This is a genomic window from Marinobacter albus (genome assembly GCF_030238305.1).
Classification (GTDB): domain Bacteria; phylum Pseudomonadota; class Gammaproteobacteria; order Pseudomonadales; family Oleiphilaceae; genus Marinobacter; species Marinobacter albus.
On the sequence record NZ_JASSQD010000001.1, the window covers coordinates 1188123 to 1245793 of the forward strand.

A 57671-nucleotide genomic window follows, 5' to 3' on the forward strand; every position below is an offset into this window, starting at 1 on the left:
TCCACTCGCGGACCTTGAGGATGCTGAGCAGGAAAAAGATCAGGCCCGAGAGGAACACCGCCCCGAGTGCGACCTGCCAGCTGTAGCCCATGCTGCCAACCACGGTGAAGGAGAAGAAGGCATTCAGTCCCATGCCGGGCGCGAGGGCAATGGGGTAGTTGGCCCAGAGGCCCATGATCAGGGTGCCGATGGTGGCCGCCAGGCAGGTGGCGACGAAGACGGCTCCGAAGTCCATGCCCGTGGAGGACAGGATGCTTGGGTTGACCACGATGATGTACGCCATGGTCAGGAAGGTGGTGATGCCCGCCACCAGTTCTTTACGAACGGTGGTGCCGTGGGCCTGGAGTTGGAACAGTCGTTCAAGCATGACGGAAGTCTGCCTCTCAGGATGCCGATAGTTGGGAGTTGGGAATCAGTTTCGAACGGAAAACGTGAATTGCGTGAAAAAACGGCAATCTTACCGGCTGACGGCCCTCAGGCCAAGGGATGATTGACAGTTCACTATTAATTAGGTGTCAAGCTATTGGTGGTTGGCGTCCCGCTGCAGGCGAATGTCGTAGCGTACCGCCAGGATGCGGACTATCGCGATAAACGCGACACCAATGGTAAGCGGCAGGGCCTCGTTCCCGAGCAACGACTGGCAGAAAAAGTAGAGCCAGCAGCCGGCAAACGAAACGGACGCGTAGACCTGGTCCTTTCGGAAAATCTGCGGGACCTCGTTGCACAGCGTGTCGCGCAGGGCGCCGCCGAATGTGCCTGTCATCACGCCCAGGAAGGAGGCGATCAGCCACGAGTGGCCCAGATCCAGTGCCAGTTGGGCGCCCAGAATGGAAAAAACACCAAGTCCCACGGCGTCCGGAATGACAATTTGTGATGTCCGGAGCCGGTCAGCGTGTTTCCAGTAACTGAAAAGAATTGCCATCACGAGGATCAGCACCGGTTGCTCCTGATGTTTGATCCAGTACACCGGGTGGTTGTCCAGAATGAGGTCCCGTAGCGTGCCGCCGCCCAGTGCGGTGATGAAGCCGATGGTAAACACACCCACAGGGTCCATGTTCTTGGCTCGCGCGACGATCATGCCCGAGATGGCGAACGCGATGATCCCGAGCATTTCGAGAAGGTAGACAATGTCGAACATGGCGGGGCCTGACGTGGTGAGAACGAACAACGGAACGTCTTTAAACGGGTGCGCGAAGAATAGCCCAAAAGGACGTTGGCTTCATCCCGGGGGGCACGGCTTGGCCGTCGTGATGATCCGTAGTTGCCTGTCCTTACGTATCATGTGTCGTATTTATATCAATTCTGCAGTTTGGAGTAGCTGATATGTCCCTGATGCGCCTGGCCTACGCCAGTGAAGCCACCTTTGAAGCCAAGTCGGTGGAAAAAGGCGTCGAACCTCACGTCGCCCGGATTCTGATGACCTCCCGCCGAAACAATGGAAAATGTCAGTTAGTGGGTGGTCTCTACTACGGTGACAACCGTTTTTTCCAGTACCTCGAAGGCGAGGAGAAGGATGTTCTTGAAACCTATCAGCGGATTCAGAAGGACAGCCGGCACAAGAACCTCATCACGCTGATCGAAGAACCGCTCGAGGCCCGTACCTTCGAGAACTGGTCGATGAAATACGTACCGCTCTCAAGAGACGTACGCCGGTTTCTGGACGATCATGGTCTTGATCGTTTTGACCCGGCCTCGTTCAGTTCTGGCCAGTGCGAGGAAATGATCGAGCTCATCCGGAATTCCAGCCAAGACCAGAAACTGGTCAATTATGACGAGGCCAAGACAATCGAAAAAAGGCCCAATGCGTTCTCAGTCGGGCAGCGCACGGGCCTGATTGTTGCGGCATTGTGTCTGGTGGGTGCGCTGTTTGCTGCCGGGTCCATGCTCTGAAGCTGGTCGTTGTATAAATCGCACTTATAAATTTAGATAAGAGATCTTTATTTGCTTCATGGAGCGACACTGTTTAGCTTGACGGGTACTGAAAATCAGGCAGATGCTTCGCTGTCCTTTCTCCCAAAACAAGATTGCTACAGGAGTTTCCATGAAAGCCATCCTCTGCAAGGAATACGGTCCGGCCGATTCCCTGGTCATTGAAGATGTTCCCAGCCCGGAAGTTAAAGGCCGCGGAGTCAAAGTACGAGTGAAGGCCGCCGGCCTGAACTTCCCGGATACGCTGATTATCGAGGGCAAGTACCAGCTGAAACCCTCCATGCCGTTTTCTCCGGGTGGTGAGATGGCCGGTGAGGTTATTGAGGTTGGTGAAAAGGTTACCCGCTTCAAACCCGGTGACCGGGTTGCCGGCCTGACCGGTTACGGAGCCTTTGCCGAGGAAGTTGTGGTGCCGGAACAGAACCTCCTGCCGATTCCCGACAGTATGTCCGACGAAAAGGCAGCTGCCTTCACCATGGTTTACGGAACCTCCTATTACGCCCTCAAACAGCGTGCCAACCTCCAGCCCGGCGAGAGCCTGCTGGTGCTGGGCGCCAGCGGCGGCGTCGGTCTGGCGACCGTGGAACTGGGCAAGGCGATGGGCGCTCGTGTGATTGCAGCGGCCAGCTCTGCTGAGAAGTTGGCCATCGCCAAGGATGCCGGTGCGGACGAACTGATCAATTACTCTGAGGAGCCCCTGAAGGAAGCGGTCAAAAATCTGACCAAGGGCAAGGGTGTGGACGTGATTTACGATCCGGTCGGTGGCGATTTCACCGAGCAGGCCCTTCGCGCCATGGGATGGAACGGTCGCCATTTGATTATCGGCTTCGCGGCGGGCGAGATCCCCAAGGTTCCCGCGAACCTGACCCTGCTCAAGGGCTGTTCCGTGGTCGGCGTGTTCTGGGGTAGCTTTACACAGCGTGAGCCGGAGGCCAGCGCCCAGAACATGATGGAGCTGATGAAGCTCTATGCCGAGGGCAAGATTGATCCGAAGATCAGCGAAGTGTTCGAGTTCGACGATTATGCCAAGGCCCTGGGGGCACTGACTGAGCGTCGTGCAACCGGCAAGGTGGTGCTGAAGGTCGGCGCTTAAGGTTCTGGGTTTGCTCCGCACCTAGCCTTTTGGGGCTCGGTGTGGGGCGAGAGGGAGCCTTCGCCCTCTCGCCCAGTCGAGCTTCACAGCGATAGTCAGAAATTAACCTTTCCACCATCAATATCGGCAACCAGCTCAGGCGTCAGCCGGGTATACCCCTCCGTTTTAGGCAACCACGCAAACACCTTTTCTTCGGCCCGGTCCAGCGAATAGCCAGTCTTCTGGATATCTACCTTGCGGTACTTGAAGGTACCGGTCTTCTCGATGGCCTGGGTGACCCGGACGAACACCGGGATGGCGTAGGTGGGCAGGTTCGCCTTGAGGTAGGCAAACAACCTGTTGACGTCGAATTCGCGTCCATTGCTGTGCGGTACCAGAGTGACCATGCCCGCCTTACCATTGGTTTTCGGGATTTCGACGCCATACACGATGGCTTCCTCGACCATGCCGGAGCCATCGATAATGTTCTCCACCTCGTTGGTCGAGACGTTTTCGCCCTTCCAGCGGTAGGTGTCGCCCATGCGGTCCACGAACTGCAGATGTCGACAGCCAATTTCCTTGAGCACGTCGCCGGTGTTGAACCAGGCATCGCCTTTCTTGAAGGCGTCCCGGAGTATGGATTTCTCGGTGGCGTCTTTCTGGGTATAGCCCTCGAAGGACCATTTCTTGGTGATCTCACCAATCAAGAGCCCGGGTTCGCCTTTGGCGACCTCCTCCATATGGCCTTTAGTGTTGCGAATGGGGTCCCGTGTCCCGTCGCGGAATTTCACCAGCTTGTACGGGGCGGTGGAAAAGCCGACGGTATTGTCCATGTTGAAGAAGTTGCTGAAGCCGATGTTGCCCTCGCTGGAAGCATAGAGCTCGGCCACGGTTTCAATACCGAAGCGTTCCTTGAATTCGCGCCAGATCGAGGGGCGCAGGCCGTTCCCGATCATCTTGGTCAGACCGTGAGCCCGGTCCTGGTCACTGGCGGGCTGGTTCAGCAGGTAGCGGCAGAGTTCGCCCACATACCCGAAAGTCGTGGCGCGATAGCGGCGCACGTCGTCCCAGAACGCACGGGCGGAAAACTTCCGGCGCAGGGCGATGGCAGAGCCGCCCGCCAGTACCGAACCCCAGCACACCAGCAGGGCCGTACCGTGGTAGAGCGGCAGGGTGCAGTACAGGACGTCCTCGGGTTCCATCGCCAGGGACATCAGGCCAAAGCCGCCGTACGCTTTTATGAACTTGCGATGGGACCCCGGAGCCGCCTTGGGCAGGCCGGTTGTGCCTGAGGTGAACAGGTAGATGGCGGTGTCCCCCATGCGTGGCGGATCGCAGAGCTCAGGGTTGTCGCTGTTGAAGGTGCTGACTCGCTCCGCCATGTTGAGGTAGCCCTCGGGTGCCTCACCAAAGGCGTTCAGGGTGTTGACGTCGGGCACGAATAGGAAGGGGGTGGGGTGGCTGGTCTTGACCTTGTCCTTTACCCCCTCGAAGGACGGGATAAGCTCCTCGCCGACGACCACCATCTTCGGTTCGATCAGGTTAATGCTGTGTTCGAGTACCTTGCCTTTCTGGGACGTATTGAGCATGGCGCAGGCGACGCCGAGTTTGGCCGCGCCCGCGACCACTGCCAGTAATTCGGGCCGGTTCTCGAGGAAGACCGCAATGGCGTCGCCTTTGGTCAGGCCCTGGGCGCGGAGGAAGCCGGCGATGCGATTGGCCCAGCCATTGAACTCGTTCCAGGTAATGACCCGATCATCGAACAGTACTGCAGGGCGCTGGCCGTGGCGTTCGGCATTGCGTTCGATCAGGGTGCCGAGGGTCAGTTCCCGATTTCCATCCTTGAGCGCGTAATAGTAATACCCGCGGGCAATGGACGGAAAACGCCGCATGATGCCCGGCAGTCGGCGGGCGATGTCCAGTGCAGAAACGCTGTTGTTGCTCATACTGTTCTTCCGTAAGGGGTTCGATTATCTTTTTTGTCGGTTTCGCTCCGCCGCTACGGGGTTTCTGCCCTGGAGCTAGTCCAGGAACAGATCCGGCATAAGAGGCTTATCGCCCGGAGCGTACCGGTAAGGTTCGAAATCCGTAATACCATCCTGCCGCAGCAGGTCTTCGTCTATCAGGTGCTGGCCCGTCAGCTCGTCCGCGGAGCGATTCAGTATGCTTACCGCAGCATCGGCCATGATGTCCGGCTTGCGGCCCTGGGCCATCATCTGTGGACCGCCGACTTCAAACTCGATCGCCGCGGTGGCAATCAGGGTCTTTGGCCAGAGTGTGTTCACGGCTATGCCGTAACGCCTGAACTCCTCGGCCATGCCCATGCTGAGCATGGTCATGGCGTACTTGGTCGTGGTGTAGGGCCCGTACTGGGCAAACCACCTGGTGTCCAGGTTCAGCGGCGGCGACAGGCTCAGTATGTGTGCCCGATCCGAGGCTTTCAGATAGGGCAGAGCCGCCTGGCTGCAGGTGAACACCGCCCGGGCGTTGACCTGATGCATCAGGTCGTACCGGCTGACCTTCAGGTTTTCCACGCCGGTCAGACGGATGGCGCCGGCGTTGTTGATCAACGCGTCGATGCCACCGAAGTGGTCCGCGGCCTCGTCCATGCGCTGGCGAACCTGCCTGTCGTCCCGAACGTCGAGAACCAGAGGCAATGCCTGGCCACCGGCCGCCCGTATTTCCTCGGCCACGGTGTGAATGGTGCCCGGCAGCTTCGGATGTGGCGTGTCCGACTTGGCCGCAATAACCACGTTGGCACCCTGTCGGGCACAGGCCAGTGCGATTGCCCGGCCGATACCGCGGCTTCCCCCGGTGATAAATACCGTACGCTGGTTCAGTGTGTTCATGCTCCGGCCTCCTGTTTGGCGGATTCGTCGGCGGTAATCTCCACCAGCAACTGGCTTCGTTTCACCTGATCACCCTTACTCGCAAGCACCCGACCGACGGTTCCGTCGCGGTCGGCCTTGACCGGGTGTTCCATTTTCATGGCTTCCAGGATGACCAGTGTCTCGCCCTGGCGGACTTCCTGCCCGGGCTCAATGAGAACCTCGATGATGGCGCCGTCCATCGAGGCCTGGATCCGTCCGCTGCCGCCACCACTGGCATCTGCCGCCGGTTGATGCGTGATGTCGCGCACCAGCCAGGACTGTCCGGAGGCCTGGAAATATAGGGAATCTCCATCCCGGTGATATTGGCAATACTGACGGACACCGTTGTCGATGATGCACAGGCGGCCATCCTCGAGGTTTTCGACGATGACCTCATGGTGTTCGCCGTTCCAGTCGAGAGTCAGGTGGCTGCCGGTTCGGCGTACCAGTAGTTCAAGGCTGGCGTCACCGATTTCGAGCTGGATCGGGGTCGTGGTTGCCGGCGCATTGCTCCAGGCGGTCTGGCCCGAAATGCCATGGTCGAGCACGCTGGCGGCCAATGCCAGCTCCCGCGGGCCCGGCCTTTGCGGCTGCAAAGAGGGATCCTGGCTGAACGACTGCTGCAGGAAGGCGGTGGTCGCTTCACCGGCGCCGAAGCTCTCGTCTGCGATGATGCGGCTGAGGAAGTAGCGGTTGGTGGTGACACCGAACACGAGGGTGTCCTCGAGGGCCCGGATCAGCCGGCGGCGGGCGTCGTCCCGGTTCTGGCCCCAGGCGATGACCTTGGCCAGCATGGGGTCGTAGTGTGGCGTGATGGTATCCCCCGAGCGGACGCCGGTGTCGAAGCGCAGGCCCTCGCCCTCGGCGGGTTGAAACACGAGTAACGGGCCGGTTTGCGGTGTAAAGCCGTTGGCCGGGTCTTCGGCGTAGAGCCGGACTTCAATGGCATGGCCATTCAGCTCGATCTCATCCTGTGCCAGGGGCAACGGGCGGCCTTCGGCTACGCTGAGCTGCCAGGCTACCAGGTCCTGGCCGGTGATCAGTTCGGTCACCGGATGCTCGACCTGCAGACGGGTGTTCATCTCCAGAAAGTAGAAGTTACGGTCCTTGTCGACCAGAAACTCCACCGTTCCGGCACCCTCATAACGGCAGGCCAGCGCCGCCTTTACCGCCGCTTCACCCATGGCGGCCCGAAGTTCGGGAGTCACAATCGGCGAGGGCGCTTCCTCCACCACTTTCTGGTGTCGCCGCTGCACTGAACAGTCCCGTTCGCCGAGATACACCGCATTGGCGTGGCGATCGGCGAATACTTGGATTTCCACGTGACGAGGTTCAATAACGGCCTTTTCCAGAATCAGTTCATCGTCACCGAAGGCCTGTTTGGCCTCGGAGCGTGCGCGCTTGAGGTTGTCGGCCAGGCTGGATTCGTCGTTTACCAGGCGCATGCCCCGGCCACCGCCGCCGGCGGACGCCTTGATCATGAGCGGGTAACCGATATCCGCGGCTGCGGCGATCAGTTCCTCGTCGCTGGCGTAGTTGCCTTCGAAACCGGGCACTACCGGAACGCCCGCTTCCTGCATGGCAATCTTGGAGCGGCGCTTGCTGCCCATGAGTTCAATGGCATCTGCAGGTGGGCCCACGAAAACCAGGCCGGCCGACTTGCAGGCGTCGGCGAACCCGGCGTTTTCGGAGAGGAAGCCGTAGCCGGGGTGAATGCAGTCGGCCCCGGTTTTTCGGGCGGCTTCAAGAATGGCGTCGGCATTCAGGTAAGAGGCGGTGACCTGTGCCGGACCGATGCAGACGGCCTCGTCGGCCTCGTGCACGTGAAGGGCGTTGGCGTCCGCCTCGGAATAGACGGCCACCGTTCGATAGCCGAGGGCTTTGGCGGTGTGAATGACTCGAACGGCAATTTCACCGCGGTTGGCGATCAACAGTTTGCTTAACATGTTCTTGATCTCTCGCTTGGGTGCGGGTCTGCAATCATTCGGAGTCGCCGGCCCAGGCAGGCGGGCGCTTCTGCATGAACGCCATGGTGCCTTCGGCGCCTTCGCTGCCGCGTATCGCCTCGGCGAATTTCTCCGCCGCACTGTCGAGCAGGCCGCTCATGGCTTCGTGGCCCACCCGATGTAGCAGCGCCTTGGTTTCGGCGGTGGCAACCGGCGCACACTGACGCACCCGTTCCAGGGCGTGATCGAGCATCTCGTCAAGTTCCTGGTCCGAGCCGGCGGCCTGGTGAACAATCCCGAGGGTGCGGGCTTCTTCAGCGCCAATCCGCAATCCGAGCAGCGCCAGACGCCGGGCCTGGGTCAGGCCGATGCGTTCGACCACGAACGGGGCGATCTGGGCCGGAATGACCCCCAGTGAGGTTTCCGGCATACCGAATTTCGCGGTCGGGCCGGCGATGGCCATGTCGGAAACGCAGGCCAATCCGAACCCGCCGCCCATAACGGCACCCTCGGTCACGGCGATCACGACCTTGGAGGACTCGTTGACCTGCTGGATCATCTGACCGAAGGCGCGGTTCAGGCGGTAGAAGGGATCGGCCTCGCCTTCGGCCGCTTTCTGGCTCCGGGCACCGGCCATGTCCTTGATATCGCCACCGGCGCAGAAATGGCCGTCGGCCCCCCGGATGACAACAGCCCGGATGTGCAGGTCGGATTCGATCTGCGAGAAAATCGTCGCCAGTTCGGCGACCATCTGCAGGCTCATGGCGTTCCGGACGTCTGGCCGGTTGATGGTGATAAACAGGGTCGGCCCCTGCTTCTTCAGGAGCAGTGTTTCGCAATGAGGTAAGGATTCCATCTCAGACGACTCCATACAGTGTTAGTCGCGTTTCTTGCCGGGCAATGTCCCCATCATCTTGCAGATAATTCCCAGCATGATTTCATCAGCGCCTCCGCCGATGGAGACCAGGCGAACATCCCGGAAGGCGCGCGAAAGCGGGTTGTCCCACATGTACCCCATGCCGCCCCAGTACTGCAGGCAGCTGTCGGTAACCTCGCGACCGAGCCGGCCGGCCTTGAGCTTGGCCATGGAGGCCAGTTTGGTCACGTCTTTGCCTTCAATGTGCAATTCACAGGCCTGGTAGGTGAGGGCGCGCAGGGCTTCGACTTCGGTTTGCAGTTCGGCCAGGCGGAAGTGGATGACCTGGTTGTCGAGCAGTGGTTGTCCAAAGGTCTTGCGCTCACGGCAGTAGGCGATGGTCTGGTCGATGCAGTTTTCCAGCGCCTTGATGACGTTGGCGGCGCCCCACATGCGTTCCTCCTGGAACTGCAGCATCTGCATCATGAAGCCGGTACCTTCGGCGCCGATGCGAAAGCGCTGGGGTACGCGCACGTCGTCAAAGAAGATCTGGGCGGTTTCCGAGGAGCGCATGCCGAGTTTGTTCAGGTGCGGGCTGAAGGAGATCCCGGGAGAATCCATGGGCACGACGATCAATGATTTGTTCTTGTGGGGTTTGTCGTCGCTGGTGTTGGCCAGCAGGCAGATAAAGTCGGCTCTAGGGCTGTTGGTGATCCACATCTTGGAGCCGTTGATGACGTAGTCATCACCATCCTGACGTGCGGTGGTTTTCATGCCGGCGACGTCGGAGCCCGCGCCCACTTCACTGACGCCAATGCAGCCGACCATTTCGCCGGCAATGGCGGGCGCCAGGAAGGTGCGTTTCAGCTCGTCGGATCCGAACCGGGCAATGGCGGGTGTACACATGTCGGTCTGAACGCCGATGGCCAGCGGTACTCCGCCGCAGTGGGCCAGCCCCAGTTCTTCGGCGGCAACCAGGTTGTAGCTGTAGTCCAGGCCCATGCCGCCATACTCTTCCGGCTTCTGGATGCCCAGAACGCCGAGCGCCCCCAGCTTCTTGAAGATCTCGTGAATGGGGAATTCGCCCGCTTCCTCCCACTCGTCGCAGTGCGGGTTGATTTCTTTCTCGACGAAATCCCGAACGGTTTTTCTGAGGGCTTCGTGTTCCGCTGTAAATTTCACCTTGTTGTTCTCCTTGTCTGGAATAGGGTGGTCAGTCGCACTGCGTACTGGTGAGGATCAAAGGCGTGCAACGCCAAATGTATTGGGGCGCAGTGGCCGGGCTTCGGCCTCTCGGCATACCGAGAACACCAGCGCCAGAACCCGGCGGGTGTCCCGCGGGTCAATCAGGCCGTCGTCCCACAGTCGCGCCGTCCCGAACAGGGCGGTAGAGCCGTCTTCCAGCTTCTTGGCCGTGGCCTGTTCGAGGAAGTCGAGGGTTTTCGGATCCGGCTCGATGCCGCTGCGGCGCTGTTTGTCCTCCGCCACAATGCGCATGACCTTGCCGGCCTGGGCGGGCCCCATGACGGCGGTCCGGCTGTTGGGCCAGGCGAAAATGAATCTCGGGTCCAGGCCCCGGCCACACATGGCGTAGTTACCTGCACCATAGGAGCCGCCGATCACAATTGCGACTTTGGGTACCCGGCAGTTGGCGACGGCCTGGATCATTTTCGAGCCGTGTTTGATGATGCCGTTTTGTTCCGAGTGAGTGCCGACCATGAAGCCGGTGGTGTTGTGCAGGAACAGCAAGGGCGTACCGGCCTGGTCGCAGAGCTGGATGAACTGGGCCGCTTTGGCGCTGCCGGCCGGGGTGATCGGGCCGTTGTTGCCGATGATACCGACGGAATGGCCTTCGATGCGGATGGTGCCGCACACGGTCTGGTCATCGAATTCGTTCTTGAAGTCCATGAACTTCGAACCGTCGGCGATGCGGGCCAGAATTTCCCGGACGTCATAGGGCTTCTTGGAGTCGGAGGGGATGACACCCAGCAGCTCCTTGGCCGGATACAGCGGTTCGTCCCAGCTCAGTTCCCGTTGCCGGGGCAACTGCTCGTTCCAGGAAAGGGCTTCCATGATGTTGCGGGCCTGGCGGATGCCGTCGGCATCGTCCTCGGCCAGATACTCCGCGGTACCGGCCACCTGGGCGTGCATCTCGGCGCCGCCGAGCTCCTCGTCGGTCGCCACTTCACCGGTGGCGGCTTTCAGCAGCGGCGGGCCGGCCAGGAACATCTTGGCCTTGCCGCGCACGGCCACCACGTAGTCGGACAGGCCCGGCTGGTAGGCACCACCGGCGGTCGCGTTGCCGTGCACAACGGTGATCTGGGGAATACCGGCGGCGGACATGCGTGCCTGGTTGGCAAAGCCCCGGGCACCCTGGACGAAGATGTCCGTGGCGTAGTTGAGGTTGGCACCACCACTTTCCGAGAGCGATACCACCGGCAGTTTGTTCTCCATGGCGATCTGCTGCAGGCGCAGGGTCTTGTCCAGGCCCGCCGGGGTGATGGTGCCACCCTTGATGGCGCTGTTGCTGGCGACTACCAGGCAGCGGATGCCGCTGACCGTGCCGATGCCGGCGATAATGCCACCGCCGGACAGGCTGCCGTCCTTGTCGTCGTGCATCTTGTAGCCGGCCAGTGAACAGAGTTCCAGAAACGGCGTGCCGCGATCGAGTAGGCGGTTGATGCGATCCCGCGGCAGCAGTTTGCCCCGCTTGGTGAATTTCTCCCGGGCGGCTTCGGCCAGATCCAGGACCTTCTGCTCCACCTCGCGAAAGGTCCGGATGTGGGCGTCCATGGCGTCGGTGTTGGCACGGAATTCGTCGGATCGGGGATCGACGCTGGTTTCCAGAACTTGCATGGCGTTCTCCTCAATCCTCGCTGAGCACTTTTGGGGTCGTGGCCCGGTGGAAGCCGTTGAAGGGTTCGTTGTTCTTGGCTTTCGGCAACGGCCAGACCCGGCCACCCTGGGAGGCGCCACCGTCGATACGCAGGCAATCACCACTGATAAAGGCGGCGCCCGGGCTCAGCAGGAAACAGATCGCGGCGCTGACTTCCGATTCGGTACCCATGCGCTTGATGGGCACATTGTCGCCCAGGCTGCGGATCCACTGCTTCATATGCTCGGGGTAATTGTCCATGCCACTTGAGGCGATCCAGCCCGGTGCCACGGCATTGACCCGTACGCCGGACGCGCCCCATTCCACCGCCGCGGTCTGGGTGAAATTCACCATGCCCGCCCGTGCAGCACCGGAGTGGCCCATGCCGGGCATGCCGCCCCACATGTCCGCGACGATGTTGACGATGGCACCGCCGGTCTTGGCCAAGGCCTGTGTGTAAGCTTCCCGTGCCATCAGGAAGCCACCGGTCAGGTTGGTGCGGACCACGGTTTCCCACCCCTTCTGGTTGATTCCTGCGAGCGGGGAGGGGAACTGGCCCCCGGCGTTGTTGACGACGCCATTCAGCCCGCCATGTTCTTCCAGAATGGCCGTCACCGTGGCTTTTACCGATTCCTCTTCCCGGATATCGCAGACATGGGCAGTGGCCACGCCACCGTCTTCGGTGATTTCGGCTTTCACGTTCTCGACTTTCTCCGCCTTGCGGCCCACCAGGGCAACCCGGGCACCGAGGGCGGCCAGCTCGTGGGCGGTGCAGCGGCCAATACCCGAACCGCCGCCGGTCACGATGAAGGTCTGGTCCTTGAACAGGTCCGGATGAAAGATGGATTGGTACCTCATGAACGGTGTCCTTTTTTCAAGACTGCCCGGCTAACGGGCACGGGAAATTCGAGCAGCTGCTGGGCGAACGCCTTGCCCTGGGGGTCGATGCGCAGACTGGCGACTCCGCCGCCGCCCAGGCTGTGCTCCAGCAGGAAGTTGAAGGCATTGAGGCCCGGCATGGCCCAGCGCGTGACCTTGCCGGCTTCCGGGTTCAGGGTGTGATTCATCCACTCTGCGACGGCTTCTTCGGTCAGGGCCGCCGCGATGAAGGGTTCAAACTCCGGGTGACGGGCGATGACCCCGATGTTGCTGTGATCGCCCTTGTCACCACTCCGGGCCCAGGCCAGTTCGATCAATGGGACGGTGGTGTCGGCTTCCGGCGGTGTCGGGCTCTCCGGCGCGGAGGCCAGGGGTCGGGTTTCAAAGCCACCTTCGGTGGCGACGGCTACCGGCTGTTGCTTGCCTTCTAGGTCCACACTGACTGCTACCTCGGTTTTCGGAACCAGGCAGGAGTAGAGGCGGATCTTCGGCCAGACGGTGGGCCGACCGCCAACGATACCGGTGATCCCTGGTGCCATGCCGGTGGCGGCCTGGGCAATTTCCCGGGAGAACAACACCAGGGCTTCCTTCTTGGGGTGGGCGGTGCTGATCTTCACCACGACTTCCCGGCACTCGTCGGCGCGAGCGTGGGCGCCGTAGGTGGCCTCGGTGCCCAGCAGTTCAATGCTCGTTTCCGAGTAATCCGGCAGGTCGCGTTCGCCAAACATCCGCGAGGTCTTGGCCAGAATCGCTTCGGCCACCTTCTGGGCCTTGGCCCGGGCATTGATCCCCGCCAACAGGAACGTGACGGTGCATTTGAAACCATCGGGCCAGGTTCCGGACACCTTGTAGCTGTCCGTCGGGAGCAGCCCACGGGCGCCGCGCACAGTGACCTGATCTGGCCCGGATTCCTCCAGAGTAACCCCGGTAAAATCGCAGGCGACGTCGGGCAACAGGTACGCGCGCGGATCGCCGATTTCATACACCAGCTGTTCGGCCACGGTACCCCGGGTGACCCGGCCGCCGGTGCCGTCTGGCTTGGTAATCAGGAACTCGCCAGTGGGCTGGACCTCGGCAATCGGAAAGCCCATGTCGGCGTAGCCGTCAGCTACCTCTTCCCAGTCGGTGAAATTGCCACCGGTTGCCTGGGCACCGCATTCCAGCAGATGCCCGGCAAGGCTGCCCTGGGCGAGTTTGTCGTAGTCGTTCCAGGTCCAGCCAAACTCGTACACCAGAGGCGCGAGGACCAGTGCGCTGTCGGCCACCCGGCCGGTAATGACGATGTCCGCTCCCTGTTCCAGGGCGGCCACCAGGCCGGGGGCGCCCAGGTACGCGTTCAGGCTGACCATCATCGGCGGCATGGCTTGGCCAGTCGTCATCTCGGCGATACCGGCCTCACTGAGTGCTTTCTTTTTCGGCAGCAGGTCGTCGCCCAGAACCAGCGCAATGTTCATTTCAACGCCGGCCTTTTCGCACAGCGCCTGAAGGGCATCGCGGCAGGCGACCGGGTTCACGCCCCCGGCATTGGCCAGCACCCGAATTCCCTTTTTCCGGATCTCGCCCAGCAACGGTCCCATCACGGTCTGTACGAAATCCCGGGCGTAGCCCTGCGAGGGGTCCTTCATTTTCTGTCCGGCCATGATCGACATGGTGATCTCAGCCAGGTAGTCCGCGACCAGGTAATCAATGTTGCCCTTGCGAACCAGTTGCGCGGCGGCGGTTTCGGTGTCGCCCCAGAACGCGGCGGAACAGCCGATGCGGATTGGCTTCGTGCGCTTTTCAGAATCTGCCATCTTTACATGCCTTGTTTGCCTTTGCCGGCCATGCTGGCGGGAATGGACGGCGGGGTTGACCAACGATGAAATTGACAATACCAAGCAAGCGCTTGGTTTGTAAACAGGGAAATGTCAGGTAGAATTGTTGGCCCGTTCCGACTGCTGGAAATCCGCTGTGAGCCAATCCGAAATTCTCCAGGCCCTGATCGCCGAAAACCTCGTTTCTGACCCGAATGGCGCCCGCGGGCGTTTGCTGAAGGAAGCGGCCCGTCTCTTCCGGGACAAGGGCTACGAGCGCACCACGGTGAGGGACCTTGCGGCCGCGGTCGGGATTCAGTCCGGCAGTCTGTTTCACCATTTCCGCACCAAGGAGGAGATCCTCAAGGCGGTCATGGTGGAAACCATTCGCCTGAACACCGCATTGATGCAGGCGGCTGTCGATGCGGCCGGGTCGAGCCAGGAAAAGTTGCGGGCACTGGTTCGTGCAGAGCTGGAGTCGGTGAATGGCCAGACCGGCGAGGCCATGGCGGTGCTGGTATTCGAATGGCGCAGCCTCTCCGAAGAATCCCGGGCGGAAGTGCTGGAACTGAGGGATATCTACGAGAAGCTCTGGCTCGATGCCCTGTCATCCCTGAAGCAGGAAGGCCGGTTGGAGGCCGATCCGTTCGTCGTGCGCCGCATGCTGACCGGAGCCCTGAGTTGGACGGTCACCTGGTACAAGCCAACCCGGGGCGGATTGACCTTGGATGGTCTCACGGATGAGGTGATGGCGATGATGGCTCTGGGTACCGCCGGAGCCTAGGCCAGCTGTAGAGGGGCCTCGGAAATGGAGGTTTGATTGGCTTGACGTGCAGGAGTGGTACGAGGGTTCCAGAAGTTCGCCTTATCAAAAGTTATTGTTTTTAATGAAAATAATCCCGGGTGTGTCACTTCCTTTGCGGGCCATTGGCCTGATCGGCATGTGCCGGTTGGCAATCCAGCCATTTTTGTCGAACAGTTTTCCACGCATTCTTGCCCCGTCGATAATGAGAAGCGGCGAGTCAGATCGGGTTTCGGGTCACGGTACGCGTCCGTGACTCCGTGGTAAAAAACCGGTTCTGTCATCCCGAACTTATAAAAACAATGTAAACAGGGCGAATTATGATCTCCTCTCTGGTAACCCTCGTTGGTCGCATTCTGGCCGCACGTCTGAAATTGCTCATGTTCATGGCCCTGGCCGTCCTGGCCGGCTGTTCTGCCAATCCGATCTACACCACCACCGGTGTCGTGCTGTCCAGCTACTCCGAAGGCGAGGCCACGCCTTATGTCATGCAGATGTCGGATCCCCAGATGGCCTGTTCGCTTGGTGAGGGCATTGACCCCCTGCTGTACTCGTTCTCCCGCGTGACCGACGCGCCGGACAGTACCGGCTCGCTGCTGATGCTGTTGGCGGGTAACTGCATGGAATATCGCGCCTGGGAAGCCGAACTTGCCTACCTGAGAGCCGATTTCGAGGGCAACGTGCCGGCGGCCAAGGACGCCCGGGAAGAAGCCAAGCGTCTCAATGCCAAGACGGCGGAGCGTCGGTTGAGAGCCTTCAACCGGGCGATGGCCGCCTACGAGTTTGATCCGGCCGCCGAGCCGCTGGAGTGTCCTTTCCTCTTTACCGAGCAGGACGAACTGACCTTCCTGCTGGGTCTGCTGACCGGTATGCAGGCGATCGTGAACGATGCCAATTCCGGTGCCATGGCAGGCATTCCCCGGAACATTGCGCCCCAGGCGGAGCGAGCCGCCACCTGTCTGGACAACGAAAAGTGGGGTGGTTTGCCGAACTCGATCCGCGCCCTGGTCTGGTTGCTCCTGCCCGATACCCGTCCGGCGCTGTCACCCGATCCCTGGCGAGTTCTGGACAACAGTTCCGAGCTGGGCGTGAAGGCAGGCATGCGAGCCTCCATGGCACTCGAAGCGGTAGCGGCAGAGACCTTTGGCCGTCCGGAAGTGCTGGCCGATACGATTGCTGAGTTTGTCGCCGCCGAGGACACCATCGATGTCTGGGAAGACTACCGGCTGGTGGATCATGTCGCGGCGGGCGTGATCCGGTTTTCCTCCGACAAGCATTGGACTGCCAATTACGGCTATCGGACACCGCAGAGTTTCTTCGGGAAGATGAGCCCGGAGCGGAACACCGAGAACGTTGAAACCATGAACCTGGACGATCTGCTCTAGGGCCATCCGGCAGAATCCTACTGAACACCAAGAACCACAAAAATGACCCGGAGGTCGTTATGATCCGCAAATCCCTTACTGCACTGACCCTGGCCGCTGTCGCCCCGCTGGCTTCGGCCCAGACCGTTTCCATGTGTGTGTTCGATGTCATTGGTGCCAATGGCGACTTCTACAACATGGTCAAAGACTATGCGCTGGAAATGAAAGCCCACGGCGTCGACTTCAATCTCAAGCCCTACACCGATGAGGGGGTGGCGGTCGGGGATTTCAATGCCGGTCAATGCGACGCTGTCGCGGCGACCGATATCCGGACCCGACCGTTCAACCGGTTTACCGGCAGCATCAGCGCCGTGGGTGCGCTTCCTACCTACGATGATCTCAAAACCCTGCTGGCCACCCTGGCACAGCCCAAGGCCGCTCCGCTGATGAAAGAGAACGGTTATGAAGTGCTGGGGATTGTTCCCGCTGGCGCTGGCTATCTTTTTGTCAACGATCGCAGCATTGATACCGCAGGCGAGCTGGCCGGCAAGCGCATGGCAACCCTGGATTACCAGAAGGACGCCATCCACATGGTGAACTTCGTGAAGGCCACCGTGGTGCCCTCCGATATCACCAATTTCGCCGGCAAATTCAATAATGGTTCGGTTGATACCGCCTACGCGCCTGCTTTTGCCTATGAGGCACTGGAACTTTACAAGGGCATTGGTGAGAAGGGCGGCATCGTGGACTACCCGCTGGCCCAGCTCACCATTCAGATCATTGCCAAAGACGACGTGCTGGACGACGAAGCCGCTCAGCAGGCCCGTGAAGTAGCCTGGGGCATGTTTCCGCAGGCCATGAATCTTATCTCCGGTCAGGAAGAGGCGATTCCCGAAGAAAAATGGGTCCGCATTCCGGAAAAAGACATTCAGGGTTATCAGGAAATGTTCCGCCAGAACCGCCTGGAAATGCGCGACGGCAAGAACGGCGCGCCTGACGTGTACCACCCCAAGATGCTTGGTCTGCTGAGCAAGATCCGTTGTGCCAGCAACCCCTCCGCGTCCGAGTGCACGGCTGCGAACCGCGAATAAAAAGGTGGAACACTCATGAACTGGCGAGCCTTGACCGCGCCCGCAGCCCGGACACTCTATCCCGTGCATCGATTGCACGGGGTTATCCTGCTGCTGCTTCTGCTTTTCACCTTGTTGCTGGGAATGGGGAACTCGCTGCACTCACGCCTGTTGTGGGTGGGTGAGCAGACCTGGCCTGACTATTACCTGCTGAATCCGGATGCCACGGAGCCCTCATGCCAGCTTGAAATGGACGTGGATGCCGAGGTGAAAAAGCGGGTCGAGGCCTATCAGCCGGACCCGGATGATCTGTTCAGCTCGCCGCCGAATCCCGAAGCGATTCGCCAATCCCTGGAGCGTAACCTAGAGCTTTGTCAGCAGGAGTACGCACTGTATGAACAGAACCTGGAACACGCCACACCAGCTTTGGGACTGTTCAAAACAATCGAGCAGGGTCTCGCGGATTTTCTCCTCGATAACATCGAACTGACGAAGTACCTGTTCATTGCGATGTTTGCCATGGCGGCTGCCATTGCAGCGCTGGACGCGGACCATATTGCCTTGCGCCTGCCCCGGAACCGGGCCGAGTGGCGGTTCAGTCAGGCAACGCAATTTGTGGTGAACGGTATGATGGTGGGGTCGCTGAATGCCTACCTCGGCAAGCTCGCAAGTTCCCCCGGATCCGAGGGCACCGTCGATCTGCAATATGCCTGGGCCACCGTGTTCGGTCTCTTCATGGTGATCAATGCCGTTCGGTTCGTGAATGTGCCGGAGCGCATGAAGAATGGTCGGCTGGCGCTGTCTTCCGGTCTGGTGATGCCCCTGTATTGCGCGATGGGGCTCATTGCCATGAGCTACTTCTTCTTCGTGGACGGTTACGCGTCGGGCCTGGCGATCTACTTCGGCATGATGTCCAACCTGTCCTCGATGTTCATCAACATCGGCTTGTATGTGCTGGTAGGTATGGTGCTGAAGCAGACCCGGCTGCCCGAACTGCTCCTCAATGTGATCAAACCCTTCAACCTGCCGGCACCGATGCTGGCCTCGGTGATCATCTTCGCCACCGCGTTCCCAACGGCCTTTACCGGTGCATCAGGCATCTTCATTCTCGCCGTGGGTGGCGTAGTCTACGACGAGTTGCGTCGTGCCGGCGCCGGTCGGCAACTATCGCTTGCCACCACCGCTATGTCGGGCAGCCTCGGTGTCGTGCTCAATCCCTGCCTGCTGATTGTGGTCGTGGCCGCTCTGAACAAGGAAGTCACCACTACCGAGATGTACAGCTGGGGCTTCTGGGTGTTCATCATGTCCGCCTCCCTGTTCTCGCTGATTGTGTGCAAGACTCAGGGCAACTGGAAGCCACGGCCAGCCCCCGGCGCTTTTCGGGCATCCCTGGTCCAGATGAAACCACTGGTCCCCTACGTTCTTGTCGGTGCGGCCGTAATTCTGGCGATCTGGGCGATTCTTGGGCTGAAGTTTAACGAATACAGCGCTCCAATGATTTTGCCGCTGGTCATGTTGGCGCTGGTTTTTCTGGATGCCGGCAGCGACCGCCGCGAACTGGGCGAGACTCGGCTCCGGGCCTTCTGGAAGCGCAGCTCTTACGCTGCCAGTGATTCGGCCGTTCACATTGGCGCACTGCTGGCCCTCATCGGTTTCTCCATCTGCCTGGGTGGCATCCTGGAGCGGTCTGATATTGTCCATGCGCTGTTCCCGGAGAATCTCACCAGTCCCTGGATCGCCATGCTGGTCATTGTAGTGATGCTGACCTTCATCGGCATGGTGATGGATCCGTTCGGTGCGGTTATTCTGGTATCGGCAACCATCGCACAACCCGCGATTCAGCTGGGAATCGATCCGCTGCATTTCTGGATCGTGTGTCTCGTGGCGTTTGAACTGGGTTACCTGAGCCCGCCGGTGGCGCTCAACCATCTGCTGACTCGCCAGGTGGTGGGGGAGACCGAGGTGCTCGCGGCGGAGCGGACGGGCACATTCTGGCATCGATACGAACGGCTGCTGTTGCCCCTTGCGGTCATGGGGCCCACGTTGCTTCTGGTGGCCTTCGTGCCCATGCTGTTCTACGCTTTATAACCACGGCTGAGAAAACTGAAACCGCCTCCGGAGTATGCCCGCAGGCGGTTTTTTGCCATCTGGTGCGACGGTTTCGACGTATCGGTTAACACTCAGTAAAAAACGCCAGCTCTGCGATGTTGTATGCTGGAAAACTATCGGAGAGTAATCCCTATGCTATTCAAGGCATGCACCAGAACGCTAATCAGAGGCACGGCGACTGCCGGTCTGTTGCTGGCTCTGGCAGGGTGCGGTGGTGGCTCTGGCGGCAGTTCCGACCCGGTAGCCGTGGCGCTCTCCGGTACCATCGACATCGAAACCGGAACCCGGGTCGACGCGGATAATGCGGATGCTTTGGCGTTGAGCAACACCCGTCTCGGATCGCCTCAGAGCCTGCCGGCAGAATACATCCTGGCCGGCTATGTCAGCGCTTCGGCCGGTGCCTATCCGGCCCTGCCGGATTTTCCGGCCACCGGTTATCCCGCCGATCCCGATGACACATTTTCCATGCGGCTCCGGAATGGCCAGACCGTCGAGCTACAGGCGTTCGCCACCCGGGCCGGAGCCTCGGCCCTGAGGCTGACTGTTGATGGTGTTCAATCCAATGTAACCACCAGTACAAACAGTCGTATCAGTGTGACCAATTCCGGGGCAGACGGTAGCTATACCGTCCGGGTAGAGTCTGAGGGGCCAACCCCCATGCTCTATGTCCTGTCCACGGCGGTGAATCCCACCGGAAACGCCGTCTCCCTGCGTTGGCCGGAGCACGAGTTTGTCGAAGGAGAAGCCCTCGTCGCGCTGAATAATCCAGTGGACCAGGCCACGGCCCAGTCCATGCTTTCCCAGAACGACATGGTGCCTGCCCAGGAACTGGCCCCGGGCCTCTGGCGGGTCAAGGCGCCGGTCTCGAAAGCCCTTGGAAGCGGCGAGCCAGCCGCTGCCGCGACCCTGGACTGGATACGGGCCCTGCAGAAGCGGCCGGATATCGCCTCCGCGACACCGAATTACCAGATGCAGGCGATGACGCCGGTCGATGAGCCGCTCTACAGTGCCCAACAGTGGCACTATGGTTTGTTGAACGCCCCCACGGCCTGGCAGCTGGCCCCTGATGGGGGTGAGGGAGTCACCGTCGCGGTAATGGACACGGGGCTGTATCGAGGTTCAGGTGGCTGGCACAGTGATATTGACGCCAACGTCAGTACAAACCTTGCAGGGTCTGATTTCGTTTCAGAGCAGTTTGATAACGACGGCCAGCCGGGTCGGGACAGCAATCCGGCGGATCCGGGCAACAGCGTCGGTGGAAGCGTTTACCATGGCACCCATGTGGCGGGAACCGTTGCTGCTTTGATAAATGAAGAAGGAGGGGGCGGCGTTGCATTCAACTCCACCCTGTTGCCGGTCCGGGTTCTGGGAGAGGGCGGTGCCGGTTCCTCCGCCGACCTTTTGGCGGCGCTGCAATGGGTCGGCGGACCTGAGGGCGGCCAGCCAAGAGCGAACATTGCGAACCTGAGTCTCGGCGGACTGCCGTATATCCAGTCTTTGCAGGATGCCATCAATACTGGGACCGAACGGGGTGTCATATTCGTGGCGGCTGGGGGCAACGCCGGAACAAACGCCGAATCCTATCCCGCCGCCTTTGACAATGTGTTCGCGGTCAGCGCAGTCGACGGCGCCGGTGACCTTGCGTCCTACTCGAATTTCGGCAACTGGATTGATGTCGCCGCGCCCGGCGGTGATGCCAGCCGCGATGGCAATGCCGATGGCCGTGGTGATGTGGTGGTCAGTACCAGCGCCAGTGTAATTAACGGTTCGTTGCAGGAAACCTACATCGGGCTGCAGGGCACCTCGATGGCGGCGCCTCACGTGTCGGCAGTGATGGCGCTGATGAAAAATCAGAATCCCGCTCTGGATTACGGTGCCATCAATGCTTTCCTGATGGCCGGTGAGTTAACCGTGGCAAGCTGCGCCAGTCCGCCCTGTCCGAAGACCAGTGAACTGGGGTGGGGGTTGCTGGACGCCGGTAAGGCAACGTCGGCTGCCCTTTCAGCCCCGATAACAGATCTATTGACGGCGTCCCCTGCCATTGTATCGCTTTCGTCCGAAGGCAGTCTTTCGGCTACCGTGGTACTTGAAGTCTATGGTGACAATGCGCAGGCTGTGACCATTGACACTATTTCGGAACCGCCGCCGTGGCTCAATATTGAGCCTCTGGCACAGAGCGAAGGCACCCGGTTCGAGTTGCCCATGTCATTAAATCTCGACGCTTTGGAACCGGGTATTTCCGAGCGCGCTTCAATAGAGATTACCTACAGGGGCGGTCAGACTCGCACGCTCGAAATCCCCGTGGTCGGCCAGGAGGTCACCGACCAGCAGGCCCGGGACGCCGGCCGGCACTTTGTGCTCCTGGTGGACCCGGAACCGGAAGGCGGGTTCTACACCACTGTCGCCCAGACCAACGTGGTGGCCGAGAATGGCCGCTACCGGTTTGCCTTCGTGCCGGATGACGGTCAGGAACCGAAACAGTTGAATGAGGTGCCGCCGGGGAACTATATCCTGGTGGCGGGCACCGATCTGGATAACGACGCCCTGATCTGTCATGCCGGTGAAGCCTGCGCGGAATACCCGGTGGCCGGTCTGAGGGAAGAAATTACGGTTTCGGCGGGCGAGGCCATTGAGGGCATCCGCATGACCACCAGCTATTCCCGGCCGTCGATTTCGGCGGCCTCGCCTGATCAGCTCCCTCGCCCCGGGTTCCGGGGCTACCAGCTGTTATCACCCAACCCGGACGCCGACGACGTAAAGGCCCTTGCCCAACCATGACACTGATTCCTCGAGTAATTACCGGTGTGGCTGTTCTTGCCGGCGTGTTTGGTGCCGGTTGCGCGGTTAGTCAGACAGAAACGTCCTCCGGCGCACCCTTGGCCCGGCAGATCGTCCAGTCCTCCAACTGCGGGCTGACAGCGCCCGGTCACCTGCACCTGAAAAGCCGTGCCGAGGTGGACCGTCTGGAGGCCCTGCCGGGGCGAAGCCTGCCGCTGGCGCCGCTCCGGGAGATCCGGTTCGACAATGAGCATGTGATCCTGGCAGCGCTCGGGCAGAAACCAACGGGTGGTTACAGCGTCACCCTGGCCGGGTCGGTGATCGAAGATGACGTTCTCGAGCTTCAACTGAGAATCCAGGAACCGGAGCCGGGAACGATGGTTACTCAGGCCCTGACCACACCGTGCGCGGCCATCGCCGTGACAGCCTCAGGTTGGAATGACATCCGGATCACGCCGGTCGAAAACAACCGTTGATCTTTCCCGCCGAATCCCTAAGCTATGACCCAGCTTTTTAGTTCCTACTGCGGAGTTACTTCCTGCCTATGAGTCAGCAACAATATAACGCCGATGCCATTGAAGTACTGAGCGGCCTGGACCCGGTGCGCAAGCGCCCGGGGATGTATACCGATACCAGTCGCCCCAACCATCTGGCGCAGGAAGTCATCGATAACAGCGTCGATGAGGCGCTTGCCGGACACGCCCGTCGCATCGACGTTGTCCTCTACAGTGACGGTTCCCTCAGTGTTGAGGATGACGGCCGGGGTATGCCCGTCGACCTGCATAAGGAAGAGGGACTCCCGGGGGTCGAGCTAATCCTGACCCGGCTGCATGCCGGCGGCAAGTTCTCCCAGGGTAACTACAACTTCTCCGGTGGCTTGCACGGGGTGGGGGTTTCCGTCGTCAACGCATTGTCCACGCACCTTGAGGTGACCATCAAGCGGGACGGTCAGCTGCACCGGATGACGTTTGCCAACGGTGACAAGGCCTCCGAACTGGAAGTGGTGGACACGGTGGGTAAGCGCAACACCGGCACGCGCCTGAAGTTCACCCCGGATGTCAGCTACTTCGACAGCCCGAATTTCTCCGTCAGTCGTCTGCGTCATAACCTGCGTGCCAAGGCGGTACTTTGTCCGGGGCTCACCGTTACGTTCCTGCAGGAAAAGACCGGCGAGAAGGACGAATGGTGCTATGAGGACGGTCTCCGGGATTATCTGCGTTCGGCCCTGGCGGATATTGAGGCGGTCCCCCTGGAGCCGTTTACCGGCAGCTTCTCCGGTAACAAGGAAGCCGCCGATTGGGCCATCCAGTGGTTGCCGGAAGGTGGTGAAACCGTGATGGAAAGTTACGTGAACCTGATCCCGACTGCCCAGGGCGGTACCCACGTTAACGGTTTGCGGACCGGTCTGCTGGAGGCGATGCGGGAATTCTGTGAGTTCCGGAACCTGCTGCCCCGGGGCGTAAAGCTCTCACCCGAGGATATCTGGGAGCGGGCAGCGTATGTGCTCTCATTCAAGATGCAGGAGCCCCAGTTCTCCGGTCAGACCAAGGAACGCCTGTCCTCCCGCGAGGCGGCCGCGTTCATTTCCGGTGTGGTCAAGGACGCCTTCAGTCTGTGGCTGAACCAGCACACCGACGTTGCCGAGGCGTTGGCGGAGCTGTTCATCAGCAATGCCCAGCGCCGTTTGCGGGCCAGCAAGAAGGTAGCCCGGAAGAAGGTCACCTCGGGACCGGCGTTGCCGGGCAAGCTGGCGGATTGTTCCGGCGGTGATACTGCCCGCTCGGAACTCTTCCTGGTGGAGGGCGACTCAGCCGGTGGTTCTGCGAAACAGGCCCGCGATCGGGAATTCCAGGCGGTGATGCCGCTGCGGGGCAAGATCCTGAATACCTGGGAAGTCGATCCGTCAGAAGTGCTGGCATCCCAGGAAGTCCATGACATTGCCGTGGCCATCGGGGTGGATCCGGGCTCCGACAAACTTGACGGTCTGCGGTACAACAAAGTCTGCATCCTTGCCGACGCCGATTCCGATGGTCTCCACATTGCGACCCTGCTGTGCGCGCTGTTCGTGAAGCATTTCCGACCGGTGGTTGCCGCCGGGCACGTATTCGTTGCCATGCCACCGCTGTACCGCGTGGATCTGGGTAAGGAAACCTTCTACGCCCTGGACGAGCATGAGAAACAGGGGATTATCGATCGAATCGCCGCCGAGAAGCGCAAGGGCAAGATTTCCGTCACCCGGTTCAAGGGGCTGGGTGAGATGAACCCGCTGCAGCTCCGGGAGACCACCATGGCCCCCGATACCCGTCGCCTGGTTATGCTCACGATCGAAGATGGTGACGAGACCGACAGCCGGATGGACATGCTGTTGGGTAAAAAGCGGGCATCCGACCGCCGCTCCTGGCTTGAAACCTACGGCAACATTGCCGACGTGGTCGTTTAATATTCCTAAGGATGCTATAAAAAGCATCCTTTATTCTTTCTAAGTATTCCCCAAAGCCGTTATCCTGCCAGTTTTCTTTCCGGGAAGAACCGTAAATGGACTGGCAAGGCTGGTTTGCGCTGGGCCTGGCGGGCACCTCGCTGATACTCATGAGTGTTGGACGAATCGCACCCTACTTGGTGATGATGGGGGTGCTGGTCGTGCTCAGTGCCAGTGGCATTATCTCTGCTGATCAGGCGCTTGCCGGATTCAGCAACAGCGGTCTGATCACCGTGGTGGCCATGTTCGTGGTTGCTGCCGGTATTCACCACTCCGGTGGCGTCGATCTGCTGGTCCACCATTTGCTCCGCAACCCGAAAACCGTTCGCAGTGCCCAGGCCCGGATCGCTCTTCCGGTTTCTCTGCTCAGCGGATTTCTGAATAACACGCCGGTGGTTGCCACCATGATTCCGGCGGTGCATGCCTGGTCCAGAAAGATTGGCATCTCTCCCTCCAAGTTGATGATTCCCCTAAGTTATTCAGCCATTCTCGGGGGCACTCTGACGCTCATCGGTACCAGTACAAACCTTGTGGTGAACGGCCAGTACCAGCAGCTCACCGGAGGGCAGGGGTTCTCGATCTTTTCCATTACGGCCGTCGGGCTCCCTGTTGCCGTAATCGGTGTTGCTGTGATTCTGCTGGTGATGCCCAGAGCATTGCCGGACCGGAAGGACCAGCAGAAGTTCGGCTCCATGCGGGAGTTCACTCTGGAAGTCGCCGTATCCTTTGACGGGCCGCTGGTGGGTAAAACAGTGGGAGAGGCCGGCTTGCGGGAGCTGGAGCGACTCTATCTGGTCGAAATCGAGCGTGATGGGAGCGTGGTTACCGCCGTGCCTTCGGAAGAACGGCTTCGGGGTGGCGACCGTCTCGTGTTTGCCGGTGACACTCAGGCCATCTCCGACCTTTTGCGGATCAACGGTATTGTGCCGTCCGTGCATGAAGACGAACCCAGCCTGAGCCAGGACCGGGCTGAGCGAAGGCTCGTTGAAGCCGCACTGTCCCCGCAATCGGATGTGCTTGGAATGACCATCCGTGATGCCCGTTTCAGGGACCGGTATGGTGCCGTTGTCCTGGCCGTGGCTCGCGGAGGCGAGCGGGTTTCCGGCAACCTCGGCAACATCCGCCTGAAACCGGGGGATGTGTTGCTGCTGGAGGCGCGTCCAGCGTTTGTAAGCCGTCAGCGTTACAACAAGGATTTCCTGCTGATCAACGATCTGGAAACAGAAACCCCGCGCCATGACCGGGCATGGCTATCCTGGGGCATTCTGCTGGTGCTGGTCGGGCTGGCTGCCTGTAGCGTTCTGAGCATGCTGAATGCGGCTCTCCTGGGAGCGGCCATGATGATCATTACCGGGTGCTGCTCCGTCGGCCAGGCTCAGAAATCCGTTGATGTCCCGGTAATTCTGACCATCGCTGCATCCTTTGCGTTGGGCGCGGCCCTGCTGGAGACCGGTGCCGCAAGGTTTGTCGCCGAAGGCATCCTGGGTCTGAGCCAGGGAAATGTTCTTCTGGCGATCCTGCTCGTATACATCACGGTGTCGGTACTGACCGAAGTGATCACCAATAATGCCGCTGCCGTGCTGGTGATTCCGGTTGTCCTGTCCATGACCTCCAGTATGGGGGTTGATGCTGAGCCATTTGTGATTGCGGTCATGATGGCGGCTTCGGCCAGCTTCGCGACCCCGCTGGGCTACCAGACAAATATGATGGTGTTCGGTCCGGGCGGGTACCGTTTTGGTGATTTCGTTCGGGTTGGGCTGCCTATGAACGTGTTCATCGGCGCGATTACGGTGGTTGTTATTGCCCTGGTTTACGGAATCAGTATTGGCTGATGGAGGGTTCTGGCGGATTGGCCAGAATGTCGCAGCATAACACCCGCAGCTCACCCTCCTGGTAGTAGCCCAGCGACAGGGTCACGCACATGTAGGCGCCGGTAACGCAGAGGTAGGGTGCGGTGATGTGAAGGCTTTCCGGCTGAGCCAGTGCCTGACGCAGGTACTGTTGTCGGAACCAGTCGGCGCTGCTGGTGCTTTCCAGGGGCTTAAAGCGAGGGTCCCGGCTGCGGACGCCGAGCTCGGACACCAGGGTATCTTCAATCTGTACGCCCCGGTCGTTCACCAGGTAGCAACGCGAAACCGCCGGATGGTTCAGCAGTTTCACGCAGGCGTGATCCATGCTCGATCCGCTCCCCAGCCTGTCGATGGCATCCTTGAAAAAGCCGCTAAAAAATCCCACCAGTTGCCGCGTCGGATCCAGGGTCACCTGGTTGCGGGTTTTGTATTCGTCCAGTAGCTCATCAAAGTTCGCGGGGGTGCGCGTCAAGGCTTCCAGATCGATACTCGGGCGCCGGAAGAAGAACCCCTGAACAAAGTCGACGCCGGCATCAATGGCGATCATGGCCTGATCCCGGGTTTCCACCCCTTCCAGCAACACCAGGCAGCCTGACTGGTGCAACAGGGAAACAATGCCATTGAGAATCTGCCGGGCTTTGTTGTCTTCCGTGGCTCGGGTGAGCAGGGTGCGGTCCAGCTTCACGATGTCCGGCGACAGGTTCCAGATGCGCTCGAAGTTCGAGTGTCCGGCACCGAAATCATCAATGGCAGTCAAGCACCCGAGTTTCTTGTAATAGGCGACTGTTTCTTTGAGTTTTTCTGCGTCGTCGGTGGGTTGCTCCACAATCTCCATCACAATCCGGTGCGGCGGCAGACCTGTCTGCCTGAGCAGCTGTCCAAAAAACGAGTCGGCCTGGCTGCCGCTGGTGACGGCCTGGGGAGATACGTTCAGGAAAAGCCAGTTGAGCTGGTCCTCTAGGCCACTGTAGTTGCGAATGTGCAGGTAGCGGCACAGTCGGTCCAGGAGCAGGTTCTCTGCATTGGAGGATGGCAGCTGGAACAGGTGAAGCGGCAGGACGGCTGAATTGTCATTGTCGAAGGCCCGGATCAGCGCTTCGTAACCAACAATGCGCTTGTGGGAAATGCTGTAGATCGGTTGCAGGGCTGTCCTGAGGGTAAGTCCCTGAAAGCTGGCGGTCCAGGTGTCGCCTTCCTGGCTGAGCATGGGGGACAGCAAATCCAGTTCCGGGGCTGTCAGCTTTTCGGAGAGGCTTCGCGACATAGACTGTTCTGATTGGTTGCACGAAAACATCAGGTGCCTCAGAAGGGACGGCCTGAACTGTCGATAATCAGTACATATGCGGCGAGCAGGAAGGCAGCACTACTGACGTAAGTGCCGAGATTGCCAAAAAAAAGAATTTATTACCACTCTTTCATACAGAAAGTGGAAGCCAATCGTATCTTTGTCCGACTAATTGCCGGGTTTGTCTGCCGAGCGGCCCAGAGGCCGCCAGGGGATCAGTTGTTGCTTGGAACAACAACACTTTCGTCGAATTCGAGTTCCATGTCTGTATCCTCTCGGTCAATGAGAGCCCTCGATGGGGCTGCGAAATATGTGTTAAGTCTATCTATGCTGTAGTTTTGAGCAATCCGTAAAATCCGTATACGACCAAAGGCATAGATGTATTCTGTTAGTCAGAAATTCTGATGTTGGTCTGCAAAACATTTCGATTTTTTTCATCAAACCCGGCTCGTAGAATCCGGGCAAAGTGAAAAGTAATCAGACAGGTAAGGCTCCGAACCGACAATGCAGCTCAGAAATTCCTCCGAACGATATGGGGTTGTCGCCATTTCCATGCATTGGCTCGTGGCCGCAGTGGTCATCGGCCTGTTTGTGCTGGGTTACTGGATGGTGGATCTGTCGTATTACCACGACTGGTACAATCAAGGCCCCGATATTCATCGCAGCGTCGGCATTCTGTTATTCGGACTCATGATCGCCCGTTTGCTCTGGCGCCTGCTTGATTACGATCCGGGACCTCTGTCGAACCACACGCGCTTGGAAGTCGCCAGCGCACAGGCCGCTCACGCCCTGTTGTACCTCCTGTTATTTGTGGCCATGATCAGTGGCTACCTGATCTCAACGGCCGACGGCTCGGCTATCAGCGTATTCGGGTGGTTTGACGTGCCGTCGCTGACTGGCCAGGTCAAGGGTCTCGAGGACACAGCGGGTGCGGTTCACTACTGGTCGACCTGGGCAATTGTTTTGCTGGCAGCGCTGCACGCCGGCGCCGCCTTCAAGCACCACCTGATTGATCGCGACCGTACTCTCCGGCGTATGTTTGGCAAGTGAGCTGGATGGTGCTCAAACGTTAAAAGTGGCCCTCAGGGTCTGAACCGAGAAAGGGAGAAACCGATGAAGAAAGTTTTGCTCGCATCTGCCATGTCCATGGTGTTGGTTGGCGGTGTCCATGCCGACGAGCACAGCGGCACCTATGCCTTCGATAAAAAAGGTTCACACCAGTTCGTGACCTTCAAGATTTCACACCTGGGCTACAGCTGGCTGTATGGTCGTTTTAACGATTTTGATGGTCAGTTCGTCTACGACGCGGAGAATCCTGAGAACAGTTCCGTGTCCGTCACCATCGACACCTCCAGCGTTGATTCCAACCACGCCGAGCGCGACAAGCACCTGCGTAGCGAGGACTTCCTGTACGTCGACGAATACCCGGAAGCGAGTTTCAAGAGCAAGCGTGTGGTTGTCGATGACGAGGGCGAAGCGGATATCATTGGTGATCTGACCCTTCGCGGCGTGACTCGGGAAGTCACCCTCGAGGCTGAAATGATTGGCCACGGAGACGACCCCTGGGGTGGGTATCGTATGGGATTCGAAGCCGAGACCGAGCTTCGGCTGAAGGATTTCGGCATTCCCATGGATCTGGGCAAGGCATCTGAAACCGTCGACATTATCATTTCCGTCGAAGGTGTCCGCCAGTAATACGCACCGATTCTGGCCGAGGAGGTTCCGGGTGAGGTCGCCCGGAGCCCCTTCCTCACAGTGACTCGGCGGCGAAAGTGTTACAGGCTTCAATGTCGCCGCTTTCGAACCCCCTGCGGAACCAGCGTACCCGTTGTTCGGACGTGCCGTGGGTGAAACTGTCAGGCACGACCTGTCCGCCCGACCGGCGCTGGAGTCGATCATCCCCGATTGCTGAAGCGGCGATTAAGGCTTCGTCCAGATCTCCCGGCTCGAGAATCTGGCGATCGCGATGGGCTATGTGCCCCCACACTCCTGAAAAACAGTCGGCCTGCAGCTCCTGCCGGACAGAAAGTCCGTTGATCTCTTCCTGACTCCGACCCTGTCCCGCCTGACGTACTTCCTGGCTGATGCCCATCAGCGTTTGCACGTGATGTCCCACCTCGTGGGCGATGACATACGCCTGGGCAAAATCACCCGGTGCCCCGAATCGCCTGGCCAGGTCCTCGAAGAACGACAGGTCAAGATAAACTTTCTGGTCTCCCGGACAGTAGAAAGGACCGACTGCGGCGCTGGCGAAGCCGCACGCAGACTGTACCTGGTCCGAAAACAGTACCAGGGTCGGTTCACGATAATTGCCGCCAAGCCCGTTGAAAATGGTTCGCCAGGTATCCTCGGTATCGGCGAGGACGACGGACGTGAAATCAGCAAGCTGCTGCTCAGCCTCGGAGAATTCCCGCGGCGCCTGGGCGGTGGTAGTGCCCCCCGTGAGCATGGGTAGCAGGTCGATACCAAGGAACTTTCCACCCAGTACGACCGCAACGCCGGCGATCAGGATTACCCGGCCGATCTTGCTTCGAAAAAGCAGGGTGAGGAGTCTGAGTAGCAGGATCACGCCGGCGCCGGCTGACGAATAACGCTGCGTTTGCCCGCGTCGATCCTCGATGTTGTCGCTTCGTCTGCCGCTTCGCCAGCGCATTCCAGTATCCTCCGGTCACGCCCTCGGACGGTCAGCGCCTGTAGCCGGCACCGTCGTTGAAATTAACCTGAAGAATAGCAGCGGAAGAGGGGATGTCTTTGTTACTGTCGGGACTTTGTGCGTCAAACAAGACAACCTGACGGTGTCAGGTTGCCCGATGGGAAGGGTCGGTTGCTTTGCTGGCCGACTGGCCAGATTTGCAAAGATGACGCTGTCGCCAGAACTGACCGGCAAAAATGACCAGCCAAATGAGCACGCCAGCCCAAAGGTAGGGCTCGGGGACCTGGAATGTGCCACTGATTGCAAACTCCACCAGGAGCATCAGTGCGACTGCCAGTACCGCATTCACCATGGCGGTAACCATGGCTTGCCCGCAGGCTTTGAGGTCGGGTTTCATAGTGTTCCGCTTGTTTGGAAAGTTAAACGGTCTTCTATCCAGTGACGGTGAGCATACGGCTAGCATTACAGAGTCTCCATTCGGGAATTCCGCTATTGGAAATTGGTGTATCCGTGCCGGCGTCCATATAATGTGGCCTCGCGCTGACGTCCGTGATTAATTCGGACGCAAGCGGTAGCATCATCGGCGTCATTCACATCAGGTAATACAGGCAGAAGAGGCATCCATGCCAGAGTTTCAGACTACGGATGAAGGCTTTGAGCGGGTTTCACTCAGGGACTACACGGAAAAGGCCTATCTCGACTATTCCATGTACGTCATCCTTGATCGGGCCCTCCCCAACGTAGGAGACGGGCTGAAGCCGGTTCAGAGGCGCATTGTGTACGCCATGTCCGAACTGGGTTTGAAGTCCACGTCCAAGTACAAGAAATCCGCACGTACCGTTGGTGATGTCCTGGGTAAGTTCCACCCCCACGGTGACAGCGCCTGCTATGAAGCCATGGTGTTGATGGCCCAGCCGTTTTCTTACCGGTATCCCCTTGTGGACGGTCAGGGCAACTGGGGATCTCCGGACGATCCCAAGTCGTTTGCAGCGATGCGTTACACCGAGTCCCGGCTCGCACCGTTCGCGGAAGTTCTGCTCGGTGAGTTGGGCCAGGGAACCGTAGACTGGGTGCCCAATTTCGACGGCACCATGGATGAGCCCTCGGTTCTGCCCGCCCGACTGCCCCATGTCCTGCTCAATGGCACCACCGGTATTGCGGTCGGCATGGCTACGGACATCCCACCCCACAATGTGCGTGAGGTCACAGCCGCCTGTATCCGGCTGCTGGACAGCCCGGATGCATCGGTGGATGAGCTGTGTGAGCACATCAAGGGCCCGGATTTCCCGACCCAGGCCGAGATCATCACACCGCGCAAGGACATCCGCCAGATGTACGAAACCGGGCGCGGTTCCCTGCGGATGCGAGCCCGCTGGATTCGCGAGAACGGCGAAATCATCATTACTGATCTGCCACACCAGGTGTCAGGTGCCCGGGTGCTGGAGCAGATTGCCCAGCAGATGCAGGCAAAGAAACTGCCCATGGTCGCAGATCTCCGTGACGAGTCCGACCACGAGAATCCCACGCGCCTTGTGATTGTTCCGCGTTCCAACCGGGTGGATCTGGAAGGCCTGATGGCGCACATGTTTGCCAGTACGGACCTTGAGAAAACCTATCGGGTGAATATCAATGTGATTGGCAATGATGGCCGGCCCGGAGTCAAGGGTCTGCACGAAATGCTGACCGAGTGGCTGGCCTTCCGCCGGACCACGGTAACCCGACGCTTGCAGCATCGGCTGGATAAGGTTCTGGCGCGTCTGCATCTCCTCGAGGGTTTGCTGATCGCCTACCTCAATATTGACGAGGTAATCGAGATCATCCGGACCGAAGACAAGCCCAAGGCGGTCCTGATGTCGCGCTTCGGGCTCTCGCCGGATCAGGCCGAAGCCATTCTTGAGCTCAAATTGCGGCACCTGGCCAAGCTCGAGGAAATGAAGATCCGGGGCGAGCAGGATGAGTTGGCCGCTGAGCGCGATGAGCTGCAGTCAATCCTGGGGTCCGAAGACCGTCTCCGGGAACTGATCAAGGCTGAGTTGCAGGCGGACGCTGAAACCTTCGGGGACGACCGCCGTTCCCCAATCGTTGAGCGCGAGGAGGCTCGCGCTTTCAGCGAGGTTGACCTGGTTTCCAATGACCCGGTCACGGTGGTGCTGTCGGAAAAAGGTTGGGTTCGCGCCGCAAAAGGCCACGATATCGAGCCGGAAGGCCTGAGTTACAAGGCGGGTGACCGCTATGCCCTGGCGGCGCATGGGCGTAACAACCAGCAGGCGATATTCCTCGATTCAACCGGTCGGGCGTACTCGCTGATGGCGCACAGCCTACCCTCGGCCAGGGGGCAGGGCGAGCCGCTGACCGGCCGGATCAATCCGCCGTCCGGCGCGAGCTTCTCCGGCCTGCTGATGGGCGACCCGGGCCGAAAAACACTGCTGGTCACCGACGGCGGCTATGGCTTCGTCACCTCTCTGAACGACATGATCAGCAAGAACCGGAACGGCAAGGCGGTGGTCAGTGTGCCCAAAGGGGCCAGGCTCATGCCTCCGGTCACCGTTCCGCAAACGGATAAAACCCTTTACCTCGGTGCGATCTCGAACGAGGGCCGGATGCTGGTGTTCCCGCTCAGTGAATTGCCGGAACTGGCGAAGGGTAAGGGCAACAAGATCATCAGCATCCCGTCGGCCCGGGTTCAGAATCGGGAGGAGTTCGTGGTTGCGGTGGCGGTATTCGCCGAGGATGATCAGCTGGAAATCCGGGCCGGCAAGCGCAAGATGGGGCTGCAGTTCAGCGATCTGGAACACTATCTGGGGGAGCGCGGCCGGCGCGGCCACAAGCTGCCCCGTGGGCTCCAGCGGGTAGACGCCATTGACGTGATTGCCTCAGCAGCGAGAACGGAAGAAGAGGAGAGCGCCGAGAGTGAGTGAACTGGTACTGATTAACGTTTCCGGCCGGGACAAGCCCGGGCTCACCTCGGAGATTACCGGGATCATGGGCCAGTACGCGGTTCGTATCCTCGATATCGGCCAGGCGGTGATTCACGATCATCTGACCTGGGGCATCCTGATTGAGATCCCGGACGAATCTAAGTCGTCACCGGTGATCCGCGATCTGCTGTTCCGGCTCCACGCGCTGGATCTGCAGGTGCGGTTTGCACCGATCTCGGTGGAGGAATATCAGTCCTGGGCCGAAGGGCGCAACCGCGCCTGTTACATCGTCACATTGCTGTCCCGCGACATCAAGGCAGAGCAGATTGCGAGGGTGTCGGCGATCACCGCCAGGCATGGACTCAACATCGACAACATTTCCCGTCTGTCGGCCCGGCCGTCGTTGAACCCGTCGGAAAACCGGATTGCCTGCGTGGAGTTCTCGGTGCGTGGCACGCCATCCGATCCTGAAACGCTCCGGGCGGATTTCCTGCACATCGCCGGCGAGATGAACGTGGACATTGCCTTCCAGGAAGACTCCATATTCCGCCGTAACCGGCGGCTGGTGGTCTTCGATATGGATTCCACCCTGATCGACGCCGAGGTCATCGATGAGTTGGCGCTTGAAGCCGGTGTCGGTGAGCAGGTGGCCGGGATTACCGAGCGGGCCATGCAGGGGGAGCTCGACTTCAGCCAAAGCTTTGCCGAGCGCCTGGCTCTGTTGAAGGGGCTGGACGAGTCCGTGCTTGAAGGCATTGCCGCCCGACTCCGGATGACCGAGGGTGCCGAGCATCTGATCAAGAGCCTGAAGGCGCTGGGCTACCGTACTGCGATCCTGTCCGGTGGCTTCACCTATTTTGCCCGCCATCTCCAGAACAAGCTGGGCATCGATTATGTCTATGCGAACGAGCTGGAGATCGAGGACGGCAAGGTTACCGGCCGTGTCGCCGGACAGATTGTCGACGGCAACCGGAAGGCTGAATTGTTGCTGGAGATTGCCGAGAAGGAGCACATTTCCCGTGAGCAGGTCATCGCCGTGGGTGACGGGGCCAACGACCTTCCAATGCTGAGCCAGGCCGGGCTGGGCGTGGCATTTCGTGCCAAGCCACTGGTCAAGGAGTCCGCGCGCCACTCCATTTCGACGTTGGGGCTGGATGCGATCCTGTATCTGATCGGTTTCCGGGAGAGTGAGACCAATCAAGGGCTTGAGCGGGCGGGTTTCTAAAACGCCTGGAGCACCGCCCCAAAAAAAAGACCGGCGTCCGTGAGGCGCCGGTCTTTTTTTTGGGGCCTAATAGCCCGGAATCACTGATCGCCGAAGTCGTAGTTCATTTCCGGAACCGGTGCCTGCAGGTAGTAACCCTGGATATAGTTCACACCCGCCTGCCAGAGGGTGGCCAGAACACCGGCGTTTTCTACCAGTGGGATGATGGTCAGCTTTCCGCTGCTCTGCAGGGTCTTAACCATCTCCTTGACCTGTTCCTTGGCTTCGTCGTTTTTCTGGATCTCTTCCGTAAAGGATCCGTCAATCTTCACATAGTCCGGATCAATGTGTTTCAGGGTATTGAACGGGTTGAGCGCACACCCGAACTGGGAAATGGACAGTTTGCAGTGAAGTTCATGGATGGCCTTGGTGAATTCCTTGGCCTGCTTCAGGTAGTTGTTGGCATCACCTTCCCGGATCTGGAAGATCAGCGAGTCGCCGGGCAGGCGCGCGGCCTTGAGCGCAACACTGAGCCAGGGCGTAAAGGTCTTGTCCTGAAGGGTTTCTGCCGTCAGGTTCAGGAACAGGCGCGTATCGTGACCCTTCGAGCGGTGGCTGGCCAACTGCTTGATGGTTTGCAGAATCACCCAGCGGTCGATCTTGATGGCGGTGTCTGAGGGGCCCATCGGGGGCAGGAAGTCGTAGGGCGAAACTTCCTCATTGTCCTTGGCGATCATGCGGACGAACGCTTCGTAGTGCTCTTCACCTTCTCCGCGCAGGTTGATGATCGGCTGGAACAACAGTTTGAAGCGGTTGTCCTCCAGCGCTTTCAGAATGGCCTCGACCGAGTTGCTTTCATCCAGGGACTCGTAGTCCGCCGGGTTGTAGATCAGAACCCCGTTGCCCTGCTCATGACCGTCCTGTTTGCGAACGTCAGACGACGCTGTGTGCGCCCGTGCCATGAGTTCTTCGGCCTTGGGCGAGTTCTCGGTAATGGCCGCGACACCAATGCTGACGGAAAACTGGACAGTGCGGCCATTGATATCGAAAAGGTGATCTTCCACCGCCTTGCGAATGCGTTCACTGTGCTCGGCCATTTTCTTGTCATCGCAGGGCTGACTCATGAGGCAGAAAGCGTCATCGCTGAGGCGGGCCAGGATGATGTCCTCACCAACCTCTTCTTTCAGCAGGTTCGCAAGGTCTCCAAGCAACAGGTCTGCGCCGGCAATGCCAACCTGAGCTTTCAGGCTCATGAAGTTGTCGAGAGCGATGTAGGCGAGGGCGCCGGTTTCGTTGTTCTTGCCGGCCTTGGCGATGTTTTCTGCCAGGGCATCCATCAGGTGCTGGCGGTTGAACAAACCAGTCAGAAGGTCCTGGCTACTGATCCGGCGCAGCTTCTCTTCAAGTTCGGCGTCGCTATGTTCTGGCTGCATTACAATCTGTGTGCAGGCCTCGCCGTCGTAAGTGGCTGCGGATACCGACATGGTGACGTTCAATTCGTGGTCGTCACTGCGACGGGCCGTGCAGTTCAGGGTCATGCCGTCTTCGCCCTTTTCGACGAATGACTTCATGAACTCCTTGTACTTGTCCTGGCTGTCTGGGGTCAGGGTGTCCAGGACCGGGATGCAGATCAGCTCATCAATGTCATCGTAGCCCAGGAACTCCATGTAGGACTGGTTGGCATAGATGTGCATGCCATCGTTGATGTAGGCAATGGCGTCCTTGGAGCTTTCGAGCAGGAGCTGGCAGCGCTGCTCGGCTTCCCGGAGGTGGGATTCCAGGACCCGGCGGCGCCGGCGCTCATCGAGTGCTGACAGTTCGCGATTGACAGTCAGCACCAGCTGGTCGGTATGCGCGAAGGGGACGGTGTCCTGAGCACCTGCCTTCATCATCGCCACGGTGCGCTCGCGACTCGGTTCTTCGGTCAGCAGGATGAAGGGAACGTCCTTGTCCATCCGGCGGATCATGGCCAGGGCATCGTCAGCGCTGAATTCCTGCTCCAGATCCCGTGCCAGCAAAAGGTCCCAGTTACCGGCTTTCAGGGTTTCTTCCAGGTCTTCCTCGGATGTGATGCGGTGGGCCCGGGTGGCCTTGCCGGAGTTTCTCAGGAGGCTGACCAGGGATTCGGCATCGTTCTGGTCGGGATCAAGGATCAACAGGTGTACGGTCGCGTTCTTTTTCTGCATTCGTAAGGCGTCTCGTGAAACACGTTTGGCTGAGCCGGCCCGGAATTTTTGCGTCAGTAAGCATTTACATTCTGCTTATGAGCGGCGGAGTGTCTGAGTCCGTGGGCCGGTCGGTCATTTATGCTGAATGATGCAGTGGATAGCGTCCAATAACAACCCTCAGGCCGCCAGGGTTTCGGCTGACTGCCCCTTACAGGGAGGGCCAGAGTGAGTCGAACTCATCTTCGCTGGCCCCGGCGGAGGTTGCCACGGTACTCGGCTGGAGCGCGGTGGCGTTCTGAAGTTTCAGTTCGAACTGGCTAATGCTGCCGGTCGATGACACTTTCTTCGACAGCTGTCCCTGGTCTTCACGGCCGTCATGCAGGAGCGAAATTCTGCTGCCGGACTGGAATGGAAGCCGGGGGGTGATCAGGGTTGCTGACTGGTTCACCACGCTGATCTCGGGCAGGAGCAGGCCCCGCAGGTACTCGCTGCTGTGCCCCATTTTCTGGATCAGTCGCACGCCGCAAGGTGCCGCGCTTGGGGCCAGCAGTTCAATCCCGACCTGGGTGCCCTGGTTCTTGATCTGGCGAATCCAGCGAACAATCGCCAGGCTCCAGGGATGGGAGCTTTGCTCGCGCACGCCGAGGATCTCGCCGGCCTGCAGGGACGCCGGCACGTTGCTTTCCCAGGCCACACAGTAGCCACCCGGACTGGTGTTGATAAGCAGGGCGTGGTGGGATCTTGGTCGATTCTTGTCGGCAAACTGTTTCGATGCGGTGCCGTGGTTGCCCCGGAAGTTGATGGGTGTATCCGACGAGAGAAATGCATCTTCACTTGGGCCCGCATCGTGGGCGCCGGCCCAGGCGTCCTGATTTCTGCGGGCATTGCGGACGAACAGGTTCTCTTCGTCCTGATGGCCAGTGTCGTTACCGTTTACGAATTCAGTAAAGGTCTTCTCTCCGGCAACAAAATAGTGCGCTGCGGTGAGGCCAACGCACACCTCCAGGGTTCCCTGGCTGGCAATGCGGTTGAAGTTGCGTTTGGCGAGAATGCCCAGCGCCTGGCTCAGGTGGGTCAGCAGGGTGTCACTGACCTTTGCCGGCACCTGCAGGTTGCTATCGCCTTTACCGAGGGCGCCGCCGCCCTTGCCTTGGTTGCGCCGGGCGTGCAGGGTGTCCAGAACCATGGCGGACAGGTCCCGGGTATCAAAATCAAAGCTGTCTTCTCCGGGTTGATGATCGAGCAAACTGCGGTAAATGGGAGGGTTGTCCCGCTCCATGTTGATTACGAAGAGGCTGTCCTGCCCGATATCGGGGCCGCAGCGGGTGTGGTCACTCCAGATTTCGCACAGCTCGTACACCTGCAGCAGCTCCGATTGGCGAAGCTGGTTGGGGCGGGCGCATCCCAGCAAGAGAATACGCTTGTAAGCATCAGCCACTGTGCTGGAGCGGCGATGCAGGAGTGTGTCATCGTCAATCTCAATCGATGCCAGCTTGTTACGGTAGCCAAAACGGAACAGCCGGTGGCACTCCAGCCAGCTCTGGGCAGGGCTGGGGCAATACAGCTGATGGGAGCGAACAATGGTTGCTGCCAGCTCGGATATCGCCCGGTGTACCGCCATCGCAACCTGTTTACGGTTGCGGTCTATGCTGCCGCTATCGAGGAATTCCAGCACGCAGAGTTTGTAGCCGGAGGCCAGGTGCAGCTGTAGCGCCTGGGACAGGTTGGCGATCTTGCGTTGCTTCTCCGGCAGGGCCACGGCCATGCCCAGATAGTGACGTGACAGCTCGTTGCAGACAAAGTGGATTTTTTCGCGGATCAGTTCCAGAAACTGGATGCGTTGCTGCGGTGCGATAAACAGATGGTTGAGCTCAATGACTGCATGATAGAGCTGGCGGGATACCTCGCCGATGTTGGCCATGGGCAACTGACTTATCCACCCCCGAAACGCTTTGGGCGTGGTATCGCAGAACGACAGGCTGGCTGTCTTCTGTTCAGGGACTCGAAGATCTGGTTTCAGGATCATGCCTTCCATGAGTTCACGCCACTTTTCAGGGTCACGGTTGGTATCCCGGGTTAGCCCAGTACAGCAAGGCAGGTGGTTCTTGGTACTGCCGGCTTGTTAAGGAAAACACCGCAAATACGTATAATTGTTTGAACATTACCGGACTCTAAAATAGCAAGCCAGTTACAAAAAGCGAACAAATCACGAGTTCACAATCTTTGACATGTGAAGTTAGGCCAAAAATTTGAGAAGCGCGTCACGGGAACAGGTTAATAGGGGACTTGCCCTCCCGGCCGGGCACCTCCCGCACCAGTTTCGGCACCAGGAATCCTGGCAGCCGGGCCAGCAGCACCTGAACGAGGTTCCGCGCCTCTTCGTCGGCGACATCGTAATGATGCGCGCCCTCAACCGGGTCAAAGGCGTGGAGGTAGTAAGGCAGCACGCCAGCGTCAAACAGGGTTTCGCTGAGCGCTTCCAGCACATCGGGGTCATTGTTTACGCCCCGCAGGATTACACTCTGGTTTAAAAGGGTAACCCCCGCCGCCCGCAACTTGCCCAAGGCCCTTCGGGTTGCGTCGTCAATTTCCGCAGGATGGTTGATATGCAGAACCATGATGACCTGGACCGGGGTCGCAGCCAGCCAGTTCAGCAGTGCGTCGCACACACGCTGAGGGATCACTACCGGCAACCGGGTGTGCAGGCGCAGGCGGCGGATGTGGGGAATGGCGCTGAGGTCAGACGCCCACTGAGCCAGCAGGCGGTCGTTGACAGCGAGCGGGTCGCCGCCGCTGAGAATGACTTCATTGATTTCCGGACTTGCCGACAGGGTGTCGATCACGTGTTGCCGGTCTTCCGGACTCAGGCGCTGGTCCTCATAAGGAAAGTGACGACGGAAACAGTAGCGGCAGTTGATCGCGCATTGCCCGGTAACCATCAACAGGGCGCGACTTCGGTACTTGCGGATCAGGCCCGTAGTCTGGATGGCTCCGCCCTCTTCCAGCGGATCGCGCATGAATCCTGGAACGGTCAGGCTTTCCTGATCCAGCGGAAGTACCTGTTTCAGCAGGGGGTCTTCCGGATCGGATTTGTTGATGCGGTTCAGGAAGGGCTCGGGAACCCGCACGGGGAAAAGCTCGTGCCCGGCCCGAGCGCCCGCCAGCCAGCGCTCGGGTGCCAACTCCAGTCTTTCCAGCAACACCTCCGGTGAGGTAATCGACTCCGAGAGCAATTGCTGCCAGCTTCTGTCGTCATCGGCAAGGTGGGCTTCTATACGGGTGGGGGTTCGCTGTATCATAGCGACCTTTGATTTTTAAACTGCATTTTGTCAGGTGAACATTTCATGGCTTCATATTCTACCAACGAATTCCGCAGCGGTCTTAAGGTTTTGCTGGATGGCGACCCCTGTATCATGCTCGATAACGAGTTCGTCAAACCGGGGAAGGGGCAGGCGTTTAACCGTGTAAAACTGCGGAATCTCATGACGAATCGGGTTTGGGAGCGCACCTTCAAGTCCGGCGAGAGCCTCGAAGCCGCTGACGTCATCGATCAGGACATGGAGTACCTGTACACCGATGGCGAATTCTGGCATTTCATGCTCACTGACGGCTCTTTCGAACAGTATCCGGCCGATGCCAAGGCCGTCGGCGATACCGTCAAGTGGCTCAAGGAGCAGGATGTCTACACGGTCACCCTCTACAATGGCGCGCCATTGATCGTGACTCCGCCCAACTTCGTTGAGCTGGAAGTGGTGGATACCGATCCCGGCATGAAGGGCGATACTGCCCAGGGCGGTTCCAAACCAGCGACGCTCTCCACGGGTGCCGTGGTCAACGTCCCGCTGTTCATCACGATCGGTGAAGTGCTTAAGGTCGACACCCGCTCGGGCGAGTATGTCAGCCGCGTAAAAAGCAGCTGACCCCGGGTATGACCGAGAATCCTGTCTGGCAGCCATCTGCCTCCCAGGCAGTCCTGAAAAGCCGTGCACAACAGTTAGCGTTTGTGCGCGGCTTTTTTGCTGAGCGGCGGGTCCTGGAGGTTGAGACGCCGGTATTGGCCCAGCATGGCGTGACTGACGTTAACCTGGACGGTGTGTTTGCCGACGTTTCGGCCATGGGACGTCGCGGCGGCTGGCTGCAGACTTCTCCCGAATACCATATGAAACGACTCCTGGCGGCGGGGTCGGGGTCGATCTATCAGATATCAAAAGTTTTCCGGAACGGGGAGTGTGGGCGTCGCCACAATCCGGAGTTTTCGCTGCTCGAATGGTATCGGGTCGGATTCGATGATAACGCGCTGATGGCCGAGGTATCGGATCTGGTCTGTGGCTGGCTCGGTTGCCCGCCTCCCCGCCTGCGGTCCTATCGTGAGGCCATGAAGGTTTGGGCCCAACTTGACCCGTTCGAGATCACCGATCGCGACCTGGCGCGTCGATGCGAACAATGGCTGGCTCCCGGGCAGATTGCGGGCCTCGGCCGCGATGGCTGCCTGGATCTGGTGATGAGTTTTGCCGTGGAGCCCCATCTGGGCCAGGACGTTCCGGAATTCATTACCGGTTATCCCGCGTCCCAGGCTGCGCTGGCCCGGGTGTCGGAGGTGGACGGGCATGACATGGCCCACCGCTTCGAGCTCTATATCAACGGTCTGGAATTGTGTAATGGTTACTGGGAGCTGGCTGATGCTGGCGAACAGCGCCAACGGTTCGAGGCGGATAACCAGCTTCGCAGGCGGGCGGGCAAGCCTGAGATGCCCGTGGACGACGCGTTCCTGGCGGCGATGGCCGCAGGCCTGCCGGATTGCGCCGGCGTTGCGCTTGGGCTTGACCGGCTATTGATGCTCAAGGTGGGGACGAAGGATATTTCTGACGTCCTCGCCTTTCCCTTCGCGCGGGCGTAGATCTCAGGCCAGTGTGCCGAAGGCCTCGCCCATTCGCACAGTCTTGCCCGCGTCGAGCTCGTCGTTCCAGGTCACGGCACCTTTCGGCATAACCATGACCACCGTTGAGCCCAGCCGGAATCGACCCATTTCCTCGCCTTTGGCAAACGACCGGGCCTGCTCTCCTTCATAGCCTGTACTGGTGATCAGGCCACTCCCGGGCGCGACAACACCAGACCAGACGGTTTCGACACTGCCGACAATCATCGCGCCCACGAGCACCATCGCCATAGGCCCTGCGTCGGTGTCAAAGATGCAGGCAACCCGTTCGTTGCGGGCAAACAGGTTCGGGACATTTTCAGCGGTCACCGGATTCACCGAGAACAGCTTGCCCGGAATGTAAACCATCTCCCGAAGGGTGCCGGCCACAGGCATATGAATGCGGTGATAGTCCTTCGGAGACAGGTAAATCGTGGAGAATTCGCCCTCTTCGAACGGCTCTGCCCGCTGCTGATCCCCGCCGAGCAGTTCGGTCAGACTGAAAGACTGTCCCTTGGCCTGGAACACCCGGTCACCACTTACCTGACCGAGTTGGCTGATGGCGCCATCAACCGGGCTCACCAGGGTTTTCTCGCCTTCGGCCAGGGGGCGAAGTCCGGGTTTCAGGGCACGGGTAAAAAATGCATTGAAGCTGGAATACGCTGTGGGGTCTGGCTCCGCGGCTTCGCTCATGTTTACGCCGTAGCGGCCGATAAACCATTTGATCACGCGATTCTTGAGTGCCGGTGTGCGGTCATTGTCCGCCAGCCGGCCGGCAAGGCGCGAAACGGCCAGTTGTGGCGTAACGTACTGGCTCAGAACAAACAGCTTGTTAAACATTGAAAAAGGACCCTTAGCGCTCAAAGGCGCGAAGTTTAGCAAAGACTGGTCCTTGTATAGAAATTGTTTCACGGCTTAGCGGTCGTTGCAGAGCCTTGCTATGATCGGGGCTCATAATAATGCGGGCGCTCGTGGCGTTCGCTGATAACCAAAAACCAAGGCGTGCATTCTCCCCATGTTACTGATTATTGGAGCGGTGGTTGTAGTTGCGAGCGTGCTAGGCGGGTATACGCTGCACGGTGGCAACCTGTTGGTTCTCTGGCAGCCCACAGAGATCCTGATTATTTTCGGCGCCGCAATCGGCTCGTTCGTGATCGCCAACCCGTTGCACACGGTCAAGGAAGTGTTCCGAGGTATGCTGCGCCAGCTGACCGGATCACCGTTCAATAAATCCTTTTACATGGATCTTCTCAGCCTGCTGTACGAGGTTTTCGACAAGTCCCGCAAGCAGGGTGTGATGGCCATTGAAGAGGACATCGACAATCCCGAGTCCAGCCAGATCTTCAGTCGGTACCCTGCGATCATGAAATCAAAGGAGCTGCTCGCATTTATTACCGATTACCTGCGCATCATCAGCTCCGGCAACATGGCGACCCATGAGCTTGAAGGCATGATGGAGAACGAGATTGACAGTCGCCAGCACGAGCTGGAGGAACCCTCGCACGCGGTCAACAAGGTTGCCGACGCGCTGCCGGGCCTGGGCATTGTCGCTGCGGTGCTCGGGATCGTGATTACCATGAACTTCCTGTCCGAGGGGCCGGAGCGGATCGGTCTCAGTGTCGCCGCAGCACTTGTCGGTACCTTTCTGGGTATTTTCATGGGCTATGGTTTTGTCGGCCCGATGTCCGTTGCCATGGAACATTCTGCGAAATACGAACTGAAAGCCTACGAGTGCACCAAGTCGGCCATTGTCGCCACTGTGTCCGGTCAGGCGCCACAGATGGCTATCGAATTTGGTCGCAAGGCGTTGCCCACCGACAAGCGCCCCGGCTTCCAGGAACTGAACGATCACGTTCGCTCCAAGTAATATCCGTCCAACACTGATCCGGAGCTGATGCGTGGAAGAACAACCGATCATCATCAAACGCAAGAAGGTGGTTGCTGGCGGTCACCACGGTGGCTCGTGGAAAGTGGCCTTCGCCGATTTTGCGACCGCCATGATGGCGTTTTTCCTGGTGCTCTGGTTAACGGCGACGGCCACGCCCGAGCAGAAGCGAGCAGTGGAAGGCTATTTCCGCGACCCCGTCGGTTTTACCGAGGGAGGCTCGCCCAATCCCGTAGACCTCGAGGGCAGCGCGTCGGTGGTCACCGAAGCGAGTCCCGATATTGAATCCAGCCAGATCCAGATAGAAGACGAAGTGGTGGACGAACTCTCCGAAACCCTTGAGCAACGCCGTATGGAAGAGCTGTTTCAGGAACTCAAGGAGCGGATTGAGCAGAATGAAACGCTGCAGGAGTTCAAGGACCAACTGCTGATCGACATCACGGACGAGGGCTTGCGCATCCAGATCGTCGACCGCTCGGGACGCCCGATGTTCGACAGCGGTCGCGCAGAGCTCAAGTACTACTCCCAGGACATCCTGTTCGAGCTGGCCAAAACCCTCGGCTCGGTGGATAACAAGCTCAGCCTGACGGGCCATACCGATGCGACCCCCTTCAGCGGGCGGCCGGGCTACACCAACTGGGAATTGTCCGCCGACCGTGCCAATACCGCCCGAAGGGCATTGGTGGCTGGCGGTGTCCGGCAGGGACAGATTGCCCGGGTTGTCGGACTCAGTGACTCGGTGCTGTTCGATAAGGAAGATCCGCAAGCCCCGATCAACCGGCGAATTTCCATCATCGTGCTGAACAAAAAGACGGTTAAGGGAATTCAGGACAGTGCCGGCCACAATGATGAGCCGCTTATTGATCTGACCCAGCCTTCGGAAGCTGAGAAGCAGAAAGCGATGGACAAGCTGAAGAGCGGTGATTGGGAGGAAGACAAACCCGACCCGGCTCCCGGCGAGCTGACCTGGTAACCCCGAGAGTGTCGGTCAGTCCAGTTTGAGGCCGCGTGCCTGCTGCTCGCTCATGTCCTGAAGAATACGGTGGAAGCTTTTCAGGCGTTCGGGGCTGATCCGGCCTTCTGCAGCGGCAGCATCAATGGCGCATCCAGGGTCGCCCATGTGCCGGCAGTTGCGGAACTTGCAGTGGCCGATCTCATCCCGTATTTCCCGAAACCCGTATTCGATCTCCTGGGGCGTCATGTGCCAGAGGCCGAATTCCCGAATGCCTGGTGAATCGATCAGATCGCCGCCGATGGGCAGGTGGAAGAGTTTGGCGGTGGTTGTGGTGTGCACGCCTTTGCCCGTGCTTTCCGAAACGGCGCCGACCCGAATGGCCTCATCCGGAATCAGCGTCTGGATGATCGATGATTTGCCGACGCCCGACTGACCGACAAAAACGCTGGTCTGGTCTTTCACCAGTGCTTCAACCTCGGGCGAGGGCCGGTTGCCGGATTCGGTCGCGGAGGTGCGGACAACCTCGTAGCCCAGCGATTCGTAGCGACCCAGTAGGGCATCGATCTGATCCCGGTTCCGGTCAGTAATCAGGTCGGTTTTGTTCAGCAGGATGACGGCAGGAATATCGGTGATTTCCGACGCCACCAGGTACCGGTCGATCAGGTTGTCGTGGGGTTCGGGCTCCGAGGCGATGACCAGAATGATGTGATCAATGTTGGCCGCCACCGGTTTGAGGGCGCCGAAATTATCCGGACGTTGCAGCAGGTTCTGGCGGTCACAGCGGGCGACGATGACGCCCGTCTCATTCTTGCCGGGCCGCCAGACCACCGTGTCCCCGGTTACCAGGCTGTCGATATTGGCACGGACAAAGCAGCGGACTACCTCGCCGGCCTTTTCCCCTTCAAGGGGTTCCACGTCCAGTTGCTGCCCGTAGTGAGCAATGATGAGCCCCTCCTGCTCGGGGCCCAATTCTCCGGCGTCGGCCTGTTCCTGAACGGCTTTTTCCTTCCGGGCTACGCGGGCTGCTCGCTCTTCCTGGATTTTTTTGATTCGGAATTGCTGCTGTTTGTTCAGTCGCCGTTTTGCCATTAAGGACCAGCTGCCAGTATTCGGTGGAGTGAGGTGTCACATCATACGTGAATCGGCCACAATACGCAGAGTATTACCCATTTCCACCATCAAGATACCCGAGGTTAGGAGCTGAGAATGGCAGAAGGTGATCGTTTAGTTTGGATAGACCTGGAGATGACCGGCCTCGACCCGGAGAAGGAACGGATTATTGAGATGGCCACCATCATCACTGATTCGGAGCTCAATGTCGTGGCTGAGGGGCCGGTCATTGCCGTGCATCAGCCTGATAGCCTGTTGGACTCGATGGATGAGTGGTGCACCAACACCCATGGTGCCAGTGGCCTGACCAAGCGCGTGAAAGAAAGCAGCATTGATGAAGCCGAGGCGGAAAAGCAGACTCTGGAATTTCTCCAGCAGTATCTGGAGTCGGGCAAGTCGCCGCTGTGTGGAAACAGCATTGGTCAGGACCGTCGATTCCTCGTCAAGTACATGCCGAAGCTGGAGAGTTTCTTTCATTACCGCAACCTGGACGTTTCCACCGTCAAGGAGCTGGCGCGGCGCTGGCGCCCGGACGTGCTGGCAGGCGTGAAGAAGCAGGGGAGTCATCTGGCACTCGATGATATCCGGGACTCCATCAACGAGCTGCGTCACTACCGCGATACCTTCTTCAAGCTATAGACCGTGCTGCCTCAGGGCCCATTGTACGTGCTCGCGGACCATACCGTTGGGGTGGTCCGCCCGCTGTTTCAGGGCTTCGATGACGGGGATGGTTGAGGGCGCATTGCCCAGGCCCACGGCCAGGTTTCGCAGCCATCCGTCATAACCCGTCCGGCGAATCGCCGACCCCTCTGTCCGTTTCAGGAACTGTTCTTCGGTCCAGAGAAACAGCTCCGCCAGGGAAGTGTTGTCCAGGCCGTGACGTGGCTGGAAGTCGTCTTCGCCGGTGGGTTTGCTGAATTTCTGCCAGGGGCAGACCAGTTGGCAGTCGTCGCAGCCAAACACCCGATTGCCCATGAGTGATCTCAGTTCCTCGGGAATACTGCCCTTGAGTTCAATGGTGAGGTAGCTGATGCAGCGTCGGGCGTCGAGTTCGTGCGCTCCGACGAATGCATCAGTCGGGCACAGGTCGAGGCAGGCAGAGCAGCTGCCGCAGTGGTCCGTTTCGAAGGGTTCATCCACCGGCAGCGGGGCACTGGTAAAAATCTCGCCCAGAAAGAAGAACGAGCCGGCCCTGGGGTGGATCAGCATGTTGTTCTTGCCGATCCATCCCAGCCCCGCGCGCTGAGCGAGCGCACGCTCAAGCACCGGCGCGCTGTCCACAAACGCTCGATAGTCATAACCGCTGACAGCTTCGTCAATCCAGTTCGCCAGAGTGGCCAGCCGTTTGCGGATCAGCTTATGGTAGTCCCGTCCCAGCGCGTATCGGGTCACGTACGCGTTTTCCCGGTTAGTAAGCGCTTCTTTCGGGTTGTCCGGAGCAGGCAGGTAATCCATTCGCACGGAGATGACCCTGGCCGTGCCGGGCACCAGAGATGTGGGTGTGTAGCGCTTGTCGCCGTGATAGCCCATGTAATCCATTTCGCCCTGATAGCCTTTTTCCAGCCAGCGCTGCAGATGCCCGGCATGTGGGCCGGTTTCGGGGAGGGTTATGCCGAGATCTGCAAAGCCGAGTTCATAGGCTCGGTCGCGAATGCGATCAACCAGGTCTGCGAAATCCTTTTCGGTATTTGAGGGGTCAGGTGCTGCGCTCATGGGGCCTGCTGTTCTGAGGCAACTTATTGAAAATCAGTATGCCAAACTTTAATTTGATTAAGTTATGACCTTTTTCCCTGTTTTGCTATGCTTTACAGGTATATGGCCATTTTTCTTAAACCGGTTTCTGTAACGGGAGCGAGGGCTCATGCCGCCGTCCGATGTGAGCAGTCTACCAGACGCATTGTTTTCCGCCGATGCCGTGCGGGAGATCGATCGCTATGTGATTGATCAGCAGGGGGTAGACGGTTTCGATCTGATGCAGCGGGCCGCCTATTCGGCGTTCCGTCAGCTGGTCCGGCACTGGCCTGACCAGGGGCCTGTGCTCGTGTTGTGCGGCGCGGGAAATAACGGCGGCGATGGTTACCTGGTGGCGGCCAATGCGGCACGCCACGGAATCGAGGTGCGGTGTATTGCAGTTGCCCCGACCGGAAAGCTGTCCGGTGATGCCCGCAAGGCCTGGCGGAAAGCGAGCAAAGATGGGGTGCCGGTGCTGGAACTGGGTGACCTGGGTGATTTAGAGCTGGATGAGCTGTTCAGCCAGGCCGGAGTGCTGGTGGATGCGATGCTCGGCACTGGTGTATCCGGGGCACCACGGGAGCCCTTCGCCGGGCTGATCGCCCGCTGCAACAGCGTCGCGGCGCCGGTACTGGCGATCGACCTGCCATCGGGGCTCAATGCCACCACGGGGGCGACAGAAGGGGATGCGGTCAAGGCTGATCTGACGGTGACATTCATTGGCCTGAAGGCCGGTTTGTTTACCGGGCAGGGTGCGGCCGCGTGCGGTTCTGTGGTGTTTGAATCGCTCGATACCGGAGATGGTGTCACCCTGAGTGGGCAGCCGCCGCTGGCGCATCGGCTTGACTGGGGAACAACACGATCCTGGCTGCCGGTACGGGCAGTTAACGCGCACAAGGGGCAATTCGGGCACGTGCTGGTGGTGGCGGGTGATCGCGGTTTCGGTGGGGCCGGCTTGATGGCGGCTGAAGCCGCTGCCCGCTCCGGGGCGGGGCTTGTTTCCCTGGCCACGCGCCCGGAACATGTAACGGCGGCATTGGCCCGCTGTCCCTCGGTCATGGTCCACGGTCTGATTCACGGATCCGAGCTGCCGTCGCTGCTGGAATCGGCAACGGTCATCGTCTGTGGTCCGGGAATGGGCCAGGGGGCCTGGGGGCAGCAGATGCTGGAGCAGGTCGTCGACAGCGGCAAGCCAAGGGTTCTCGATGCGGATGCGCTCAACCTGCTGTCCTCACGTGTCCCGATACTTGCGGACAATCACATACTGACGCCGCACCCGGGAGAAGCGGCCCGGCTGCTGGACTGCCTGGTGCCCGAGGTGGAAGCGGACCGGATTGCTGCTGCCCGAAGGCTGCAGGAAACCTATGGTGGTACGATTCTTCTGAAAGGGGCCGGAACGGTGATTGCCTCAGAGGGAGAGGTCGTCGATATTGTCAGCGGCAGCAACCCCGGCATGGCGACCGGGGGTATGGGAGATGTGTTGTCGGGCATGATTGGCGCGTTGTATGGCCAGCTCGGTGATGCCCGGCGGGCAGCGGGACTCGCCGCCAGTGTTCACCTGGCCGCCGCAAACGTCGCAACTCAGAGCAAAGGGTTCATGGGTCTGATACCCAGCGACGTTATCGACGCCTTACCGACCGTGTTCAGCCAGGCGGAAGTTGGAATTATGGGGAGCCGGGAGGGCTCATGACTATTTTCGGAAATGAGCGGCGCCTGTTCCTGGAAAACGAATCGGAAACCGAACACCTCGGACGCGAGTTGGCCCGGGTTGTTGTTGCGTCGGGCCAGGGGCTTACTGTGTTTCTGGAAGGTGATCTTGGTATGGGCAAAACCACGCTCAGCCGGGGAGTCATGCGAGGGCTGGGGCACGAGGGTGCCGTCAAAAGCCCGACCTACACACTGGTTGAGCCGTACGAACACTTGCAGCCGATGGCGTATCACTTCGATCTCTACCGAGTGGGTGATCCGGAGGAGCTGGAATACATGGGCATCCGGGATTATTTCACGGGCCAGAGCCTCTGCCTGATTGAGTGGCCCGAGCGAGGTAAGGGATTGTTGCCAGAGGCCGACCTTGAAATACACCTTGAGCGCGAGGGCGAAGGTCGCTCGGCGGTGCTCAGGGCGGGTTCTGAGCAGGGGGCAGCCCTGCTGAACCAGTTGGAATTGATCGGGCCCGACCATTGACGGCACCGGGCTATGTCTCTTTTAGAGCAGGACAGCGGCATGAGTAAGCTTGTATCAATCCTAGACAGAATGGCGGGTCTGACGATGGTTCTGATGTTGTCGGCCTCGCTTGCTACCCAGGCGGGTACCCGCGTGGAGGGCGTGCGTGTCTGGCCGGCTCCGGATCATACCCGTCTGGTGCTCGACACCGCCGGCAAGGTTGCCCACAACGTATTCTCACTGCAGAACCCTGCCCGACTGGTCATTGATTTGAAGAATACGGACCTGAAGGCGGATTTTGACAAGCTGGACCTGTCCGGAAGCCCGATTCGCCGGATCCGGAGTGCGCCCCGTAACGGCACGGATCTCCGTGTGGTCCTGGATCTGAACAGCGACATCAAACCGCGCAGTTTCCAGCTTGAGCCGAATGATCAGTATGGCCATCGCCTCGTGGTTGATCTGATTGATGAGGGTGGTCGCAGGTTGGAGAAAGCTGCCAAACCCACAGTGACCCAGAACGCCAATGGCAAGCGGGATGTGATTGTGGTGATTGACGCCGGCCACGGCGGTGAGGATCCGGGCGCAACAGGCCCCCGGGGCACCCGCGAGAAAGACGTCGTTCTCAAAATGGCGAAGACGCTTGCCAGCCTCATCAACCAGCAACCCGGTTACACGGCGAAGCTGACCCGCACCGGGGACTATTACATCGGCCTCCGCAACCGGACCCTGCTGGCGCGCAAGTACAACGCGGACTTGTTTGTGTCGGTGCACGCCGATGCCTTCCGTACCCCCCAGCCGAAAGGCGCGTCGGTTTTTGCGCTGTCGCAGCGGGGCGCTACCAGTGAGACTGCGCGCTGGCTGGCCCAGAGTGAAAATCGTTCAGACCTGACCGGTGGGGTGTCACTGGATGGCCGGGACGACATGCTGGCAGGGGTGCTGCTCGACCTGTCCATGACCGCAAGCATCAACGCCAGCCTGGGGGTGGGCAGCTCCGTGCTGGGTAAACTGGGCAGCGTCGCCAAGCTGCACAAGTCGGGCGTCGAGCAGGCCTCGTTCGTGGTCCTGAAATCCCCGGATATCCCGTCCATCCTGGTCGAGGCCGGGTTTATCTCCAACCCCCAGGAAGAGAAGAATCTGTCGACAGAGTGGTATCGGAACCGGCTCGCCAACGCAATCATGAAAGGCGTAGACGATTACTTCCAGAAAACACCGCCACCGGGCACCTTACTGGCCTGGCAGAAACAGCAGCAGCGGGGTGGTAGTAGTGTCAGTCATTATCGGATACAGCGCGGAGACACGCTCTCCGGGGTCGCCAGGAGGAACCAGACCACCGTCAGTGAGCTGATGCAGTTTAACGGCCTGAGGGATGACCGTGTTATGGTAGGGCAAACCATTCGTATTCCCGCATCCTGATCAAGAGGTTTTCCCGAAACATGCCCCACATTCAATTGCTCTCGCCACGGCTCGCGAACCAGATCGCCGCCGGCGAGGTGGTGGAGCGTCCTGCGTCTGTCGTTAAGGAACTGGTTGAAAATGCCCTGGACGCAGGTGCCGGCCGGGTCGATGTGGAAGTCGAACAGGGCGGCGCAAAGCTTATCCGGGTCAGGGACGACGGCAGCGGTATCGAAGAGCAGGACCTGCCACTGGCGCTCAGTCGCCATGCCACCAGCAAGATTGCCAGTCTCGACGATCTGGAAGCGGTGGCCTCGCTGGGTTTCCGTGGCGAGGCGCTGGCCAGTATCAGCTCTGTTTCCCGCCTGACGCTGACGTCGCGGACGGCGGCCCAGGAGGCGGCTTCGCGCGTGGAAGTGGAGGGCCGTGACATGGATGCCCGCATTTCACCCGCAGCGCATCCGGTTGGTACAACCGTCGAAGTGCGTGACCTGTTCTTCAATACTCCCGCCCGCCGCAAGTTCCTGCGCACGGAAAAAACAGAATTCAATCATGTGGACGAGTGTGTCCGGCGCCAGGCGCTGAGCCGCTTCGACGCCGGATTCACCTTGCGTCACAATCAGAGAGTCGTACAGAGTCTGCGTCCGGCAGAGTCCCCTGTGGATAAGGAGCGCCGAATTGGCGCCCTGTGTGGTCAGCAGTTCATCGACAATGCTGTGTTGATTGATGCCGAGGCAACCGGCTTGCGGTTGTGGGGTTGGGTGGCGTTGCCGACCTTTTCTCGGAGTCAGGCGGACCTGCAGTATTTCTTTGTGAATGGCCGGGTCATCCGCGATCGCCTGGTGGCTCATGCGGTGCGTCAGGCCTATCGGGACGTGCTCTACAACAATCGTCACCCGGCTTTTGTCCTGTACCTCGAGGTCGACCCGGCCACCGTCGACGTGAACGTGCACCCCACGAAGCATGAAGTCCGGTTCCGGGATGGTCGGCTGGTCCACGATTTCATATTCCGCACGCTGCACAAGGCGCTGGCCGATGTGCGCCCGGACGACCACCTGCGTGGTGCGGTTGCTCAATCATTCGGGCGCGAAAACGCGGCTATGCAGCAACCCTCCGTGGCTGGTCCGGGAACGGCTGCCGGAGCGTGGTCCGGGCAGCCTGCAGGTCTGGACTCCGGTCAACCGCCGACGCATACGAATGCCTTCGGGGGCCAGTACTCGGGGCAGTCCCAGCCGCAGCAGGAGTGGCATGCCAGTGACCAGATGGCGTTCTATAACTCGTTGAATGCCGGTGGTGGCGTCGATAATGGCTCGCGGCAGGCGTCAGCCGGTATGGCTGAGGCAATGCCTACGCCTCCGACAGACGGCGACGAGGAGCCGCCGTTGGGGTACGCCATTGCCCAGCTCCACGGCATCTATATTCTCGCCCAGGGGCGGGCCGGCTTGATCGTGGTGGACATGCATGCGGCACACGAGCGCATCACCTACGAGCGGATGAAGCGGGCATTGGCGGAGCAGGATCTCAAGAGTCAGCCTCTGTTGGTGCCTCTGTCGGTGGCCGTAAGCCAGAAGGAAGCGGCGCTGGCGGAGTCCCACGGCGAGGATTTGCAGCAGCTCGGGTTGCAGGTTGAGCGGATCGGGCCCGAGACGCTGGCGGTCAGGCAGGTGCCGGCTCTGCTACGCGGCGCGGATGCCGAACAGCTGATCCGGGACGTTCTGGCCGATCTCATTGAACATGGTCAAAGCGACCGGGTCGAGGCGGTCACTCACGAGCTTCTGGGAACCATGGCATGCCATGGCTCGGTGCGGGCCAACCGCCAGCTGACCATTCCGGAAATGAACTCCCTTTTGCGGGACATGGAAGCCACCGAGCGCAGCGGTCAATGCAACCATGGCCGTCCAACCTGGACGCTGGTGACGCTGTCGGAGCTGGACAAACTGTTCCTGAGAGGGCGCTGATTGATCATGACAGCGCAGAGGAACGAGGCAGAGCAGCGGCCGCCCGCCATTTTTTTGATGGGGCCGACGGCGTCGGGAAAGACGGACCTGGCGATCGAGCTGTGCGAGCGCCTGCCCTGCGACATCATCAGTGTCGATTCCGCCATGATATACCGGGGCATGGACATTGGTACTGCCAAACCATCCGCCGAAGAGCTGGCGCGGGCACCGCACCGGCTGATCGATATTTGTGACCCGGCTGAATCCTACTCTGCGGCGGATTTCCGGCGGGATGCCCTGACAGAAATGGAAAGGATCACCAAAGCGGGACGCATTCCATTGCTGGTGGGCGGCACCATGATGTACTTCAAGGCCTTGCTGCATGGGATGTCCGGATTGCCGGGTGCGGACCCGGAACTGCGTCGGGTCCTGGAACAGGAGGCAAGCCGGAAAGGCTGGTCGGCACTGCATCAGGAGCTTGAGGCAAAGGACGCCGTTGCCGCGCGGCTGATCCATCCCAACAACCGCCAGCGTTTATTGCGGGCATTGGAGGTCATTCGCCTGACGGGCAAGCCCATTTCGTCATTCTGGCAGGCCGAGGGCGCCAGTCTGCCCCAAAATCAAGGGGATGGTGTCGAGGATTACACCTATTTCACCCAATGGCAGGCAGACGAAGTCACTTCGCTTCCGTATACTGTGACGCAGCTCGCCATGGCGCCTGAGGAGCGGCGAGTGCTTCACGAGAGAATCCATCTGCGTTTTATGAACATGTTGGATGCAGGGTTTCTTGATGAAGTGCGGGCGCTGATGGTCAGAGGCGATTTGCACCCTGATCTCCCTTCCATGCGTTGTGTCGGTTATCGTCAGGCCTGGGGTTACCTGGCCGGTGATTATGACTATGACACATTTGTAAGCAAGGGCGTTTCTGCCACGCGTCAGTTGGCGAAGCGGCAGTTAACCTGGCTGCGCAAGTGGTCCAGTGTGCACTGGCTGGATAGCGGGGACGAAGATATCTCTCAGGCAGCCTTGAAAAAAATCGGACTTCGCACCACATTTAACTCTGAAAAATGACGATCTGCATTTACTAAAAACAGGAGAACACACATGTCAAAAGGGCACTCGTTACAAGACCCTTACCTCAATGCTTTGCGCAAGGAACGCATTCCGGTTTCCATCTTTCTGGTCAATGGTATCAAGCTTCAGGGCCAGATCGAGTCTTTCGACCAATTCGTGATTTTGCTGAAAAATACTGTCAGCCAGATGGTCTACAAGCACGCTATTTCCACCGTGGTACCTGCCCGCAATGTTCGCATTCCGCCGCAGGCCCCGGGAGGAGAGGGTGAGTCTGAAGACTGATTTACCCGGCTCGCCGGTACTGTCACCCGCGTCCCTGAAGAGCGTCACCGCTCGGAAGGGCGCGGGTGTTTGTTTTTATGGTTTAACAGTTTGACTGTTTCGGAGCTGAAAACACTTGTTTGAACGTCCAGATGTCGGTGAACGGGCTATCCTGGTCCACATCGATTTCACCTCCCAGCAAGAGACCGAAGATCCCGAAGAATTTCGGGAGCTGGTAACATCAGCAGGCGTTGAGCCTGTGGCTGAAGTCAATGGCTCTCGTAAGCAGCCCAGTCCCCGGCTGTTCGTGGGTGAGGGCAAGCTGGAAGAAATTCGTGACGCCATCAGCGCGAACGAGGCAGATGTGGTCTTGTTCAACCACGCCCTGAGCCCGAGCCAGGAGCGCAATATCGAGCGGGACCTGAAATGTCGTGTGCTGGATCGGACCGGCGTGATTCTCGATATTTTTGCCCAGCGCGCACGAACCCACGAAGGTAAGCTGCAGGTCGAGCTCGCCCAGCTTGAGCATATGTCGACGCGTCTGGTTCGGGGCTGGACCCACCTGGAGCGTCAGAAAGGGGGTATCGGTCTGCGGGGGCCCGGTGAGACCCAGCTCGAGACAGACCGTCGACTGTTGCGCGAGCGCATCAAGTCCATCCACAAGCGCCTGGAAAAGGTTCGTCGCCAGCGCAATCAGGGGCGGCGGGCGAGAAAGCGTGCTGACATCCCGACAGTTTCGTTGGTTGGTTATACCAACGCCGGCAAGTCGACCTTGTTCAACCGAATTACCACTTCCAGCGTATATGCAGCAGATCAGTTGTTTGCGACGCTCGATCCGACGCTGCGCCGGTTGGAACTTCCGGATATCGGCCCGGTCGTAGTGGCCGACACCGTCGGGTTCATTCGTCATCTCCCCCACAAGTTGGTGGAGGCGTTCCGGGCAACGCTGGAAGAAACAACGCAAGCGTCTCTGCTATTGCACATCATCGACTGCCATGACAGCCGCCGGGATGAGAATATCGAGCAGGTTGAAGAGGTGTTGGCGGGGATAGGTGCGGATGAGATTCCCGCGCTTCAGGTATTTAACAAGATTGATTTACTTGATAATTTCACCCCTCGCGTCGAGCGCAATGAAGATGGAATTCCGGTGCGAGCCTGGGTGTCTGCGGTCACGGGTGAAGGCCTGGACGGGCTGTTTGATGCCATAGTGGAACGCCTTGCCGAGGACGTTGTTCACTATTACGTGCTGCTCGGACCGGCTGATGGCAAACTGCGGGCCTTGCTCCACGAAGCGAATTCGGTGTTGAGCGAACAGCACCGGGAAAGTGGTGACGCCGTCGTTGAGGTACGATTGCAGTACCGGGACTGGCGTCAGTTACTGAGCCGTGCCGGAATGAACGAAAATTCGGTCCGTCTCGACGATGGCCCAGCCTGATATTTGGCAGGCTATTGCCGGGACGCTGATAAATCCCTAGTATTTGCAGCCATTCTATAAGTCAGGAACGGAGAGCACTATGGCCTGGAACGAACCGGGTGGAAATCGCAACGACAATGACCCCTGGGGTACCGGCGGTCGTCGCGGCGATGATCAGGGGCCGCCAGACCTCGACGAGGCGCTCAAGAAAGGTCTCGATAAACTGAACAAAATGCTGGGCGGAAAAGGCGGTAAGTCCGGCGGCAGTGGCAGCGGCACCGGTGGTGGCGCGGGGGGCTTTGGGGCCATTCTCGCGTTGGCCGCTATTCTGGTGGCCGGCTATGTGGTCTTCCAGTCTTTCTACACCGTTGACGAGCAGGAACGCGCGGTTGTTCTGCGTTTTGGCGAGTACAACCGGACTGAAAACCCCGGCTTGCGTTTCAAGGTGCCTCTGATCGATGACGTAACCAAGGTGCGGGTGACTAGTGTTCGTACTGCTGAATCCAGCGGTCAGATGCTGACCCAGGATGAAAACCTCGTGACCGTCGATCTGCAGGTTCAGTACCGGGTCGGCGATGCACAGGCCTACGTACTGAACGTTCGCGACTCGAATCAGGCACTGGCTTTTGCCACCGACAGCGCCCTGCGTCACGAAGTGGGCAGTTCGTCTTTGGATGACGTTTTGACCGAAGGCCGGGCTGAGCTGTCCGTCCGGGTCGAACAGCGTCTGCAGCGGTTCCTGGTCGAGTATGGTACCGGTCTGGAGATCGTGCGTGTGAACGTTGAGAGTACTCAGCCACCACCGGCCGTTCAGGATGCTTTCCGCGAAGTTCAGCGCGCACGGGAAGATGAGCAGCGCGTCAAGGAAGAAGCCGAAACCTACCGGAATAAGGTGGTTCCCGAAGCTCGAGGCCAGGCCCAGCGCATGATTGAGGAAGCTAACGCCTACAAACAGGAAGTCATCGAGCGGGCCCGAGGCGAAACCGCGCGCTTCCTCGAGTTGTTGGCGGTTTATCAGAATTCACCGACGGTTACCCGTGACCGCATGTACCTGCAGACCCTGGAAACGGTGCTGTCCAGCAGCAGCAAGATCCTTGTGGATACCGAAAGCAGTGGCAACATGATGTATCTGCCGTTGGATCGCCTGACCCAAGGGAGGCTCCCGCGCAGCGGTGGTCAGTCTTCGGACGGCAGCGGCGACCAGATGGATATTCAGTCCCTGACCGATCAGGTCATCAAGGAGCTGCGTTCCAGGCAGGACACTAATGTACGGAGGAGCAGATAATCATGGGACCTAAAGGTGTAGTGGGTCTTGCAGGCGCCCTCATTGTTGTCCTGCTCGTGCTGTCCAGCGTGTACATCATCCCGGAAACGCACCGGGGCGTTATGTTGCGCTTTGGTGAGTTGGTGGAAACCGACATTCAGGCCGGGATCCATTTCAAAGTGCCGGTCATTGATCAGGTCCGGGAATTCGATATCCGGGTGCTGACCATGGATCTTCCGTCCCGCCAGTACCTGACGGTCGAGAAGAAGCCGCTGGATGTGGATTCCTACATTGCCTGGAAAATCCGTGACGTTGACCAGTTCTATCGTGCCACCGGCGGCGACGAATACCGGGCACAGTCTCTGCTGCTGTCCCGGGTCGACAATGGCCTGCGTGACGAGTTTGGTATTCGTACCATGCACGAAGTGGTATCCGGGCAGCGCGATGAGCTGATGCACTCACTGCGTGACCGGGTGAACGAGACCTCCCTCAAAGAATTTGGCATTGAGGTGCTGGATGTGCGGGTGAAAGCGATCGAGTTTCCCGGTCAGGTCAGTGAGAACGTATACCGCCGTATGGCGACCGAGCGAGAGAAGCTGGCCCAGGAATTCCGCTCTCGGGGCCGTGAGTTGGCAGAAGGCATCCGTGCGGATGCCGATCGTCAGCGCAC

General features: G+C 59.5%; 47 protein-coding genes (2 of these 47 cut by a window edge). 28 read left to right on the plus strand and 19 right to left on the minus strand.

The window, feature by feature from the left end:
- Together QQF73_RS05640 and QQF73_RS05645 are read right to left on the minus strand one after the other, a co-directional pair.
- Positions 1–367, minus strand: the 5' end (the start) of a protein-coding gene (locus tag QQF73_RS05640; protein WP_219866436.1) for an NCS2 family permease. Its footprint begins 932 nt before the window's first position; 367 of the gene's 1299 nt are visible here — the first part of the coding sequence; it begins with the start codon at positions 365–367; its stop codon lies off the left edge, out of view.
- A 153-nt stretch (positions 368–520) separates the two neighbouring features.
- On the minus strand, positions 521–1138 hold the full coding sequence (locus QQF73_RS05645; protein ID WP_219866435.1) for a trimeric intracellular cation channel family protein: 618 nt from the start codon (positions 1136–1138) through the stop codon (positions 521–523).
- Between the two features lie 185 nt (positions 1139–1323).
- On the opposite strand from QQF73_RS05645, the gene QQF73_RS05650 reads away from it, so the two are divergent.
- Together QQF73_RS05650 and QQF73_RS05655 are read left to right on the plus strand one after the other, a co-directional pair.
- Positions 1324–1890 (plus strand): BLUF domain-containing protein, encoded by a 567-nt coding sequence (locus QQF73_RS05650; protein WP_285367552.1) that lies wholly within the window; start codon positions 1324–1326, stop codon positions 1888–1890.
- A 151-nt stretch (positions 1891–2041) separates the two neighbouring features.
- Complete coding sequence (locus tag QQF73_RS05655; protein ID WP_219866433.1) at positions 2042–3022, plus strand: NADPH:quinone oxidoreductase family protein; 981 nt, start codon at positions 2042–2044, stop codon at positions 3020–3022.
- A 95-nt stretch (positions 3023–3117) separates the two neighbouring features.
- On the opposite strand, the gene QQF73_RS05660 is transcribed toward QQF73_RS05655, so the two are convergent.
- From QQF73_RS05660 to QQF73_RS05695, 8 genes are all read right to left on the minus strand, one after another.
- Positions 3118–4947 carry a long-chain-acyl-CoA synthetase gene (locus tag QQF73_RS05660; protein ID WP_219866432.1) on the minus strand — a complete coding sequence of 610 codons (1830 nt, stop codon included), beginning with the start codon at positions 4945–4947 and terminating at the stop codon, positions 3118–3120.
- Positions 4948–5022: 75 nt separating this feature from the next.
- Positions 5023–5850 (minus strand): SDR family oxidoreductase, encoded by an 828-nt coding sequence (locus QQF73_RS05665; RefSeq protein WP_219866431.1) that lies wholly within the window; start codon positions 5848–5850, stop codon positions 5023–5025.
- Entirely contained in the window at positions 5847–7817 is a 1971-nt protein-coding gene (locus tag QQF73_RS05670; protein ID WP_285367554.1) for an acetyl/propionyl/methylcrotonyl-CoA carboxylase subunit alpha, read from the minus strand. The genes QQF73_RS05665 and QQF73_RS05670 overlap by 4 nt, the downstream gene beginning before the upstream one ends.
- Before the next feature lie 34 nt (positions 7818–7851).
- The gene (locus QQF73_RS05675) at positions 7852–8673 is read right to left on the minus strand and encodes an enoyl-CoA hydratase/isomerase family protein (RefSeq protein WP_219866430.1); all 822 of its coding nucleotides are present in this window, start codon (positions 8671–8673) and stop codon (positions 7852–7854) included.
- A 21-nt stretch (positions 8674–8694) separates the two neighbouring features.
- Positions 8695–9855 carry a citronellyl-CoA dehydrogenase gene (atuD, locus tag QQF73_RS05680; protein ID WP_219866429.1) on the minus strand — a complete coding sequence of 387 codons (1161 nt, stop codon included), beginning with the start codon at positions 9853–9855 and terminating at the stop codon, positions 8695–8697.
- Between the two features lie 57 nt (positions 9856–9912).
- Positions 9913–11529, minus strand: coding sequence for an acyl-CoA carboxylase subunit beta (locus QQF73_RS05685; protein WP_219866428.1), 1617 nt, complete (start codon positions 11527–11529; stop codon positions 9913–9915).
- A 10-nt stretch (positions 11530–11539) separates the two neighbouring features.
- On the minus strand, positions 11540–12406 hold the full coding sequence (locus QQF73_RS05690; RefSeq protein ID WP_219866427.1) for an SDR family oxidoreductase: 867 nt from the start codon (positions 12404–12406) through the stop codon (positions 11540–11542).
- Positions 12403–14220: an acyclic terpene utilization AtuA family protein gene (locus QQF73_RS05695; protein WP_285367555.1), complete on the minus strand. Its 1818-nt coding sequence runs from the start codon at positions 14218–14220 to the stop codon at positions 12403–12405. Before QQF73_RS05695 ends, QQF73_RS05690 begins: the two co-directional genes overlap by 4 nt.
- A 157-nt stretch (positions 14221–14377) precedes the next feature.
- On the opposite strand from QQF73_RS05695, the gene QQF73_RS05700 reads away from it, so the two are divergent.
- From QQF73_RS05700 to QQF73_RS05735, 8 genes are all read left to right on the plus strand, one after another.
- Entirely contained in the window at positions 14378–15004 is a 627-nt protein-coding gene (locus QQF73_RS05700) for a TetR/AcrR family transcriptional regulator (protein WP_219866425.1), read from the plus strand.
- Positions 15005–15342: 338 nt separating this feature from the next.
- Positions 15343–16407, plus strand: coding sequence for a hypothetical protein (locus QQF73_RS05705; RefSeq protein ID WP_219866424.1), 1065 nt, complete (start codon positions 15343–15345; stop codon positions 16405–16407).
- Between the two features lie 59 nt (positions 16408–16466).
- The gene (locus QQF73_RS05710; RefSeq protein ID WP_219866423.1) at positions 16467–17477 is read left to right on the plus strand and encodes a putative solute-binding protein; all 1011 of its coding nucleotides are present in this window, start codon (positions 16467–16469) and stop codon (positions 17475–17477) included.
- A gap of 15 nt (positions 17478–17492) precedes the next feature.
- Positions 17493–19544, plus strand: a complete 2052-nt coding sequence (locus QQF73_RS05715) for a TRAP transporter large permease subunit (RefSeq protein WP_285367558.1) — start codon at positions 17493–17495, stop codon at positions 19542–19544.
- A gap of 153 nt (positions 19545–19697) precedes the next feature.
- Positions 19698–22343: a S8 family serine peptidase gene (locus QQF73_RS05720; protein WP_285367559.1), complete on the plus strand. Its 2646-nt coding sequence runs from the start codon at positions 19698–19700 to the stop codon at positions 22341–22343.
- Positions 22340–22819: a protease complex subunit PrcB family protein gene (locus tag QQF73_RS05725; RefSeq protein ID WP_285367561.1), complete on the plus strand. Its 480-nt coding sequence runs from the start codon at positions 22340–22342 to the stop codon at positions 22817–22819. Before QQF73_RS05720 ends, QQF73_RS05725 begins: the two co-directional genes overlap by 4 nt.
- A 68-nt stretch (positions 22820–22887) precedes the next feature.
- On the plus strand, positions 22888–24783 hold the full coding sequence (gene parE, locus QQF73_RS05730) for a DNA topoisomerase IV subunit B (RefSeq protein ID WP_219866419.1): 1896 nt from the start codon (positions 22888–22890) through the stop codon (positions 24781–24783).
- A gap of 95 nt (positions 24784–24878) precedes the next feature.
- Complete coding sequence (locus QQF73_RS05735) at positions 24879–26654, plus strand: SLC13 family permease (RefSeq protein ID WP_219866418.1); 1776 nt, start codon at positions 24879–24881, stop codon at positions 26652–26654.
- Here the strand turns inward: QQF73_RS05735 and QQF73_RS05740 are convergent.
- On the minus strand, positions 26641–27936 hold the full coding sequence (locus QQF73_RS05740; RefSeq protein WP_228743321.1) for an EAL domain-containing protein: 1296 nt from the start codon (positions 27934–27936) through the stop codon (positions 26641–26643). The two genes, QQF73_RS05735 and QQF73_RS05740, sit on opposite strands and share 14 nt — an antisense overlap.
- A 525-nt stretch (positions 27937–28461) precedes the next feature.
- On the opposite strand from QQF73_RS05740, the gene QQF73_RS05745 reads away from it, so the two are divergent.
- Together QQF73_RS05745 and QQF73_RS05750 are read left to right on the plus strand one after the other, a co-directional pair.
- On the plus strand, positions 28462–29007 hold the full coding sequence (locus QQF73_RS05745) for a cytochrome b (protein ID WP_285367563.1): 546 nt from the start codon (positions 28462–28464) through the stop codon (positions 29005–29007).
- 63 nt (positions 29008–29070) lie between these two features.
- Positions 29071–29652 (plus strand): YceI family protein, encoded by a 582-nt coding sequence (locus QQF73_RS05750; protein WP_219866416.1) that lies wholly within the window; start codon positions 29071–29073, stop codon positions 29650–29652.
- A gap of 55 nt (positions 29653–29707) precedes the next feature.
- On the opposite strand, the gene ypfJ is transcribed toward QQF73_RS05750, so the two are convergent.
- Both ypfJ and QQF73_RS05760 read right to left on the minus strand, forming a co-directional pair.
- Positions 29708–30610: a KPN_02809 family neutral zinc metallopeptidase gene (gene ypfJ, locus QQF73_RS05755; protein ID WP_285367564.1), complete on the minus strand. Its 903-nt coding sequence runs from the start codon at positions 30608–30610 to the stop codon at positions 29708–29710.
- A gap of 145 nt (positions 30611–30755) precedes the next feature.
- Positions 30756–31007 (minus strand): hypothetical protein, encoded by a 252-nt coding sequence (locus QQF73_RS05760; protein ID WP_219866414.1) that lies wholly within the window; start codon positions 31005–31007, stop codon positions 30756–30758.
- A 226-nt stretch (positions 31008–31233) separates the two neighbouring features.
- Here QQF73_RS05760 and parC point away from each other — a divergent pair, with 226 nt between their 5' ends.
- Positions 31234–33528, plus strand: coding sequence for a DNA topoisomerase IV subunit A (gene parC / locus QQF73_RS05765; protein ID WP_219866413.1), 2295 nt, complete (start codon positions 31234–31236; stop codon positions 33526–33528).
- Positions 33521–34753 carry a phosphoserine phosphatase SerB gene (gene serB, locus QQF73_RS05770; protein ID WP_285367565.1) on the plus strand — a complete coding sequence of 411 codons (1233 nt, stop codon included), beginning with the start codon at positions 33521–33523 and terminating at the stop codon, positions 34751–34753. The genes parC and serB overlap by 8 nt, the downstream gene beginning before the upstream one ends.
- An 80-nt stretch (positions 34754–34833) precedes the next feature.
- Here serB and QQF73_RS05775 read toward each other — a convergent pair whose 3' ends face one another.
- From QQF73_RS05775 to epmB, 3 genes are all read right to left on the minus strand, one after another.
- Positions 34834–36918, minus strand: a complete 2085-nt coding sequence (locus tag QQF73_RS05775) for an EAL domain-containing response regulator (RefSeq protein WP_285367567.1) — start codon at positions 36916–36918, stop codon at positions 34834–34836.
- Between the two features lie 190 nt (positions 36919–37108).
- Entirely contained in the window at positions 37109–38935 is a 1827-nt protein-coding gene (locus QQF73_RS05780) for a GTPase (protein WP_219866410.1), read from the minus strand.
- A gap of 226 nt (positions 38936–39161) precedes the next feature.
- Entirely contained in the window at positions 39162–40199 is a 1038-nt protein-coding gene (gene epmB / locus QQF73_RS05785) for an EF-P beta-lysylation protein EpmB (RefSeq protein ID WP_219866409.1), read from the minus strand.
- Positions 40200–40244: 45 nt separating this feature from the next.
- On the opposite strand from epmB, the gene efp reads away from it, so the two are divergent.
- Both efp and epmA read left to right on the plus strand, forming a co-directional pair.
- A complete protein-coding gene (efp, locus tag QQF73_RS05790; protein WP_219866408.1) occupies positions 40245–40820 on the plus strand; it encodes an elongation factor P in 576 nt (191 codons plus the stop codon).
- Between the two features lie 8 nt (positions 40821–40828).
- Positions 40829–41797: an EF-P lysine aminoacylase EpmA gene (gene epmA / locus QQF73_RS05795; protein WP_219866407.1), complete on the plus strand. Its 969-nt coding sequence runs from the start codon at positions 40829–40831 to the stop codon at positions 41795–41797.
- Between the two features lie 3 nt (positions 41798–41800).
- Here epmA and asd read toward each other — a convergent pair whose 3' ends face one another.
- Positions 41801–42655, minus strand: coding sequence for an archaetidylserine decarboxylase (gene asd / locus QQF73_RS05800; protein ID WP_219866406.1), 855 nt, complete (start codon positions 42653–42655; stop codon positions 41801–41803).
- A gap of 175 nt (positions 42656–42830) precedes the next feature.
- On the opposite strand from asd, the gene motA reads away from it, so the two are divergent.
- Both motA and motB read left to right on the plus strand, forming a co-directional pair.
- A complete protein-coding gene (motA, locus tag QQF73_RS05805) occupies positions 42831–43682 on the plus strand; it encodes a flagellar motor stator protein MotA (RefSeq protein WP_219866405.1) in 852 nt (283 codons plus the stop codon).
- A gap of 31 nt (positions 43683–43713) precedes the next feature.
- On the plus strand, positions 43714–44673 hold the full coding sequence (gene motB / locus QQF73_RS05810; protein ID WP_285367568.1) for a flagellar motor protein MotB: 960 nt from the start codon (positions 43714–43716) through the stop codon (positions 44671–44673).
- Positions 44674–44688: 15 nt separating this feature from the next.
- Here the strand turns inward: motB and rsgA are convergent, their stop codons facing one another.
- Positions 44689–45744: a small ribosomal subunit biogenesis GTPase RsgA gene (rsgA, locus tag QQF73_RS05815; protein ID WP_219866403.1), complete on the minus strand. Its 1056-nt coding sequence runs from the start codon at positions 45742–45744 to the stop codon at positions 44689–44691.
- A gap of 117 nt (positions 45745–45861) precedes the next feature.
- On the opposite strand from rsgA, the gene orn reads away from it, so the two are divergent.
- Positions 45862–46404: an oligoribonuclease gene (gene orn, locus QQF73_RS05820; RefSeq protein ID WP_219866402.1), complete on the plus strand. Its 543-nt coding sequence runs from the start codon at positions 45862–45864 to the stop codon at positions 46402–46404.
- On the opposite strand, the gene queG is transcribed toward orn, so the two are convergent.
- Positions 46399–47478, minus strand: coding sequence for a tRNA epoxyqueuosine(34) reductase QueG (gene queG / locus QQF73_RS05825; RefSeq protein WP_285367569.1), 1080 nt, complete (start codon positions 47476–47478; stop codon positions 46399–46401). The genes orn and queG overlap by 6 nt on opposite strands.
- A gap of 148 nt (positions 47479–47626) precedes the next feature.
- Between queG and QQF73_RS05830 the strand changes: the two genes are divergently transcribed.
- From QQF73_RS05830 to hflC, 9 genes are all read left to right on the plus strand, one after another.
- Entirely contained in the window at positions 47627–49186 is a 1560-nt protein-coding gene (locus QQF73_RS05830) for an NAD(P)H-hydrate dehydratase (protein WP_285367570.1), read from the plus strand.
- Positions 49183–49680, plus strand: coding sequence for a tRNA (adenosine(37)-N6)-threonylcarbamoyltransferase complex ATPase subunit type 1 TsaE (gene tsaE, locus QQF73_RS05835; protein WP_285367571.1), 498 nt, complete (start codon positions 49183–49185; stop codon positions 49678–49680). Before QQF73_RS05830 ends, tsaE begins: the two co-directional genes overlap by 4 nt.
- A 69-nt stretch (positions 49681–49749) precedes the next feature.
- Entirely contained in the window at positions 49750–51072 is a 1323-nt protein-coding gene (locus QQF73_RS05840) for an N-acetylmuramoyl-L-alanine amidase (RefSeq protein ID WP_219868048.1), read from the plus strand.
- 20 nt (positions 51073–51092) lie between these two features.
- On the plus strand, positions 51093–53009 hold the full coding sequence (gene mutL, locus QQF73_RS05845) for a DNA mismatch repair endonuclease MutL (RefSeq protein WP_285367572.1): 1917 nt from the start codon (positions 51093–51095) through the stop codon (positions 53007–53009).
- A 6-nt stretch (positions 53010–53015) separates the two neighbouring features.
- Positions 53016–54059, plus strand: a complete 1044-nt coding sequence (gene miaA, locus QQF73_RS05850) for a tRNA (adenosine(37)-N6)-dimethylallyltransferase MiaA (RefSeq protein ID WP_285367573.1) — start codon at positions 53016–53018, stop codon at positions 54057–54059.
- Between the two features lie 33 nt (positions 54060–54092).
- Positions 54093–54344, plus strand: a complete 252-nt coding sequence (gene hfq / locus QQF73_RS05855) for an RNA chaperone Hfq (RefSeq protein ID WP_218635049.1) — start codon at positions 54093–54095, stop codon at positions 54342–54344.
- A gap of 115 nt (positions 54345–54459) precedes the next feature.
- Positions 54460–55758 carry a ribosome rescue GTPase HflX gene (hflX, locus tag QQF73_RS05860; protein ID WP_219866397.1) on the plus strand — a complete coding sequence of 433 codons (1299 nt, stop codon included), beginning with the start codon at positions 54460–54462 and terminating at the stop codon, positions 55756–55758.
- A 79-nt stretch (positions 55759–55837) separates the two neighbouring features.
- Positions 55838–57022: an FtsH protease activity modulator HflK gene (hflK, locus tag QQF73_RS05865; protein ID WP_219866396.1), complete on the plus strand. Its 1185-nt coding sequence runs from the start codon at positions 55838–55840 to the stop codon at positions 57020–57022.
- 2 nt (positions 57023–57024) lie between these two features.
- Positions 57025–57671 carry the 5' portion of a protease modulator HflC gene (gene hflC, locus QQF73_RS05870; RefSeq protein WP_219866395.1) on the plus strand. Its footprint extends 229 nt past the window's final position, so only the first 647 of its 876 coding nucleotides appear in the window; the start codon lies at positions 57025–57027; its stop codon lies off the right edge, out of view.

Excerpts from the sequence above, each read along its gene's own strand:
- QQF73_RS05645 (WP_219866435.1), bottom strand. The coding sequence starts at position 1,138 with ATGTTCGACATTGTCTACCTTCTCGAAATGCTCGGGATCATCGCGTTC.
- QQF73_RS05650 (WP_285367552.1), top strand. The coding sequence starts at position 1,324 with ATGTCCCTGATGCGCCTGGCCTACGCCAGTGAAGCCACCTTTGAAGCC.
- QQF73_RS05655 (WP_219866433.1), top strand. The coding sequence starts at position 2,042 with ATGAAAGCCATCCTCTGCAAGGAATACGGTCCGGCCGATTCCCTGGTC.
- QQF73_RS05660 (WP_219866432.1), bottom strand. The coding sequence starts at position 4,947 with ATGAGCAACAACAGCGTTTCTGCACTGGACATCGCCCGCCGACTGCCG.
- QQF73_RS05665 (WP_219866431.1), bottom strand. The coding sequence starts at position 5,850 with ATGAACACACTGAACCAGCGTACGGTATTTATCACCGGGGGAAGCCGC.
- QQF73_RS05670 (WP_285367554.1), bottom strand. The coding sequence starts at position 7,817 with ATGTTAAGCAAACTGTTGATCGCCAACCGCGGTGAAATTGCCGTTCGA.
- QQF73_RS05675 (WP_219866430.1), bottom strand. The coding sequence starts at position 8,673 with ATGGAATCCTTACCTCATTGCGAAACACTGCTCCTGAAGAAGCAGGGG.
- QQF73_RS05685 (WP_219866428.1), bottom strand. The coding sequence starts at position 11,529 with ATGCAAGTTCTGGAAACCAGCGTCGATCCCCGATCCGACGAATTCCGT.
- QQF73_RS05690 (WP_219866427.1), bottom strand. The coding sequence starts at position 12,406 with ATGAGGTACCAATCCATCTTTCATCCGGACCTGTTCAAGGACCAGACC.
- QQF73_RS05695 (WP_285367555.1), bottom strand. The coding sequence starts at position 14,220 with ATGGCAGATTCTGAAAAGCGCACGAAGCCAATCCGCATCGGCTGTTCC.
- QQF73_RS05705 (WP_219866424.1), top strand. The coding sequence starts at position 15,343 with ATGATCTCCTCTCTGGTAACCCTCGTTGGTCGCATTCTGGCCGCACGT.
- QQF73_RS05710 (WP_219866423.1), top strand. The coding sequence starts at position 16,467 with ATGATCCGCAAATCCCTTACTGCACTGACCCTGGCCGCTGTCGCCCCG.
- QQF73_RS05715 (WP_285367558.1), top strand. The coding sequence starts at position 17,493 with ATGAACTGGCGAGCCTTGACCGCGCCCGCAGCCCGGACACTCTATCCC.
- QQF73_RS05720 (WP_285367559.1), top strand. The coding sequence starts at position 19,698 with ATGCTATTCAAGGCATGCACCAGAACGCTAATCAGAGGCACGGCGACT.
- QQF73_RS05725 (WP_285367561.1), top strand. The coding sequence starts at position 22,340 with ATGACACTGATTCCTCGAGTAATTACCGGTGTGGCTGTTCTTGCCGGC.
- parE (WP_219866419.1), top strand. The coding sequence starts at position 22,888 with ATGAGTCAGCAACAATATAACGCCGATGCCATTGAAGTACTGAGCGGC.
- QQF73_RS05735 (WP_219866418.1), top strand. The coding sequence starts at position 24,879 with ATGGACTGGCAAGGCTGGTTTGCGCTGGGCCTGGCGGGCACCTCGCTG.
- QQF73_RS05740 (WP_228743321.1), bottom strand. The coding sequence starts at position 27,936 with ATGTCGCGAAGCCTCTCCGAAAAGCTGACAGCCCCGGAACTGGATTTG.
- QQF73_RS05745 (WP_285367563.1), top strand. The coding sequence starts at position 28,462 with ATGCAGCTCAGAAATTCCTCCGAACGATATGGGGTTGTCGCCATTTCC.
- QQF73_RS05750 (WP_219866416.1), top strand. The coding sequence starts at position 29,071 with ATGAAGAAAGTTTTGCTCGCATCTGCCATGTCCATGGTGTTGGTTGGC.
- ypfJ (WP_285367564.1), bottom strand. The coding sequence starts at position 30,610 with ATGCGCTGGCGAAGCGGCAGACGAAGCGACAACATCGAGGATCGACGC.
- QQF73_RS05760 (WP_219866414.1), bottom strand. The coding sequence starts at position 31,007 with ATGAAACCCGACCTCAAAGCCTGCGGGCAAGCCATGGTTACCGCCATG.
- parC (WP_219866413.1), top strand. The coding sequence starts at position 31,234 with ATGCCAGAGTTTCAGACTACGGATGAAGGCTTTGAGCGGGTTTCACTC.
- QQF73_RS05775 (WP_285367567.1), bottom strand. The coding sequence starts at position 36,918 with ATGCAGAAAAAGAACGCGACCGTACACCTGTTGATCCTTGATCCCGAC.
- QQF73_RS05780 (WP_219866410.1), bottom strand. The coding sequence starts at position 38,935 with ATGGAAGGCATGATCCTGAAACCAGATCTTCGAGTCCCTGAACAGAAG.
- epmB (WP_219866409.1), bottom strand. The coding sequence starts at position 40,199 with ATGATACAGCGAACCCCCACCCGTATAGAAGCCCACCTTGCCGATGAC.
- efp (WP_219866408.1), top strand. The coding sequence starts at position 40,245 with ATGGCTTCATATTCTACCAACGAATTCCGCAGCGGTCTTAAGGTTTTG.
- epmA (WP_219866407.1), top strand. The coding sequence starts at position 40,829 with ATGACCGAGAATCCTGTCTGGCAGCCATCTGCCTCCCAGGCAGTCCTG.
- asd (WP_219866406.1), bottom strand. The coding sequence starts at position 42,655 with ATGTTTAACAAGCTGTTTGTTCTGAGCCAGTACGTTACGCCACAACTG.
- motA (WP_219866405.1), top strand. The coding sequence starts at position 42,831 with ATGTTACTGATTATTGGAGCGGTGGTTGTAGTTGCGAGCGTGCTAGGC.
- rsgA (WP_219866403.1), bottom strand. The coding sequence starts at position 45,744 with ATGGCAAAACGGCGACTGAACAAACAGCAGCAATTCCGAATCAAAAAA.
- orn (WP_219866402.1), top strand. The coding sequence starts at position 45,862 with ATGGCAGAAGGTGATCGTTTAGTTTGGATAGACCTGGAGATGACCGGC.
- queG (WP_285367569.1), bottom strand. The coding sequence starts at position 47,478 with ATGAGCGCAGCACCTGACCCCTCAAATACCGAAAAGGATTTCGCAGAC.
- QQF73_RS05830 (WP_285367570.1), top strand. The coding sequence starts at position 47,627 with ATGCCGCCGTCCGATGTGAGCAGTCTACCAGACGCATTGTTTTCCGCC.
- tsaE (WP_285367571.1), top strand. The coding sequence starts at position 49,183 with ATGACTATTTTCGGAAATGAGCGGCGCCTGTTCCTGGAAAACGAATCG.
- QQF73_RS05840 (WP_219868048.1), top strand. The coding sequence starts at position 49,750 with ATGGCGGGTCTGACGATGGTTCTGATGTTGTCGGCCTCGCTTGCTACC.
- mutL (WP_285367572.1), top strand. The coding sequence starts at position 51,093 with ATGCCCCACATTCAATTGCTCTCGCCACGGCTCGCGAACCAGATCGCC.
- miaA (WP_285367573.1), top strand. The coding sequence starts at position 53,016 with ATGACAGCGCAGAGGAACGAGGCAGAGCAGCGGCCGCCCGCCATTTTT.
- hfq (WP_218635049.1), top strand. The coding sequence starts at position 54,093 with ATGTCAAAAGGGCACTCGTTACAAGACCCTTACCTCAATGCTTTGCGC.
- hflK (WP_219866396.1), top strand. The coding sequence starts at position 55,838 with ATGGCCTGGAACGAACCGGGTGGAAATCGCAACGACAATGACCCCTGG.